General features: G+C 72.2%; 50 protein-coding genes (1 of these 50 only partly in view). 29 read left to right on the forward strand and 21 right to left on the reverse strand.

What is annotated here, in order from left to right:
• From ACPA54_RS32920 to ACPA54_RS32930, 3 genes are all read left to right on the forward strand, one after another.
• A protein-coding gene (locus ACPA54_RS32920; protein ID WP_423535306.1) for an aldo/keto reductase crosses the window boundary here: on the forward strand, positions 1 to 377 show its 3' portion. 607 nt of this gene lie to the left of the window's left edge; the window shows 377 of its 984 coding nt (coding positions 608-984); its start codon lies beyond the left edge, outside the window; its stop codon occupies positions 375 to 377.
• An 82-nt stretch (positions 378 to 459) separates the two neighbouring features.
• Complete coding sequence (locus tag ACPA54_RS32925) at positions 460 to 1,860, forward strand: DUF4192 domain-containing protein (protein WP_423535308.1); 1,401 nt, start codon at positions 460 to 462, stop codon at positions 1,858 to 1,860.
• Between the two features lie 369 nt (positions 1,861 to 2,229).
• On the forward strand, positions 2,230 to 4,224 hold the full coding sequence (locus ACPA54_RS32930; RefSeq protein ID WP_423535310.1) for a glycogen debranching N-terminal domain-containing protein: 1,995 nt from the start codon (positions 2,230 to 2,232) through the stop codon (positions 4,222 to 4,224).
• Between the two features lie 151 nt (positions 4,225 to 4,375).
• Here ACPA54_RS32930 and ACPA54_RS32935 read toward each other — a convergent pair whose 3' ends face one another.
• On the reverse strand, positions 4,376 to 5,080 hold the full coding sequence (locus tag ACPA54_RS32935) for an NUDIX hydrolase (protein ID WP_423535311.1): 705 nt from the start codon (positions 5,078 to 5,080) through the stop codon (positions 4,376 to 4,378).
• Between the two features lie 170 nt (positions 5,081 to 5,250).
• Positions 5,251 to 5,712 (reverse strand): hypothetical protein, encoded by a 462-nt coding sequence (locus ACPA54_RS32940; protein ID WP_423535313.1) that lies wholly within the window; start codon positions 5,710 to 5,712, stop codon positions 5,251 to 5,253.
• A 207-nt stretch (positions 5,713 to 5,919) separates the two neighbouring features.
• Here ACPA54_RS32940 and ACPA54_RS32945 point away from each other — a divergent pair, with 207 nt between their 5' ends.
• The 6 genes from ACPA54_RS32945 to ACPA54_RS32970 all read left to right on the forward strand — a co-directional run bounded on the left by ACPA54_RS32945 (position 5,920) and on the right by ACPA54_RS32970 (position 15,076).
• Positions 5,920 to 7,194: an ABC transporter ATP-binding protein gene (locus tag ACPA54_RS32945; protein ID WP_423535315.1), complete on the forward strand. Its 1,275-nt coding sequence runs from the start codon at positions 5,920 to 5,922 to the stop codon at positions 7,192 to 7,194.
• 133 nt (positions 7,195 to 7,327) lie between these two features.
• Positions 7,328 to 8,098: an ABC transporter permease gene (locus tag ACPA54_RS32950; protein ID WP_423535317.1), complete on the forward strand. Its 771-nt coding sequence runs from the start codon at positions 7,328 to 7,330 to the stop codon at positions 8,096 to 8,098.
• Between the two features lie 604 nt (positions 8,099 to 8,702).
• Entirely contained in the window at positions 8,703 to 9,497 is a 795-nt protein-coding gene (locus ACPA54_RS32955; RefSeq protein ID WP_423535319.1) for a FadR/GntR family transcriptional regulator, read from the forward strand.
• Between the two features lie 406 nt (positions 9,498 to 9,903).
• Complete coding sequence (locus ACPA54_RS32960) at positions 9,904 to 11,784, forward strand: SpoIIE family protein phosphatase (protein ID WP_423535321.1); 1,881 nt, start codon at positions 9,904 to 9,906, stop codon at positions 11,782 to 11,784.
• Positions 11,785 to 12,135: 351 nt separating this feature from the next.
• Positions 12,136 to 13,707 (forward strand): RNA polymerase sigma factor, encoded by a 1,572-nt coding sequence (locus ACPA54_RS32965; protein ID WP_423535323.1) that lies wholly within the window; start codon positions 12,136 to 12,138, stop codon positions 13,705 to 13,707.
• Between the two features lie 427 nt (positions 13,708 to 14,134).
• Positions 14,135 to 15,076, forward strand: coding sequence for a S1 family peptidase (locus ACPA54_RS32970; RefSeq protein ID WP_423535325.1), 942 nt, complete (start codon positions 14,135 to 14,137; stop codon positions 15,074 to 15,076).
• Between the two features lie 202 nt (positions 15,077 to 15,278).
• Here the strand turns inward: ACPA54_RS32970 and ACPA54_RS32975 are convergent, their stop codons facing one another.
• On the reverse strand, positions 15,279 to 15,509 hold the full coding sequence (locus ACPA54_RS32975) for a DUF7455 domain-containing protein (RefSeq protein ID WP_345675387.1): 231 nt from the start codon (positions 15,507 to 15,509) through the stop codon (positions 15,279 to 15,281).
• Between the two features lie 482 nt (positions 15,510 to 15,991).
• On the opposite strand from ACPA54_RS32975, the gene ACPA54_RS32980 reads away from it, so the two are divergent.
• The 3 genes from ACPA54_RS32980 to ACPA54_RS32990 all read left to right on the forward strand — a co-directional run bounded on the left by ACPA54_RS32980 (position 15,992) and on the right by ACPA54_RS32990 (position 20,463).
• A complete protein-coding gene (locus ACPA54_RS32980; RefSeq protein WP_423535326.1) occupies positions 15,992 to 18,103 on the forward strand; it encodes a DNA gyrase/topoisomerase IV subunit B in 2,112 nt (703 codons plus the stop codon).
• A gap of 270 nt (positions 18,104 to 18,373) precedes the next feature.
• Positions 18,374 to 18,823: a DUF485 domain-containing protein gene (locus ACPA54_RS32985; RefSeq protein ID WP_423535328.1), complete on the forward strand. Its 450-nt coding sequence runs from the start codon at positions 18,374 to 18,376 to the stop codon at positions 18,821 to 18,823.
• Positions 18,824 to 18,825: 2 nt separating this feature from the next.
• Positions 18,826 to 20,463, forward strand: a complete 1,638-nt coding sequence (locus ACPA54_RS32990) for a solute symporter family protein (protein WP_423535417.1) — start codon at positions 18,826 to 18,828, stop codon at positions 20,461 to 20,463.
• Between the two features lie 40 nt (positions 20,464 to 20,503).
• Here the strand turns inward: ACPA54_RS32990 and ACPA54_RS32995 are convergent, their stop codons facing one another.
• Positions 20,504 to 21,415 carry a sucrase ferredoxin gene (locus ACPA54_RS32995; protein ID WP_423535330.1) on the reverse strand — a complete coding sequence of 304 codons (912 nt, stop codon included), beginning with the start codon at positions 21,413 to 21,415 and terminating at the stop codon, positions 20,504 to 20,506.
• Positions 21,416 to 21,600: 185 nt separating this feature from the next.
• Here ACPA54_RS32995 and ACPA54_RS33000 point away from each other — a divergent pair, with 185 nt between their 5' ends.
• Positions 21,601 to 22,089: a phosphohydrolase gene (locus ACPA54_RS33000; RefSeq protein WP_423535332.1), complete on the forward strand. Its 489-nt coding sequence runs from the start codon at positions 21,601 to 21,603 to the stop codon at positions 22,087 to 22,089.
• A 116-nt stretch (positions 22,090 to 22,205) separates the two neighbouring features.
• On the opposite strand, the gene ACPA54_RS33005 is transcribed toward ACPA54_RS33000, so the two are convergent.
• The 4 genes from ACPA54_RS33005 to ACPA54_RS33020 all read right to left on the reverse strand — a co-directional run bounded on the left by ACPA54_RS33005 (position 22,206) and on the right by ACPA54_RS33020 (position 26,161).
• The gene (locus ACPA54_RS33005) at positions 22,206 to 22,643 is read right to left on the reverse strand and encodes an SRPBCC family protein (RefSeq protein WP_423535334.1); all 438 of its coding nucleotides are present in this window, start codon (positions 22,641 to 22,643) and stop codon (positions 22,206 to 22,208) included.
• Positions 22,644 to 22,703: 60 nt separating this feature from the next.
• A complete protein-coding gene (locus ACPA54_RS33010; RefSeq protein WP_423535336.1) occupies positions 22,704 to 23,069 on the reverse strand; it encodes an ArsR/SmtB family transcription factor in 366 nt (121 codons plus the stop codon).
• The gene (locus tag ACPA54_RS33015) at positions 23,066 to 23,527 is read right to left on the reverse strand and encodes an SRPBCC domain-containing protein (RefSeq protein ID WP_423535338.1); all 462 of its coding nucleotides are present in this window, start codon (positions 23,525 to 23,527) and stop codon (positions 23,066 to 23,068) included. Before ACPA54_RS33015 ends, ACPA54_RS33010 begins: the two co-directional genes overlap by 4 nt.
• A gap of 168 nt (positions 23,528 to 23,695) precedes the next feature.
• Entirely contained in the window at positions 23,696 to 26,161 is a 2,466-nt protein-coding gene (locus tag ACPA54_RS33020; protein ID WP_423535340.1) for a DNA gyrase/topoisomerase IV subunit A, read from the reverse strand.
• Positions 26,162 to 26,382: 221 nt separating this feature from the next.
• Here ACPA54_RS33020 and ACPA54_RS33025 point away from each other — a divergent pair, with 221 nt between their 5' ends.
• From ACPA54_RS33025 to ACPA54_RS33040, 4 genes are all read left to right on the forward strand, one after another.
• Positions 26,383 to 26,628: a DUF2630 family protein gene (locus ACPA54_RS33025; RefSeq protein WP_345675379.1), complete on the forward strand. Its 246-nt coding sequence runs from the start codon at positions 26,383 to 26,385 to the stop codon at positions 26,626 to 26,628.
• 183 nt (positions 26,629 to 26,811) lie between these two features.
• On the forward strand, positions 26,812 to 28,146 hold the full coding sequence (locus tag ACPA54_RS33030; RefSeq protein ID WP_423535342.1) for a M16 family metallopeptidase: 1,335 nt from the start codon (positions 26,812 to 26,814) through the stop codon (positions 28,144 to 28,146).
• Positions 28,146 to 29,507, forward strand: coding sequence for a M16 family metallopeptidase (locus ACPA54_RS33035; protein ID WP_423535343.1), 1,362 nt, complete (start codon positions 28,146 to 28,148; stop codon positions 29,505 to 29,507). The genes ACPA54_RS33030 and ACPA54_RS33035 overlap by 1 nt, the downstream gene beginning before the upstream one ends.
• 206 nt (positions 29,508 to 29,713) lie before the next feature.
• A complete protein-coding gene (locus tag ACPA54_RS33040) occupies positions 29,714 to 32,110 on the forward strand; it encodes an HAD-IC family P-type ATPase (protein ID WP_423535345.1) in 2,397 nt (798 codons plus the stop codon).
• A gap of 84 nt (positions 32,111 to 32,194) precedes the next feature.
• Here the strand turns inward: ACPA54_RS33040 and ACPA54_RS33045 are convergent, their stop codons facing one another.
• From ACPA54_RS33045 to ACPA54_RS33055, 3 genes are all read right to left on the reverse strand, one after another.
• Positions 32,195 to 32,869, reverse strand: coding sequence for a hypothetical protein (locus ACPA54_RS33045; protein ID WP_423535346.1), 675 nt, complete (start codon positions 32,867 to 32,869; stop codon positions 32,195 to 32,197).
• A 315-nt stretch (positions 32,870 to 33,184) separates the two neighbouring features.
• The gene (locus ACPA54_RS33050) at positions 33,185 to 33,523 is read right to left on the reverse strand and encodes a VOC family protein (protein ID WP_345675374.1); all 339 of its coding nucleotides are present in this window, start codon (positions 33,521 to 33,523) and stop codon (positions 33,185 to 33,187) included.
• Positions 33,524 to 33,732: 209 nt separating this feature from the next.
• Positions 33,733 to 34,551, reverse strand: coding sequence for a hypothetical protein (locus ACPA54_RS33055; protein ID WP_423535348.1), 819 nt, complete (start codon positions 34,549 to 34,551; stop codon positions 33,733 to 33,735).
• A 428-nt stretch (positions 34,552 to 34,979) separates the two neighbouring features.
• Between ACPA54_RS33055 and ACPA54_RS33060 the strand changes: the two genes are divergently transcribed.
• The 4 genes from ACPA54_RS33060 (at position 34,980) to ACPA54_RS33075 (ending at position 41,169) form a co-directional block, all read left to right on the forward strand.
• Positions 34,980 to 37,739: a bifunctional acetate--CoA ligase family protein/GNAT family N-acetyltransferase gene (locus ACPA54_RS33060; protein ID WP_423535350.1), complete on the forward strand. Its 2,760-nt coding sequence runs from the start codon at positions 34,980 to 34,982 to the stop codon at positions 37,737 to 37,739.
• A 35-nt stretch (positions 37,740 to 37,774) separates the two neighbouring features.
• Positions 37,775 to 38,692 (forward strand): YihY/virulence factor BrkB family protein, encoded by a 918-nt coding sequence (locus ACPA54_RS33065; protein ID WP_423535352.1) that lies wholly within the window; start codon positions 37,775 to 37,777, stop codon positions 38,690 to 38,692.
• A gap of 729 nt (positions 38,693 to 39,421) precedes the next feature.
• Positions 39,422 to 40,009, forward strand: a complete 588-nt coding sequence (locus ACPA54_RS33070) for a DUF5998 family protein (protein ID WP_345675370.1) — start codon at positions 39,422 to 39,424, stop codon at positions 40,007 to 40,009.
• Complete coding sequence (locus ACPA54_RS33075) at positions 40,006 to 41,169, forward strand: alkaline phosphatase family protein (RefSeq protein ID WP_423535354.1); 1,164 nt, start codon at positions 40,006 to 40,008, stop codon at positions 41,167 to 41,169. Before ACPA54_RS33070 ends, ACPA54_RS33075 begins: the two co-directional genes overlap by 4 nt.
• A 69-nt stretch (positions 41,170 to 41,238) precedes the next feature.
• On the opposite strand, the gene ACPA54_RS33080 is transcribed toward ACPA54_RS33075, so the two are convergent.
• Both ACPA54_RS33080 and ACPA54_RS33085 read right to left on the reverse strand, forming a co-directional pair.
• The gene (locus ACPA54_RS33080) at positions 41,239 to 41,385 is read right to left on the reverse strand and encodes a hypothetical protein (RefSeq protein ID WP_423535356.1); all 147 of its coding nucleotides are present in this window, start codon (positions 41,383 to 41,385) and stop codon (positions 41,239 to 41,241) included.
• A gap of 149 nt (positions 41,386 to 41,534) precedes the next feature.
• Complete coding sequence (locus tag ACPA54_RS33085; RefSeq protein ID WP_423535357.1) at positions 41,535 to 42,326, reverse strand: VOC family protein; 792 nt, start codon at positions 42,324 to 42,326, stop codon at positions 41,535 to 41,537.
• Positions 42,327 to 42,494: 168 nt separating this feature from the next.
• Between ACPA54_RS33085 and ACPA54_RS33090 the strand changes: the two genes are divergently transcribed.
• Positions 42,495 to 43,334, forward strand: coding sequence for a sulfurtransferase (locus ACPA54_RS33090; protein ID WP_423535358.1), 840 nt, complete (start codon positions 42,495 to 42,497; stop codon positions 43,332 to 43,334).
• Positions 43,335 to 43,400: 66 nt separating this feature from the next.
• Here the strand turns inward: ACPA54_RS33090 and ACPA54_RS33095 are convergent, their stop codons facing one another.
• The 3 genes from ACPA54_RS33095 to sepH all read right to left on the reverse strand — a co-directional run bounded on the left by ACPA54_RS33095 (position 43,401) and on the right by sepH (position 45,206).
• Entirely contained in the window at positions 43,401 to 43,694 is a 294-nt protein-coding gene (locus ACPA54_RS33095; RefSeq protein WP_423535359.1) for a hypothetical protein, read from the reverse strand.
• A 7-nt stretch (positions 43,695 to 43,701) separates the two neighbouring features.
• Entirely contained in the window at positions 43,702 to 43,875 is a 174-nt protein-coding gene (locus tag ACPA54_RS33100) for a hypothetical protein (RefSeq protein WP_423535361.1), read from the reverse strand.
• Between the two features lie 275 nt (positions 43,876 to 44,150).
• Positions 44,151 to 45,206 carry a septation protein SepH gene (sepH, locus tag ACPA54_RS33105; RefSeq protein ID WP_423535363.1) on the reverse strand — a complete coding sequence of 352 codons (1,056 nt, stop codon included), beginning with the start codon at positions 45,204 to 45,206 and terminating at the stop codon, positions 44,151 to 44,153.
• A 441-nt stretch (positions 45,207 to 45,647) separates the two neighbouring features.
• Between sepH and ACPA54_RS33110 the strand changes: the two genes are divergently transcribed.
• Positions 45,648 to 46,547, forward strand: a complete 900-nt coding sequence (locus tag ACPA54_RS33110) for a hypothetical protein (RefSeq protein ID WP_423535364.1) — start codon at positions 45,648 to 45,650, stop codon at positions 46,545 to 46,547.
• A gap of 91 nt (positions 46,548 to 46,638) precedes the next feature.
• On the opposite strand, the gene ACPA54_RS33115 is transcribed toward ACPA54_RS33110, so the two are convergent.
• Positions 46,639 to 47,949, reverse strand: coding sequence for a D-arabinono-1,4-lactone oxidase (locus ACPA54_RS33115; protein WP_423535366.1), 1,311 nt, complete (start codon positions 47,947 to 47,949; stop codon positions 46,639 to 46,641).
• A gap of 210 nt (positions 47,950 to 48,159) precedes the next feature.
• Here ACPA54_RS33115 and ACPA54_RS33120 point away from each other — a divergent pair, with 210 nt between their 5' ends.
• The gene (locus ACPA54_RS33120) at positions 48,160 to 49,272 is read left to right on the forward strand and encodes a ferrochelatase (protein ID WP_423535368.1); all 1,113 of its coding nucleotides are present in this window, start codon (positions 48,160 to 48,162) and stop codon (positions 49,270 to 49,272) included.
• An 89-nt stretch (positions 49,273 to 49,361) separates the two neighbouring features.
• Positions 49,362 to 50,162, forward strand: a complete 801-nt coding sequence (locus ACPA54_RS33125) for an inositol monophosphatase family protein (RefSeq protein ID WP_423535370.1) — start codon at positions 49,362 to 49,364, stop codon at positions 50,160 to 50,162.
• Positions 50,163 to 50,366: 204 nt separating this feature from the next.
• On the opposite strand, the gene ACPA54_RS33130 is transcribed toward ACPA54_RS33125, so the two are convergent.
• Positions 50,367 to 50,552: a hypothetical protein gene (locus ACPA54_RS33130; protein ID WP_423535423.1), complete on the reverse strand. Its 186-nt coding sequence runs from the start codon at positions 50,550 to 50,552 to the stop codon at positions 50,367 to 50,369.
• Positions 50,553 to 50,882: 330 nt separating this feature from the next.
• On the opposite strand from ACPA54_RS33130, the gene ACPA54_RS33135 reads away from it, so the two are divergent.
• The 3 genes from ACPA54_RS33135 to ACPA54_RS33145 all read left to right on the forward strand — a co-directional run bounded on the left by ACPA54_RS33135 (position 50,883) and on the right by ACPA54_RS33145 (position 54,218).
• Positions 50,883 to 51,548, forward strand: a complete 666-nt coding sequence (locus tag ACPA54_RS33135) for a response regulator transcription factor (RefSeq protein WP_345675357.1) — start codon at positions 50,883 to 50,885, stop codon at positions 51,546 to 51,548.
• 44 nt (positions 51,549 to 51,592) lie between these two features.
• On the forward strand, positions 51,593 to 52,909 hold the full coding sequence (locus ACPA54_RS33140; protein WP_423535419.1) for a sensor histidine kinase: 1,317 nt from the start codon (positions 51,593 to 51,595) through the stop codon (positions 52,907 to 52,909).
• 358 nt (positions 52,910 to 53,267) lie between these two features.
• Positions 53,268 to 54,218: an acyl-ACP desaturase gene (locus ACPA54_RS33145; protein ID WP_423535372.1), complete on the forward strand. Its 951-nt coding sequence runs from the start codon at positions 53,268 to 53,270 to the stop codon at positions 54,216 to 54,218.
• An 88-nt stretch (positions 54,219 to 54,306) separates the two neighbouring features.
• Here the strand turns inward: ACPA54_RS33145 and ACPA54_RS33150 are convergent, their stop codons facing one another.
• The 3 genes from ACPA54_RS33150 to ACPA54_RS33160 all read right to left on the reverse strand — a co-directional run bounded on the left by ACPA54_RS33150 (position 54,307) and on the right by ACPA54_RS33160 (position 57,110).
• Positions 54,307 to 55,533: an ABC transporter permease gene (locus ACPA54_RS33150; protein ID WP_423535374.1), complete on the reverse strand. Its 1,227-nt coding sequence runs from the start codon at positions 55,531 to 55,533 to the stop codon at positions 54,307 to 54,309.
• Complete coding sequence (locus ACPA54_RS33155; RefSeq protein WP_423535376.1) at positions 55,530 to 56,480, reverse strand: ABC transporter ATP-binding protein; 951 nt, start codon at positions 56,478 to 56,480, stop codon at positions 55,530 to 55,532. The genes ACPA54_RS33150 and ACPA54_RS33155 overlap by 4 nt, the downstream gene beginning before the upstream one ends.
• Before the next feature lie 111 nt (positions 56,481 to 56,591).
• Positions 56,592 to 57,110: a gamma carbonic anhydrase family protein gene (locus tag ACPA54_RS33160; protein ID WP_423535378.1), complete on the reverse strand. Its 519-nt coding sequence runs from the start codon at positions 57,108 to 57,110 to the stop codon at positions 56,592 to 56,594.
• 226 nt (positions 57,111 to 57,336) lie between these two features.
• Between ACPA54_RS33160 and ACPA54_RS33165 the strand changes: the two genes are divergently transcribed.
• A complete protein-coding gene (locus tag ACPA54_RS33165; protein ID WP_345675352.1) occupies positions 57,337 to 57,633 on the forward strand; it encodes a DUF4193 domain-containing protein in 297 nt (98 codons plus the stop codon).
• Positions 57,634 to 57,671: the final 38 nt, after the last annotated feature.

Here is a 57,671-nt window from a genome sequence, read left to right on the forward strand (position 1 = left end):
CGCAAGGCCTGCTCGGCTGCCGCTACGACGCCTACAACCCGCCGTCGGGGTTCCGCGCCCGCGGCGCCCTGTTCCGGCCCGCGAACCTCCGGCGCGCCCGGCCGCTCCTGGAACTCCTGCAGGAAGTCGCCGCGGCGCACGACGCCACGCCGGCCCAGATCGCCCTCGCGTGGGTCCTGCACCGCGGCCCGGTCGTCGCGATCCCCGGCGCCTCCACCGTGGAGCAGCTCGAACGGAACGCGGCAGCGGCCGAGATCGACCTGGCGGCCGACGAGTACACGGCACTGACCGAGCAGGCCCTGGCCTTCCACCCCGAGCACGGCCGACTCGGCCAACTAGCGCCCCGGCCAAGCCGCCACAATCCCCGGATCGAGTGAAACGACTGTCCACAGGCCCGAGTTGTCCACAGTTCGCCGCCGACCGCGAAGTCCTCCGCCCGAATGCGTCCACGCTTGCGGCATGCGTGAAACCACTCTCGACCCGATGCCCGCCGAGACCGTCCTGCGCGTCTCGAACCCCGCCGAACTCCTGCAGGCCATTCCCTACTTGATCGGGACCACGCCCGCCGACAGCCTCGTCGTGTTCGGCGTCCGGCCGGGCCGGCGCGGCCGCGTCGCCCCCGTCCTCCGCCTCGACCTCCCGCCGCCCGAACGCTTCCGCGCCGCGGCCCGCCACCTCGTCGCCACCATCGCCCGGCACGGCTCCGCCGCACTCGGCGTCATCGTCTACATCGACCGACCCGTAGGCGGCGACCAGCGCGGCGTCGACCGCTACCGCCCGCTCTACGAAGCCGCCCTCGACCTGTGCGCCGAACACCGACTGCCGTTGTTCGAAGCTCTCTGCATCGAGCGCGGACGCTGGTGGTCCTACACCTGCACCACCGGCTGCTGCGCCTCCGAGGGCCGCGCCCTGCCCGCCGAAACCGCATCGGTCATCGCCGCCACCGCAGTTTCGGCCGGACTCCCGCCGCCGGTCCCGCAGACCGCCCTCCTGCACACCGTGCGACCGCCCGAGGGCCTCGCCCGCAAAGCCGCCGACCGCGCCTTCGCCCACGTCCGGCGCGCATTGGCCCACCGCAGCGAGGACTACGGCTCGCTCGTCGGACTGCGCACCGAATCCCTCGCGCTCCTGCACGCCGCCCGCGTCCGCTTCCGCAACGGCGACCGCGAGTTACGCCACGACGAAGCAGCCCGCCTGGTCCTCGGACTGACCGACGTCCAAGTCCGCGACCACGCCATGTCCTGGGACGACCCCGACCACCGCCCCCTGCTCGCCCTGTGGACCGCGCTGGCCCGCATGTCGCCGCCACCCGAATCCGCAGTGCCCCTGACCCTCGCCGCGTGGACCGCCTGGACGGGGGAGGAGCCCGCGATGGCCCGCGTCGCCGTCAACCGCGCCCTCGACGACAACCCCGGCTACACGATGGCCCAACTCCTGCACACCGCCATCAACAGCACCCTCAGCGCCCGCGAATCCCGCCGGGCCCTGTTCCCGGAACGCAGCCCGCGACGGCCACGGCGAGACCCCGCAACGACGACCCGAGCACGCAGCAGCCCGCGCGACAAGCCGTCGGCCGCCGCGCCGGACGACGCCAACGGCCCGGACCACGCCAGCCCACCGGACGCCCACGGCCCGGACGCCCACGGCCCGGACGCCCACGGTCCGGACACCCACGCCCCCGGCCCTCGCGCCCCGGACCCCAGCAGCACCGACCCCGAAGCCGACCCGTGCGGCAACGCCCACGACGGCAGCCCCACCGGCCGCCCTGCGGCCCCCGCCGAAACCCCGCCCCCCGAAGCCCAGCCCACGCTCGACGCCCCGGACTTCGCCGGGCCCGCACCGTCCGTGGAACAGCCATGACCGCCACGACCACACTTCCGCGGCCGACCGTGCCCGGCTCACACCCCCGAGGAACAGCCATGACCCCCACGACGACACCCTCACGGCCGGCCTTCTACGGCACGGTCACCCCGCCCACGACGCACCCCCGCACACACCCGGCGCACTCCTCGCCCCGGTCCCGGCCCGAGTACCCGGAACGGGTGGTGCTGCCCGGGCACGGCCTGGCGAATGGCTCGTGCCGCGCCGACAAGCGTGACTACGCGGCCTCCGGCGCGTTGGCCACGGAAGCGGGCGCGCGACCGCGTGTGCGCCCGGTGGTCGGCACGGGTGCGGTCCTGACCCCTCCGTGCCCGAGGCCGCGAGCGCAGGCCGACGAGGAGCAGCCACGTGACCGGGATCAGAACGCCCCACCCCCTCGCGCACGACGCCCTGATCTGCGTCGACGCCCCGGGCATGGCGATCTGTCCGCGGGACGGGCAGCTCCGCGGCCGGGGCGTCCAGGGACTGTTCCACGACGGGCGGCGCCTGCTGGCCCGTTCGGTGGTCACCATCGGCGGGGCCGAACCGGAGCCGCTGTCCTCGCACACCGTCGGTGCGGGAACGGCGCGTTTCCTCGCGATGCACCGGTTCGTCGCGGATCCGGTCCCGGACCCGGCGCTGGTCGTCGACCGGACCCGGCAGGCGGACGGCCGCGAACGCGTCGTGATCCGCAACACGACCCGACGGCGCGTCCGCGTTCCGGTCGAAATGACCCTCGGCACCGACCTCGCGCCGATAGGGGAGCTGCGGGTCGGCCGCCGCGGGCCGGATCTCGCCGCCCGGGTCTGCCCGGGTGGACTGACGTGGAGTTCCGCCGACGGCTGGGTGGTGCGTGCGGTGGCGAACCCGGCGCCGGAGACGGCGCTGGCGGCCTCCGGGATCCTGCGCTGGGACATCACCCTGCAGCCGGCCGCGTCGTGGACGGTCGAACTGCGCGTGACCGGGGCTCCGGCGCACCAGCGGGCCGGTGCGACGGCCATGCATGCGATCCCGGCGCCGCGGGCGCCGCTCGGGCCGCCGCCGTGGTCCGAAGCGCGCGTCCGCTGCGACGACTTCCGCGTCGCGGAATGGATGCGGCAGAGCCTGGTCGACCTCCGCGGCCTACTGGTCGCCGACCCGGAACACCGCACCGTGCCGATGCCCGCCGCCGGAGCCCCCTGGCAGCTGGTCCCCACCGGTCGGGACTGCCTGTGGACGGCACGCATGCTGCTGCCCCTCGGCACCCGCCTCGCCGCGGGCACGCTGCGCATGCTGGCCGACCGCCAAGGCCGCCGCGCGGATCCGCTCAGCGGCGAAGAGCCCGGCAAAATCCCGCATTCGTTGGGGCCCGGGGGCCGCGCCCCACGCTACGACTGCGTCGGTTCCACGGCGCTCTACGTGACGCTGCTGGGCGAAGCCCGCCGCTGGGGGCTCAGCGATTCGGAAACCGAGCCGCTGCTGCCGCACCTGCGCCGGGCGTTGGCCCACCTGGCGACGACGCTCGACACCCACCCGGACGGGTTCGTCCGGGTGGGCCCGGGCGGCCCGGCACCGTGCGAACTGCAAGGACAGGTCTACGAAGCCGCCGTACACGCCGCCCGGCTGCTGCGCGAATGCGGCGAGGACACGGACGCCGACGCCGCCGCATCGTCCGACGTGTGGCAGAAACGCGCCGCCGATCTCGCGGCACGCTTCCGCGACCGATTCCGCGTCGAGGACGCCGCGGGACCGTACATCGCCGCGGCCCTGGACGGCGAAGGCCGCCCGGTCGCCGTCCCCAACTCGGCGATGGGGCAACTGCCCGGCACCGGCATCCTCGACGATGCCGCGTGCGCCGATGTGGCACGGCGGCTGCTGAGCCCGGACCTGAACTGCGGGTGGGGACTGCGGGGGATCGGCGCCCGCACCCCCGGATACCACCCGCTCGCGGTGCGCGGCGGCGTCGTCCGCGCACACGAAACCTGCGTCGCCATCGCCGGCCTGGCCGACCACGGCCAAGCCGATGCCGCCTACGAACTGCTGTCGGGACTCCTGGAGGCCGTACCGCACTTTGGATACCGCATGCCCGAGATGCACGCCGGAGAACAACGCGTCCCCGGGCACGTGCCCGTCGCGCACCCGCTGGCCTGCCGTCCGCTGGCCCGCTCCGCCGCGGCGATCCTGCCCGTACTCGTCGCCCTAGCCGGCGTCCGCCCCGACGCACCACGCCGACGGATCGTGGTACGCCCCCCGGCAGCCCCGGCCGTCGGCGAACTGGAACTCGCCGACCTCCGCGTCTCGGGCGCCCCCTTCACCGTCCGCATCAACCGCCAGGGCCAGGCGGTCATCGAGGCTGCCCCGGACGGCATGCAACTGGCGATCTGACCGGACACGAATGAACACACCGCAAAACCTGGCGGAGGGGGTGGGGGGAGGGCCCTCAGACGCGGCGGCAGGTTGGGCGCCACGGGGGCAGGGCGAGAAACCCCGACGACCACCGACGACCCCGACGACCCAGCTCAGCCCAGCCGATCCCTCAAGCCTCCGGCCGCAGCATCGGCGGATTCAGCTTCTCCGCCGACCCCCGTCGGAACAGCTGTGCGGGCCGGCCGCCTTGGCGCGTCGTCGTCCCGCCGGTGGGGACGAGGAAGTCCGGTGTGCCCGTCACCTTGCGGTGGAAGTTCCGCGGGTCCAGGGCGACGCCCCAGACCGCTTCGTAGACCCGGCGCAGTTCGCCGACGGTGAATTCCTCGGGGCAGAACGCCGCCGCGAGGGACGAGTATTCGATCTTGGCGCGGGCGCGTTCCACACCGTCTTCGAGGATCTTGGTGTGGTCGAACGCCAACCGTGAGCCGTCCGACAGGTCGGCGGCCGGTGTCCAGCGCGCGCCCGCGGCGTCGCCGCCCGGGCGGGGTGTGGGGAGGTCCGGGGCGAGGACCAGGTACGCGACGCTCACCACACGCATCCGCGGATCCCGGCCCGGGTCGCCGAACGTGGCCAGCTGCTCGAGGTGCACTTCGAGCTGGTCGAGCCCGGTCTCCTCGGCGAGTTCGCGGGCGGCGGCGGCCTCCAACCCCTCGTCCGGCCGGACGAAGCCGCCTGGCAGCGCCCAATGGCCCTGGAACGGCGGCTCGCCGCGGCGGATCGTCAGCGCGTTGAGCGTGTGGTCCCGGACGGTGAGGACGACGAGGTCCACGGTGACCCCGAACGGGGGATACGGAGAGGCGTCGGAGGGCGACATGTGTCGATCCTAGTCGTCTGCCTGACGATAAACAGCCGTACGACGCAAACGACAAGATGGACTGTTCCCGCAGGTCGGGGGCGACTTCACCGGACCGGAACCGGCACCGCGACCGAGGCCGGAAACACCCCGACAACCCGGCCCAAAGCCACCCCGCACCTACGCCGCCCTCAGTCCTGTCCCCCGATATCCAGCGAGACCGAGTCGTAGGCCAGCTGCGTGTCCCGCCGTCGGTGCGAGCCCCACTGCCGGACCAGGTCGCGGATCCGCGGCCGGGCCGAATTGAGCCAGCCCGGGTCCACCGGCTCGTGGGCGGCGCCGGCGCTCAGTTCGTCGACGATGGCGCTCAGCCGCCCGTGCTCGCGCCGCAGGCGCGTCGCCGTACAGGCCAGGCGGGGATCGCTGCGCCCCACCTCGTCGTAGAGCCCGTCGGGGCCTTCCGTGGCCGCGATGTGCTCGTGGAGATCGGTGCGGAGTTGGCGGAGTCCGGACCGCAGCGTCTCGAGCCAATTGGCGCCGCTCGCCGACGAGAGGCTGTCGCGCAGCAGCGCCAGCGCGTCGGTCTTGCCCGCCGAGGCGGACGGGGTTCCTGGGACACCGGGAAACGTCGGAGCTGGATACATGGGAGCCATGCCGGCCTCCGGGCGCTCGTGGTCGGTGTCTCGATGGTCCCTCCGCCCCGCAAGCCGTGTCCAGACTTGGACGTCTCCTTTGCTATTCGGATTCTTTTTCGTATTTGGAACAGAACGCGGCATGGTTACCAAAGAATCAGTATTCGTCCATGTACGGTGCGAAATGTCCGCAGGTCCGCGGGCGCCACGGCGGCGAGGGACAGGCCAATGATCGAGGTCCAGGGACTCACCCGGAAGTACGGCGGCGCAGTCGCCGTCGACGCGCTCTCGTTCACCGTCCGCCCCGGGCAGGTCACCGCCCTCATCGGCCCCAACGGCGCCGGAAAGTCCACTGCGCTGCGCCTCATGCTGCAGCTCGAACGCGGTCGCGGAAGCACGTTCTTCGCCGGCTGCCGCTACCGCGAGCTGCGCCACCCGGCCCGCGAGGTCGGCGTGTGGCTGGGCGCCGAGCCCGCGGATCCGCGGCGCCGGGCGCGCACCGAGCTGCGGGTGGCCGCCGCCGCGCACGGGATCAAGCGGGCGCGCGTCGACGAGGTCCTCGACCTCGTCGGACTGGCGCCGGTCGCCGGGGTGCGCGTCGGCGCGCTTTCCACGGGCGCCCGCGGCCGCCTCGGGATCGCCACCGCGCTGCTCGGCGACCCGCACACCCTGATCCTCGACGAGCCGTCCGCCGGGCAGGACCCGGAGGGCGCACGCTGGCTCCGCGAGTTCCTGCGCGCGTACGTGTCGCAGGGCCGCACCGTCCTCGTCGCCGGCCACGGCCTGACCGAACTCGCCGACTGCGCCGATCACGTGCTTGCGATGTCCCGGGGCCGCCTGTGGGCCGACGAAGCGGTCGTCGACTACCGCGCCCGCGCCGAGGGGCACGAGGTGTTCGTCCGCACGCCCCAGGTCGAACGCCTCGTCGAGCTGCTGCGCGCCGAAGGGCTCGCCGTCCACGTGCACGGCGGCACGGTCCTCAGCGTGAGCGCGGACCGCGCCCGGATCGGCGAGATCGCGTTCCGCAACGGCGTGCTGCTGCACGAGCTGGCGCAGCGCGAGACCTCCGTCGCCGACGCGTTCTGCACGGTGGCGGCGCGGAACCGGGCCGCGACCGAGAGCCGGGTGCGCATCGACCAGGCCCGCCACTTCCCCCGGTCCGCGGAACGCGCCGAGCGCCGGGCCGCCCGCGAGGACGCCAAGCTGGCCAAGCGGACCAAGGCCACGGCAGACGCCTACGAACGCCTGTACGACCCGACCGCCGATGTCACCTCGCCCCCCGAAGGCGTCATCCCGGCATCCGGCGCCTCGGGGCCCGCCGACACCGACGCCTCCGTCAGCGCGATCCCCGGCCCCGCCCAGGCATCCCGCTCGTCGGACACCCGTTCGCCGCACCGCCGCCCCAAGCGCCGCCGCTGGCTGGCGCGCAACTCCGACAGCGACGCCACCGCCACCGACGACGACGCCCGCAGCCGCACCCGCTCGGACGGCGTCAACGTCTGATCCGCCACCGGGGACGGGCGCACGCACGCCCCACGCGCGCCCCCGAGCGCCGGACCGCGCACGTTCCGCCCCCGGAAGCCGACCCGGCACACCGAACTCCCAGCCGCACCACCCATCCCGCGAGGTGACCCACATGACCGCCGTCCGATACGAATGGGCCCGCCTTGCGACCGGCCGCGGTCTGTGGTGGTCCGGTCTCGGCGCGCTCGCCGTCGGCGCCGCCACCACGTGGGCCGGAGCCCGCGAACTCGACGCGATGCCGGTCCGCGCGGCCGACGCCGCCCAACTCGTCACCGCGGGCACCGTCGGCAGCACCACGCCCCTGGCCGTCCTCGTCGTCGCGTTCGCCGCGGTCCTGGCCTGCGCGCGCGAGCAGCGTGCCGCGGCTCTGCCCGCGCTGCTCATCGCGCTGCCGCACCGCACCCGCACACTCGCCGCGAAGGTCGCGGTCACCGCACTCCTGGCGGTGACCATCGCGTGCGTCGGCGTCGTCGTGAACGCGGCCGTCGCCACCGCGCGCTTCGGATCCGGCTTCCGCGAACTCGCCTGGGACCAGGCCCCGGCGCCGCGCATCCTCCTCGGCTACGCGGCATACCTCGGGCTCGCCGCCTGTCTGGGCCTAGCCGTCGGCATCGTGACCCGCGGTTCCGCGATCGCGGCTGTCGGGCTCGCCGTCTTCCCGCTGGCCCTCGAACCGCTCGCCGGCCGCGCCGCCGAACTCGCGCTCGCCGAGCCCTACCGCGACGCGGTCCGCTACCTGCCGTTCCACGCCGCCGACCGCATGCTGTCCGTCGGCGACCCGGCCACCGGCCTCAGCCCCGGCACCGGCGCCCTCACGTTCGCCTGCTGGACCGCAGCCGGGCTCCTCACCGCCGCCATCGTCTTCGCCCGCCGCGAAGCCTGACGCCGCGACGCCCGACACCGCAACGCCTGACGCCGCAACGCCTGACGCCGCGAGGCCCGACGCCGAGCGGCGGACAACGCACGCCGCACACCGGATCCTCGGGCAGCCCCGGCGGCCCCCGGTACACCCCGCGCCGCGCGACGCGCACTGACGCCCGTGACCCCCGCCCCGGCCACACCTCAACCCGCCACGCCCGCCGGATCGACCGCGCCGCCCCGACAAACCGCCCCGCCCCGACAAACCGCCCCGCCCCGACACACCGCCCCGGGTCCGTTGCGCGGCCGCGTCCGCGCTCCTACCCAACCCCCGCCCCCCTCCCCGGCAACTTTCGCCAATACCCCTATCAATCACCAACACCCATAAAACTCCACAAAAAACTCCTTTCATCCCAAGGGCCTCCCCCGTGCGGGGGACAACTCCGCAAGGCCGATCACCCTTTCGTGTTTTTTTCAGCCGGGATCGGCGGAACGGCTCAAGACCGGCGCGCCGCACGCCGAGATGAAGGAGCGTGAGTATCGCTCCCCATCACTCCCTGCCCGCCGTGGGCACGGCGCCGACCGTGCCATCGCCCGACGCCTACCGTGTCTCCCCCGCGGACCTACCGATGCCCGCCTCCGAGTCCGCCGCCCCGCGCTACCCCTGGGACTCCCCGGACATCGACCCGATGCGCGGCGTCCGCAAGCCGGGCGGTCCGCGCGGTCGCGGTCTGCACGGCCAACTCGTCCAGCAGCTCGGCCAGATGATCGTGGCCGGCGAAGTCGGCTACGAACGCCCCCTGGTGCCCGAGGAGATCGGCCAGCGCTTCGAGGTGTCGCGCACCGTCGTCCGCGAGTCGCTGCGCGTTCTGGAAGCCAAGGGCCTGGTCAGCGCCCGTCCGAACGTCGGCACCCGGGTCCGCCCGGTCGCCGACTGGAACCTCCTCGACCCCGACATCATCGAATGGCGCGCCAGCGGCCCGCAGCGCGACGCGATGCGCCGTGAGCTGTTCGAACTTCGCTGGGGTATCGAGCCGTTGGCCGCGCACATGGCGGCCTGCCGCAACCACCCCGACGTGGTGCGGCGGCTCGCCGAGATCGTCGTGATCATGCAGCACGCGGTCGCCGAGCCCGACCCGGCGAGCTTCACGCGCGCCGACGCCGAGTTCCACGTCCTGCTGCTCCAGGTCGCGGGCAACCGGCTGCTCGAGCACCTGTCCGGTGCCGTGGCCTCCGCGCTCCAGATGTCCGGCGGGCACGCGGCCGGATGCGAACACCTGTCGGAGTCCTCGGTGGCGCTGCACGCCCGGCTCGTCGACGCGGTCGCCGCGGGCGACGGCGACGGCGCCGCGTCCGCGATGCGGTCGCTGCTGGCCGTCCACCCCGAGGTGGAACGCCTGTTCCCGGCGCCGCGCGAAGGCTGACCGCGCCGACCGGGCCGCGGCCGTCCGCCCGAGCGGCCGGCCGCGCCGTTCCCGCACAGGAACCGACGGCCACCACCGACGACCAGGACTGACGGATCGTCAATCGGCGCGCGTCGGCGGCACGTTGAGCGGGTACCGGATCAAGTACCCGGCAACGACGCCGCCGGCGCCGGCCGCCCGACCGGCACCGCAACCCGACGCACGCACCCCCGACGCCCCCCGAGGCACTGCCGACACACACCAGGCGCACGCCCGGCGCGCGCCAGGGGAGCACGGTGGCACGCAGAGAGTCCCGGCAATCACTCCCGGTGAGGCGCCAGACGTGATTACCCTCGATGTCTGACGCGTATTCGGACCGGTCCACCCCCGGTTGGGCGGGCCGAGGCGACAGGTGGGGAAGACGGCATTGACCGACGACACGGTGCGGGACGGCCCGTCCGCAGCCGCCGAGGTGTTCGACACCGCCGTGCTCGACGCGCTCGGCGGCGAGTCCGCGGTGGCGTTCGCCCTCTACGGCAAAGACCTCCGGTACCTGCGCATCAGCGACGCCCTCGCCCGGCTCAACCGGCGCCCCGCGGCCGAGCATCTCGGCCGCCGTCCCTCCGAGTTGCTGCCGCACGGACTCGCCCGCGAGATCGAGAAGACCGTCGCGCTGGTGTTCGCCCACGGAGCCCCGTACGCGGACACGGACTTCGTGCTGTCCCCGCCCGACTGGTACGACACCCGGCACCACGAAGCCCGCTGGGTCCCGGTCCACGGCCACGACGGCGGCGTGGCCGCCGTCCTCGCGATCGTTTCCGACGTCACCGAGAACCGGCACCGCGAAGAACTCCTGCGCTCCAGCCAATGGCGCACCTCCCGCCTCCAGTTGATGACCGCGCGCCTCGCCGGCGCGCTCACCGTCGCCGAAGTCGAGGCCGCCGTCGCCGAACTCGGCCGCAGCATCGACGCGCGCCACAGCGAGCTCCGCCTGCTCGACGGCGCCGCCCCGGTGTTCCCGTGGCCGAACGTGCCCACGCCGCGCTCGTCCCGCCGCCGCCGCGTCCTCCCGCAGGACTGGCCGCCCGCGCTGCTGACCGCGGTCCGCGACGGCACCCCGCTCTACCTCGGCCGCACACCGGCCGCGACACCCCCGGGCGACCCGTTACCGGCCGCCACCGAGGCCGACACCGAACCCGACGCCAAACCCGACGCCACACCCGACACGGAGCAGCAGCCGTCCGCCGCTCTCCCCGGCATGCGGCCCCGCCCCGACGCGCCGCAGTCCGGCGAAGCCGCGTCCGTCGTGCTGCCCCTGCTCGGCTCCGGCGCCCCGATGGGCGCGCTACGCTTCACGTTCCGCGAGGCGCGGGTCTTCGGCCCGGACGACCGGGTGTTCCTGGAGGCCTTCGCGGGCCAGTGCGCGCTCGCCGTGGAACGCTCGCGGCTGTACGAGCGCGAGCACCGCACCGCCGTCGCCCTCCAGCGCAGCCTCCTCCCGGACCGCCTGCCGGAGGTCCCGGGCGTCGAGTTCGATTACCGCTACCTGCCCGGCGCCCCCGACTTCGAGGTCGGCGGCGACTGGTACGACGTCTTCAAGCTCCTGGACGGCCGCATCGCGATCGTCGTAGGCGACGTGATCGGCAAGGGCTTGACCGCGGCCGCCGGCATGGGCCGGGTCCGTGCCGCGCTGCGTGCCCTCGCCTTCACCGACCCCGATCCGGTCGCGGTGCTCACCGGCCTCGACCGGCTGTTCACCGCCACCGAGGACGACGAATCCCTGACCACGCTCATCTACGGCGTGATCGACCCGGCCACCGGCGTCTTCGACCTCGCGGACGCCGGCCACCTGCCGGTGCTGATCGTCTCGGCGGACGGCAAAGCCAAGCTCGCCGACGCGGGCCCGGCGTCCACCCCGCTGGGCGTCGTCGAGCCGCGTACCAAGCACACGATGCAGCTGGACCCCGGCGACATCCTGGTCGGTTTCTCCGACGGGCTGATCGAGAACCGGTCCCGCGGCATCACCCAGGGCCTCGACCTGCTGCTCGAAGTCGCCCGCACCGCGAGTACCCGGGGCGACACCCGGAGCGACAGCCGGGGAGGCGCACCGGGAAACCCGCAAGGCGGCACCCGGGCGACGAGGCCGGGGGAGAAACGCGGGGACGACCCGAGGGGAGAGAAGGGCGAGAGGGGGGAATGGGGTCTGGAAAAACTGCTGTCGAGCATCCTGGAACGCCTGCTCGACGGTCAGGACCGGGACGACGACGTCACGATCCTCGGAGTCCGCATCGCCGAGCCTCCGCGGTGAAGTGCCCGGCAGTGCCGACGCACCGGACGGGGCCCCGGCCGATCCAACCCGATCGGCGGTACGGCTCCGGACGGGCTCCGCGACGGCGGGTGTGACGCCCGCCACCGAGGGGATGCGTAACACTTCTGCGCCCAGTCCGATGAGTACGAAGGTGGCAGCCTTTCAGGAATACCCGCGCGTGCCCGGCTGCTGTGTTGCTATGTAGTTGCTCCGGCGTCTGCCAGGAGCTGCCGTAGTACCGCAGCAGGGCTGCGCGACCGGGCGTCCTGTGCCTCTGCCCCCGCCTGTGTGTCGTTTGCCAGGCGGCGAGCGACTCGATCATGTCGAACGCCGTCCAGATCCGTCGAGAGGTTGTTTGTGTCGGCCAGCACATCCCGTTCGCTTCCCCCGGAGATCGCCGATTTCGTCAACGTGAAGGCGTTGATCGAACGGGGTGAGGCTCAGGGGTCCATCGCCAGCGACGAGATTCGCCAGGCGTTCGAGGCCGACCAGATCCCGGCCACCCAGTGGAAGAACGTCCTACGCAGCCTCAACCAGGTCCTTGACCAGGAGGGTGTGGACATCGTGGTAAATGCCGCCGATTCAGCGGCCCCCAAGCGCACCCGTAAGAGCGTGGCGGCGAAGAGCACCGCCAAGCGCACCTCCACGAAGACCGTCGTGTCCGGCACCGCGGCCCGCGCGGCAGCCCCGGCCGCAGCCGCGCCCGCCGCGGCCGAGGCCGAGGCGGCCGAGCAGCCGAAGGCTGCCGCGAAGACGGCGGCCAAGAAGACGGCGGCCAAGTCGGCCGCCGGCGCCCCGGCCAAGAAGGCCGCGGCGAAGAAGACCGCGGCCAAGAAGGCCACCGCGGGCAAGGGCGAGGGCGATTCGGAGCTGGACGCCGAGGAGCTGACGGACGAGCCGGAGATCGCGATCGAGCCCGGCGCCGCCGCCGAGCCCGAGGACGAGAACCAGGGCTTCGTCCTGTCCGACGACGACGAGGACGACGCGCCGGCCCAGCAGGTCGCCGTCGCGGGCGCCACCGCCGACCCGGTCAAGGACTACCTGAAGCAGATCGGCAAGGTCCCGCTGCTCAACGCGGAGCAGGAGGTCGAACTCGCCAAGCGCATCGAGGCCGGCCTGTTCGCCGAGGACAAGCTGAACTCCGGCGAGAAGCTCGCCCCGAAGCTCAAGATCGAGCTGGAGATCATCGCCGAGGACGGGCGCCGCGCCAAGAACCACCTGCTGGAGGCCAACCTCCGTCTCGTGGTCTCGCTGGCCAAGCGCTACACCGGCCGCGGCATGCTGTTCCTGGACCTGATCCAGGAGGGCAACCTCGGTCTGATCCGCGCGGTCGAGAAGTTCGACTACACCAAGGGCTACAAGTTCTCCACGTACGCCACGTGGTGGATCCGGCAGGCCATCACCCGAGCGATGGCCGACCAAGCCCGCACCATCCGCATTCCGGTGCACATGGTCGAGGTCATCAACAAGCTCGCCCGCGTGCAGCGCCAGATGCTCCAGGACCTGGGCCGCGAGCCCACCCCGGAGGAGCTGGCCAAGGAACTCGACATGACCCCCGAGAAGGTCATCGAGGTCCAGAAGTACGGCCGCGAGCCGATTTCGCTGCACACCCCGCTCGGCGAGGACGGCGACAGCGAGTTCGGCGACCTGATCGAGGACTCGGAGGCGGTCGTCCCCGCCGACGCGGTCAGCTTCACGCTCCTCCAGGAGCAGCTGCACTCGGTCCTCGACACGCTGTCCGAGCGCGAAGCGGGCGTCGTGTCGATGCGGTTCGGCCTCACCGACGGCCAGCCGAAGACCCTCGACGAGATCGGCAAGGTGTACGGGGTCACCCGTGAGCGCATCCGCCAGATCGAGTCGAAGACCATGTCGAAGCTGCGTCACCCGTCGCGGTCCCAGGTGCTGCGCGACTACCTGGACTGACCGGCGGCGACCTGGCGGAACCGGCCCGGCTTCCGGGCCGGAACGGCACACGGCGCATCCCGGAGCCCGGCGGCTTTTGCCGCCGGGCTCCGGCGCGTTCTCCGGCCCGTTCCGGACCCCGAGCGGGGGTTCACTCGTCCGGGCGATGCCTCTCGGCCCCGGTTGCAGGGCCGCTCCGATCGACGTTCCCTGAAGGTAATCGATTCAGGACTGAGCGTAGTCGCTGAGGACGGGCATGGAGGACGCAGTGGCGATGACGGGGCTGGGAGCTTGCCCGGAGCCGGACGGCAGCGGGCACGACACGGGCACAAGCAGCGCAAACGGAACAAGCAGCACAAGCAGTACAAGCAGCACAAGCGGCGCGGTCGGCGCACGGGAAGCGGCCGGAGCGGCGGCGGAATCGGGTACGGCGGCACCGCGCGAGCGTGTGCGCTACGCGGCGCGCACCGCCCGCGGGAACGACGCGGGTCCGCCGCGGCGGCTGCCCAGCGGCGGTCCGCCCCCGGGGCGGGCGCACGGCACCGCGTGGGGGGTGCGCCGGGCGGGGGCCGCGTTCACCGCGGCGCTCCTGGCGGTCGCCGCGACAGCGGCCTGGCACACCTCCGCGGGCGCGGCCGAAGAGGCGCCCCAGGGGCCGCCCAGGGTCGTCATCGGGGGTTCTCCGGCGGACGCCACGGCCAATCCGTGGATGGTCGCGCTGTCCAGCCGGTCGATGTACGGCTCGTCGCGGTCCGGCCAGTTCTGCGGCGGCACGCTGATCGCGCCGACGAAGGTGCTCACGGCGGCGCACTGCATGGTCGAGCCGGACGGTTCGCTGACCCAGCGCCCCGACCTCAAGGTGATCCAGGGCCGCACCGACCTGCGGACCACGGCGGGCCACGAGGTCGCCGTGACGGACGTGCACGTGAACCCGTCGTTCGACATGGCGCGCGTGGACAAGGACTGGGCGGTGCTCACCCTCGCCGAGCCGCTGGACGCCGCCGCGCTGCCGATGGTGAAGCAGGGCGAGGACGTGTACGCCGCGGACACGCCCGCGACGGTGCTCGGCTACGGCGACACGACCGGCAACGGCGACTACTCGCCGGTGCTGCGGACCGTGACCGTCCCGGTCACCTCGGACGCCGCATGCCGCTCCGCCTACCCGGGCGGGGTGTACGGGACGTACGTGGCCGCGGACATGGTCTGCGCCGGCCTCACCCAGGGCGGCAAGGACGCGTGCAGCGCGGACAGCGGCGGCCCCCTGCTGATCGACGGCCGGCTCGCCGGGATCGTGTCGTGGGGCGACGGCTGCGCGCTGCCGAAGAAGCCCGGCGTCTACACCCGGGTGGCCGCCTTCGCGGCGGACATCCGGACGGCCGCCGGGATGTGATCCATATCACCGTGCGCGTGGCCCCTTCCGGGCCCCGCGCGGTGCCCGGTGAGACCTCGGTCGACCCCTGGAGAGCCCCCGGAAAGACCACGGTGGCGGCCACCGTCGGGTGGCCGCCACCGCTGCGATCCTTCGGGGTTCTTCAGGAAACGCACCTACCGGGTCTCGTCGGGTTGTCGAAGGGGTGTGGGTCCGAGCGAACTCAGCGCTCGTCCTCCGACGCGTTGGCCGGAGTTGCCGTCAAGCGGTCGGTCTCGTCCTGTATCTCGACGGCGACCTTGCGCAGTTCGGGCTCGAACTTGCGTGCGTGATGAGCGCAGAACAGCAGCTCTCCGCCGCTGGCAAGAACGACCCGGAGGTATGCCTGTGCGCCGCACCGGTCACAACGGTCGGCGGCCGTCAACGGACTGGCGGGAGTCAGAACCGAATTCACGTCGCCTCTTCTCTACTCGACGAGGACTGCCTTCGATGTTCACAACATCAAACCAGCCTCGAACGTTCCCGGGGGTGATCGTGTCATGTTCGACCCCGGTTGGGCACACCCCATTTTCTCAGAGTTCTTGCCCTGATCCTTCCGTGATGTGCGTCTCTGTTGTGTCTCTGTGCATAAGGACGTGCCCAGTGGCCGGGCGGTTCATGCCCTCAGCCGAATGGGTGTCGAACAAAAATTCGAGTTGCGGGTAGGCTGGAGCGGCGAGCCGCCGCCGGACGGTCACCCCGCACCGGTAGCCTTGCGTCGGCGCCGCGCAGGTGATCACCGCGGAGGGGCCCGCGCCCGCGGCCCGCGGTGAGCGCGTACCGGCCCCACGAGACCACCCGGACCCTGTCGGAACCTTCGGCGCGGCCCGGCGCCCATCCATCGGACCTGTGCGCCGGATTTCCGGCGCACCCGACGACTCAGGGGAGTTGCCCCGCGTGACCGCCCAGACGACTGCGCAGTCGACCGCGCTGCTGGCGGGCGAGCCCGACCACTCCAACTACACGGCACGGCACCTGCTGGTCCTCGAAGGACTGGACGCGGTGCGCAAGCGGCCCGGCATGTACATCGGCTCGACCGACAGCCGCGGCCTCATGCACTGCCTGTGGGAGATCATCGACAACTCGGTCGACGAGGCGCTCGCCGGCTACGGGACCCGCATCGACGTGGTCCTTCACGACGACGGATCGGTCGAAGTCATCGACAACGGGCGGGGTATCCCGGTCGACGTCGAGCCGAAGACCGGACTCTCCGGCGTCGAGGTCGTGATGACAAAACTGCACGCCGGCGGCAAGTTCGGCGGCGGATCCTATGCGGCTTCCGGCGGCCTTCACGGCGTCGGCGCCTCGGTGGTCAACGCGCTCTCCGCGCGCTTGGACGTCGAGGTGGACCGGGCCGGCTCGACACATGCCGTGAGCTTCCGCCGGGGCACGCCCGGCGAGTTCGCGGGCGCCGGACCGGATGCGAAATTCGCCCCCGGCGGCGGCCTCCGCAAGACCAAGAAGGTGCCGCGCAGCCGCTCCGGTACGCGCGTGCGCTACTGGGCGGACCGGCAAATCTTCCTCAAGGACGCCCGCCTCGACGTCGAACTGCTGCACAATCGCGCGCGCCAAACGGCTTTTCTGGTGCCCGGACTCACCCTCGTTGTTCGCGATGAGCGTAATCCGGAAGCGGTCGACGAGCAGACATTCCACTTCTCCGGCGGCATCAGCGAGTTCTGTGAATTCCTGGCGCCCGACCGGCCGATTTGCGACGTTATCCGCATCAGCGGAGAGGGCACGTTCAAGGAGACCGTCCCGGTCCTCGACGACCACGGTCACATGGTGCCCACCGAAGTGCAGCGCGAACTCGGCGTCGACGTGGCGATGCGCTGGGGCACCGGGTACGACACGGTGGCCCGGTCGTTCGTCAACATCATCGCCACGCCCAAGGGCGGCACCCACGTCGCCGGCTTCGAACAGGCGCTGCGCAAGACCGTCAACGACGCGCTGCGGAGCGCGAAGCTGCTGCGGGTGTCCGAGGACGACATCACCAAGGACGACGCGCTGGAAGGCCTGACCGCGGTGGTGACCGTGCGTCTGGCCGAGCCGCAGTTCGAGGGGCAGACCAAGGAGGTGCTGGGCACCTCGGCGGCGGCCCGGATCGTGCAGAACGTGGTGTCGCGCGAGCTGAAGGCGTTCCTGGGCGCCGCCAACAAGGCGCACAAGGCGCAGGCGCGTGCGGTGCTGGACAAGGTCGTCTCGGCGGCCCGGACGCGCATCGCCGCGCGCCAGCACAAGGACGCGCAGCGCCGGAAGACCGCGTTGGAGACGTCGGCGCTGCCCGCGAAGCTGGCCGATTGCCGCAGCGACGACGTGGGGCGCAGCGAGCTGTTCATCGTCGAGGGCGACAGTGCGCTCGGCACGGCGAAGCTGGCGCGCGACTCGGAGTACCAGGCGCTGCTGCCGATCCGCGGCAAGATCCTGAACGTCCAGAAGGCCTCGGTCTCGGACATGCTCAAGAACACCGAGTGTGCCGCGATCATCCAGGTCATAGGGGCGGGTTCGGGCCGGACGTTCGACATCGACCAGGCCCGCTACGGCAAGATCATCTTCATGGCGGACGCGGACGTCGACGGTTCGCACATCCGCACGCTGCTGCTGACCCTGTTCCAGCGGTACATGCGGCCGATGATCGAGGCGGGCCGGGTGTTCGCGGCGGTGCCGCCGCTGCACCGGATCGAGTTGTCGAACCCGCGCAAGGGCCAGGAGAAGTACCACTACACCTACTCCGACAACGAGATGAAGCAGACCCTGCTGGAGTTCCAGCGCAAGGGGACCCGCTACAAGGAGCCGATCCAGCGGTACAAGGGTCTCGGCGAGATGGACGCGGACCAGCTGGCGGAGACCACGATGGACCCGCGGCGGCGCATGCTGCGGCGGATCAACCTGGCCGATCTGGAGGCCGCCGAGCGGGTGTTCGACCTGCTCATGGGCAACGAGGTCGCGCCGCGCAAGGAGTTCATCACGAACTCGGCGACGTTGTTGGACCGTTCGCGTATCGACACCTGACGCGGCGGCCGCCGCGGCGGCGCGGGACGTACCAAGGAGGGCCCGGGACCGGTCGGTTCCGGGCCCTCCCGCATGTCCGCGGCTCGAACTTCCCCGTTTCGGCGCGGTTTTCATCCCTTCGTGTGAATAGCCGGAGCGCGTCCCCGTGTGCGGCGGGTCGGCTCACCATGCTGAGACCGGTCCGCCCGCATTTTCCCCGAGTGATCCCCCGCGATCCCGTGCCGTTCGGGAGGCGGATCCGGCGGCGGACACCGGACGAGGAGACTTTTCGTGACCACCAGTTCGCACCGCTTGCGGACGTTCGGGACGGCCGGGGCGGTTCCTGCCGCGCCCGCCGCGGCACCTGCCGCCGTGCCCGCCGCGCGGCCCGGCGAGGCCGAGGTGCCGCACGAGCCCGCCGGCGACGTGCGCTCGGACGTGTACCTCCAGGTGCAGGCGAGCCCGGAGTTCCAGGAGATCCGCCGCCGCTACCGCGACTTCGTGTTTCCCATGTCGGCGCTGTTCCTGGCCTGGTACCTGGCCTATGTGCTCGCTTCGACGATGGCCCGCGGCCTCATGGGGCACCGGATCGTCGGCGAGTTCAACGTGGCGTTCGCCTTCGGGCTGGCGCAGTTCGCCTCGACGTTCGCGGTCACGTGGCTGTACGCGCGGCATGCGAGCCGCAAGCGCGACCGTGCGGCGCTCGACCTGCGCTGGGACACCCAGGAGCGCTTCCGGTGACGATGACCCCCTCCTCCGCTTCCGCCGTCCCGCTCGCCGCGGCGGCGGCCGGCGGCAACCACCGCATGGTGACGATCGGCCTGTTCGTCGGCTTCGTGGCCGTCACGCTGGTCATCACCGTGTGGGCGAGCCGCCACAACCGCACGGCCAACGACTTCTACACCGGCGGGCGTTCGTTCTCCGCGGCGCAGAACGGCTTGGCGATCGCCGGCGACTACATGTCGGCGGCGTCGTTCCTCGGCATCGCGGGGCTGATCTCGCTGGTCGGCTACGACGGGTTCCTGTACTCGATCGGGTTCCTCGTCGCGTGGCTCGTCGTGTTGATGCTGGTCGCCGAACTCGTCCGCAACTGCGGCCGCTACACGATGGCCGACGTGCTCGCCTTCCGGATGCGCCGGCGCCCGGTGCGCACGGCCGCGGGCGCGTCGTCGATCGTCGTGTCGATCCTGTACCTGGTGGCGCAGATGGTCGGCGCGGGTTCGCTGGTGGCGCTGCTGCTGGGCGACGGCCGCGGATCGGCGCAGACGGTCACGATCGTCGTGGTCGGGGCGCTGATGATCGTCTACGTGACGTTCGGCGGCATGAAGGGCACGACCTGGATCCAGATCGTCAAGGCCGGGCTGCTGATGGCGGGCGCGGTGCTGCTGACGGTGCTGGTGCTGGTGCGCTTCCACGGCGACGTGAACGCGATGCTGCACACGGCCGCGCAGACCAGCGGCAAGGGCGAGTCGTTCCTGCGCCCGGGCCTGCAGTACGGCACGTCGCTGACCAGCCGGATCGACTTCATCAGCCTGGCGCTCGCGCTGGTCCTCGGCACGGCGGGCCTGCCGCACATCCTGGTGCGGTTCTACACGGTGCCGACCGCGCGGGCCGCGCGCCGGTCGGTGATGTGGGCGATCGGGTTGATCGGGGCGTTCTACCTGATGACGATCGTGCTGGGCTTCGGTGCCGCCGCGGTGCTCGGCTCGGACGAGATCCGCGCGTCCAACGCGGCGGGCAATACGGCGCTTCCCCTGCTGGCGCGCGAACTCGGCGGGGGCGGCGACTCGTTGGGTGGTGTGGTGCTGCTGGCGGTGATTGCCGCGGTGGCGTTCGCGACGATCCTGGCGGTGGTGGCGGGGCTGACACTGGCGTCGTCGGCGTCGGCCGCGCACGACCTGTATGCGTCGGTGATCCACAAGGGTCGTGCCAGTGAGAAGGAGGAGATCGCCGCGGCGCGGCTGTCCGCGATCGTGATCGGTGCGGTCGCGATCGCGCTGAGCCTGAGCGCGCAGAAGCTCAACGTGGCGTTCCTCGTCGCGCTGGCATTCGCGGTGGCGGCCTCGGCCAACCTGCCGACGATCCTGTTCACGCTGTTCTGGCGGCGGTTCAACACCCGCGGCACGGTGTGGGCGATCTACGGCGGCCTGGTCTCGTCGGTGGTGCTCGTGGTGTTCTCGCCGGTGGTGTCCGGCGGGAAGAACCCGCTGGTCTCCGGGGTGGACTTCCACTGGTTCCCGTTGGAGAACCCGGGGATCGTGTCGATCCCCATCGGATTCCTGTGCGGCTGGATCGGCACGATGACCGCGAAGGTGCCCGCGGACCCGTCGAAGTACGCGGAGATGGAGGTCCGTTCCCTGACCGGCGCGGGCGCGTACTGACCGGCCCGGTCTTGAGCGCGGCCGGTCGGAGCGCGGCCGGTCAGAGCGCGGGCGTCACCAGGCGCGGCACCATGCTGAGCGGATTGCCGAAGCCCTTGCCGCAGCTCTCCGGGCGCGGCGGCTCCTCGGCGCGGCCGGTCACCTCGACCGTCCAGGTGCGGCCGTCCACGTGGTCCACGCGCACGGTCCACACGTGCTCGGCGTCCTCGTGCTCGACGGGCGCCGCGACGCGCAGCACGTCCGCGGCGGTCTCACCGGTGTCCTCGCGGACCGCCAGTTCGGCGGCCTGCGCGGGGCGCGGCCAGGTGGCCCGGCCGCGGCAGTCGGCGATCCGCATGCCGCCGGCCCGGGCGGCGTCGTAGGCCACGACGGCGGTGTCCGGGTCCAGGCGGCCGTAGACATAGCCGTCGGGGAGGACGACCGCGGTCGGGGCGAAGCGGTGCCCGCCCAGGTGGGTGGCTTCCCACACGTGTCCGGGCAGGCGGTGCGCGAGGGCCTCCGCCAGCGGGCGGCCTTCGGTCGCGCAGCAGCGGTCGCGTTTTCCGTTCGTGCACACCAGGACGACCGGGTCGGCGCACGGTTCGCCGATCGCGGGTTCGACGGGGCCGGCGAGCGCCGCGAAGTCGAGGTCGCACAGCTCCTCGGCGGAGGAGACGGTGAAGCGGCGCATCCACGTGGCGCCGGGTTCGGTCCACGCCAGGATCACCGTGCGCAGCGCGGCGAGGTCGGCGGTGCGGCCGGTGGACCGGATCAGGGTGGCGCGGAACCCGGCCGCGGCGGCGGCGCGTTCCACGGCGCGGCCGGTGTCCGGGTCGAGGCCGCGGCTGCCGGTGAGGGCCTTGGCGCCCCACGGGCCAGGGTGTTCGATGAGCAGCCAGCCGCGCGCGGTCGGCGCGGTGCCGGCCATGGGCTCGGCGTACTCGCGGGACAGGACTGAGCAGGTCGTCTCCACGATTGCGTACCGTACATGGTCGACTTTTCGGAAGGATCCGCGTCGGGTGTGCATCTTGCCTGGCAGGCAGCGCATAATCCGTGGCGAATTCGGGCTTTCCGGGTATTTCGGCGGCGCTCGTCCGGCCCGGATGATCGCCGAGGGCTACGGTGGGAGCACGACCGAGACCGGGGGAGTGCACCGGCATGGATGGAAACACCGGCGATACCGGCGCGCCTGTCGGCGCGGAATTCACGTTGGCCGACGCCGTGGCGCTGGCTCGGCGCGCGCACGACGGCCAGCTGGACAAGGGCGGGAAGCCCTATATCGCGCACCCGCTGCGGGTGATGGGCGCGGTGGACGGCGACGCGGCGAAGATGGCGGCGGTGCTGCACGACGTCATCGAGGACACCGAGGTGTCGGCTGCCGACCTGCGCCACGCGGGCTGCCCGGAGCGGGTGGTCGTCGCGGTGGTGGCGTTGTCGAAGGAGCCGCGCGAGCCGCTGGAGTCGAGCATGGCGCGGGCGGCCGCGGACCCGATCGCGCTGGTGGTGAAGCGCGCCGATATCGCCGACAACCGGTCCGAGGTGCGGCTGGGGCAGCTCGACCCCGCCACGCAGGTACGGCTGCGGGCGAAGTACGAGCGGTCGCTGGACCTGCTGGAGCGGTTCGCGGCGGACCACGCGCACAGCTAGGGCGAGAGGCCTTGTCGTGGATTCCCCGACTGCGGCTTGGTTCGAAGGCCGCCGGTCCGGGGCCGAGCGCACGTCGGCGCCGTGCGGGTATGCGGCCCGCACGGCGCCGGCGGCTCTCAGTGCCAGTTGCTGACCTGGACGTCGCGCGGTGCCGGTTCGCCCGCGCCGGTCTCGGCGAGCCGCTTGAGGCTCATCAGGAAGGTCGCCCACTTCGTGCTGCAGTGGCTCATGAACTCCACTTCCTCCCGCCAGCCTTCGTGCCGGAACAGCACGATCGTGAAGCCGTCCTCCTGCTTGAGGTCGAAGCGGATGTGGGTGCCGATCCACTCCTCGGGGCCGTCGACGACCTCCCAGACCACCGCTTCGGCCGGCCGGGTCTCCAGCACCTTCATGTCGAAACCGCCCTGGGCGAAGCGGAAGGCGACGACGCCGCCCTCGTCCGCGGAGCCCTTGACGTCCTCGGTCCACCAGTTCGCCAGTCCGTCCAGCGTGGTGAGCGCCGTGTAGACGGTCTCCGGCGAGGCCTTGGCGCCGACCCTGTGCAGAATGTCCATGGCATTGCCTCTTTCTCGTCCGTTGTGTCGTCCGTGCCGTGCGTGGTGCGGGTGCGGGGGTCAGCCGTTCTCGGCGGGATCGGTGCCCTGGCTGTCCCGGGTGCGCTGGATGGTCTCCGCGAGGCGCTTGATGCGCTGGAGCCGGGCGTCCCAGGTGGCGCCGACGGCGGACAACTGCGCGACGGCGCGCGCCAGTTGTGCCTCGTCGACGTGGTAGAGCCGTTCCCGGCCGGACGGGGTGCCGTGCACCAGTCCGACCCTGCCGAGCACGCCCAGGTGCTTGGTGACGGCCTGCCGGGTGACCGGCAGTTGCTCGCTGAGGGTGGTCGCTGTTCCGCCGCCGCCGGCGAGCAGCAGGTCGAGCATGCGCCGCCGGATCGGATCGCCGACCGCCGACCAGAGGTCGTCGTCGACGGTGACGCTCATGGCGTCGCCAGCTTCGCGGCGTAGGCGGCCAGGCGGGGCAGGAAGTGGTTCCAGCCCTCGGCGTGTTCGAGGTAGGCCTGCTCCAGCACCGCGGCCTCCCAGCCGCGTTCGCGGAAGCCGTCCTCGCGGAAGCGCAGCAGCGTCCCCGTGCCGGACGGGACCAGGTCGAAGGTCACCAGCAGCGAGTTGTCCGGTGCGGCGGTCGCGTCGTCGTCGTAGACCCAGCGGAAGGAGAACCGCCGCGGCGGGTCGGCTTCCATGACGGTGACCGGCGAGCCCTGGGCGTCGGGGGAGTCCGGGGCGCCGAACCGGATCCGGCCGGTGCCGCCCGGGACGGGGTCGAGTTCGGCGTCGTCCGGCCACCACTCGCGCAGGTGCTCCGGCTTGCTGACCACCTCGTAGACCACCTCGGGGGTGGCGTCGATGTGGATCTCCCGTTCGATGCTGCCGTACTCCATACCGGCCGCCTCCTTTCGCAACCTTTGGTTGCATGTGATCTTAGGCGGCGGTCGGACAATGTGCAACCTTTGGTTGCGTAAATTCGGGTGCGAGGTCGATGACCTGCGGAAACGCCGACGGCCCCGACGGAAAATCCCTCCGGGCCGTCGGCAGGTACTGCTCCGGGGTCAGGCCCCCGCCGGACCGCCGATCACGGCGACCGGCTTCGCCAGCGGCGTGCCGGAGCCGTCCCGGCGCCGGTCGAGTTCCGGCAGCTCCACCGGCATCCCGTTGGCGTTCGAGGCACGCACCGGCGTCGGGCCCGCCCAGGCGAGCGACAGCGCCGTCTCGCCCTTGAGGAAGCGCTGGCAGCGCACCCCGCCGGTGGCGCGGCCCTTGCGCGGGTACTCCGCGAACGGCGTGACCTTCGCGGTGCCGTGCTCGGCGCCGAACAGCGCGTCGCCGCTGAACGCCGCCACGGTCACCACGACCGCGTCCACGGCCGGGTCGACCGCCGTGAACGACACGACCTTGCGGCCGTCCGCGACCTTGATGCCCGCCATGCCGGCCGCCGGACGGCCCTGCGGGCGCACCAGGGAGGCCGGATAGCGCAGCAGCTGCGCGTCGTCGGTGATGAAGACCAGGTCCTCGTCGCCGGTCTTGAGTTCGACGCCGCCGACGATCCGGTCGCCGTCCTTGAGGGCGATGACCTCCAGCTCGTCCTTGTTCGTCGGGTAGTCGGGGATGACCCGCTTGACCACGCCTTGCAGGGTGCCGAGCGCGAGGCCCGGCGAGTCCGCGGACAGCGTGGTCAGGCAGACGACCTTCTCGTCCGCCTCCAGCGAGGCGAACTCGCTGATCGGCGCGCCGCCCGACAGGTTCGGCGCCACACTGCTCGGCGGCAGCGCGGGCAGGTCGACGACGTTGACCCGCAGCAGCCGCCCGGTGTCGGTGACCACGCCGATCTCGGCGCGCACCGTCGCGGTGATCGCGGAGACCACCAGGTCGTGCTTGTGCCGGCTGCCCTCGACGGGCAGCGGGTCGCCGCCCGCGGTGCGGGCGAGCAGGCCGGTCGACGACAGCAGCACGTGGCACGGGTCGTCGGTGACCTCCAGCGGCACCGCCGTCGCCGGCGCGCCCGCCGACTCCAGCAGCACCGTGCGGCGCGGCGTGCCGTGCTTCTTCGCCACCGCGGCCAGCTCGTCCGAGACGATCTTGCGGAGCCGCTGGTCCGAGTCGAGGATCGCGGTCAGCTCGGCGATCTCCTCCTCCAACCGGTCGCGTTCGCTCTCCAGCTCGATCCGGTCGAACCGGGTCAGCCGGCGCAGCGGCGTGTCGAGGATGTAGGTCGCCTGGATGTCGGAGAGCCCGAAGGTCTCCATCAGGCGTTCCTTGGCCTGGGCGGCGTTGTCGCTGCTGCGGATCAGCTCGATGACGCGGTCGATGTCGACGAGTGCCACGAGCAGGCCGAGGACCAGGTGCAGGCGGTCCTGGCGCTTGCGGCGGCGGTGCTCGCTGCGGCGGCGCACCACCTCGAAGCGGTGGTCGAGGTAGACCTCGAGGAGTTCCTTGAGGCCGAGGGTGAGCGGCTGGCCGTCGACGAGGGCGACGTTGTTGATGCCGAAGGTCTCTTCCATCGGCGTCAGCTTGTACAGCTGCTCGAGGATGGCTTCCGGGTTGAAGCCGTTCTTGACCTCGATGACCAGGCGCAGGCCGTGCGCGCGGTCGGTGAGGTCCTTGAGGTCGGAGATGCCCTGGATCTTCTTGCTCTGCACCAGCTCCTTGACCTTGGCGATCACCTTCTCCGGGCCTACGTTGTAGGGGAGTTCGGTGACCACGATGCCGCGGCGGCGCGGGGTGACGTTCTCCACGGTCGCGGTGGCGCGGATCTTGAAGGTGCCGCGGCCGCCCTCGTAGGCGTCCCGGATGCCGCCCAGCCCGACGACCCGTCCGCCGGTCGGCAGGTCGGGGCCGGGGATGTGCTTCATCAGGTCGTCGAGGGTGGCGTGCGGGCGGCGGATCAGCTCGCGGGCGGCGGCCACGACCTCGGCGAGGTTGTGCGGCGGCATGTTCGTCGCCATGCCGACCGCGATGCCGGTCGTCCCGTTGACCAGCAGGTTCGGGAACGACGCGGGGAGGACCTGCGGTTCCTGCTCCTGGCCGTCGTAGTTGGGGGTGAAGTCGACGGTGTCTTCGTCGATCGACTCGACCATGAGCATCGCCGGGGCGGGCAGGCGGCACTCGGTGTAGCGCATGGCGGCGGGCGGGTCGTCGTTGCCGAGCGACCCGAAGTTGCCGTGCCCGTCCACGAGTGGCAGCCGCATCGAGAACGGCTGGGCCATCCGGACCAGCGCGTCGTAGATGGCGGTGTCGCCGTGCGGATGCAGGCGGCCCATGACTTCGCCGACCACGCGCGCGCACTTGACGTACCCGCGGTCGGGGCGCAGCCCCATTTCGTTGGCCTGGTAGAGGATCCGGCGGTGCACGGGCTTGAGCCCGTCCCGCGCGTCCGGAATGGCGCGCGAGTAGATGACCGAATACGCGTACTCCAGGTACGAGCTTTGCATCTCGTCGACGACGTCGATGTCGAGGATGCGTTCCTCGAAATCGTCGGGCTGGTCCTGGCCAGGCGTCTTCGTGCTGCGGCGGGCCATACTGCGGCTGGCTCCTTAGGCTTGAGGCGGTCGCGCCCATTGTGTCCCCCTGGTGCGACACCCGGGTGCAGCGACCCGGCATGAGGATGCCATGGAACGGGGAATGGGCCGGTGTTCGTATGACATATGCGAACACGGCTTCGGCACGGTTCAGCTGCCTGCGGCGGTGTTCGGCTGTGTTCGCCAGAAGGTTCGCCGCATCGGTCACGACGGAGGCCCGCATGGAAGACCCGCAGATCCTCGACCGGATCAAGTCCATGGTCGACACCGAGCATGCGCTGCGCGAGCAGCTCGCTTCCGGGAAGATCACCGCCGAGGAGGAGCAGCAGCTGCTCCACCAGATCGAGGTGGAACTCGACCAGTGCTGGGATTTGCTGCGGCAGCGGCGGGCCCGGCGCGATGTGCGCGAGGACCCGAACCAGGCGGCGGTGCGGCCGCCGCGCGAGGTCGAGGGGTACCAGCAGTAGCCGCCGCGGCGTCCTGATCCGGTCCGGGGCCGGCCCGGTCGGCGCGAGTTCCCGGATTCGCCCGCCGCGAACAGCGGCATCGTCGCCGGGACGCCGTCGTTTGCCTCAGTAAGGTGGCGGGAGGCCGCCTTGCGCGGCCCCTCGCGGCGGGCCGCGGGGCGTCGGCGGAGAGGACTGATGGGCATGGCTGGTCTGGCCGGTACGTTCACGGCGACCGAGCACCGGCTCGCCAACGGCTTGCGGGTGGTGCTGTCGGAAGACCACATCGACCCGGTCGCCGCGGTGTGCCTGTGGTACGACGTCGGCTCGCGCCACGAGCGGCCGGGGCGCACCGGCCTGGCGCACCTGTTCGAGCATCTGATGTTCCAGGGCTCGGCCAATGTCCACGGCAACCAGCACTTCGAGTTCGTTCAGTCGGCGGGCGGCTCGCTCAACGGCACCACGAGCTTCGAGCGCACCAACTACTTCGAGACGATGCCGGCGCACCAGCTCGAACTGGCGCTGTGGCTCGAGGCGGACCGCATGGGCGGGCTGCTCGCCGCGCTGACCCAGGAGAGCCTGGACAACCAGCGGGACGTGGTCAAGAACGAGCGGCGGCAGCGCTACGACAACGTGCCGTACGGCACGGCGTGGGAGCGCCTGGTGGCGATGGCGTTCCCCGCGGGGCACCCGTACCACCACATGCCGATCGGCTCGATGGCGGATCTGGACGCCACGACGCTGGCGGACTGCCAGGAGTTCTTCCGCACGTACTACGCGCCGAACAACGCGGTGCTGACGATCGTCGGCGACATCGACCCGGAGCAGACGCTCGCGTGGGTCGAGAAGTACTTCGGCACGATTCCGGCGCACGACGCCAAGCCGACGCCGGCCGACGGGTCGCTGCCCGACAGCATCGGCGGCGAGCTGCGCGAGACGGTCGTCGAGGACGTCCCGTCGCGGTCCCTGATGGCCGCCTACCGGCTTCCGGTGGACGGCACCCGCGCGGCGGACGCCGCGGAACTCGCGCTCACCGTGCTCGGCGAGGGCGAGGCGTGCCGGCTGAACCGCCGCCTGGTGCGGCACGACGAGCTGGCGGTCTACGCCGGGTTCGGGATCATGCGGCTCGCGGGCGCGCCGTCGGTCGCGCTGCTGGACGTCAAGGCGTCCGGCGACGCGGACATCGCGGCCGTGGACGCCGCGGTGAACGAGGAACTGGCCCGGTTCGCCGCGGAGGGTCCCACCGCCGAGGAACTCGAGCGCGCCCAGGCGCAGATCGAGCGCGGCTGGCTGGACCGGATGGCGACGGTCGGCGGCCGCGCCGACGAACTGTGCCGGTACGCCGTGCTGTTCGGCGATCCGAAGCTCGCGTTCACCGCCCTCGACCAGGTCCTCGAGATCACCGCCGAGGAGGTCAAGGAGGTCGCCGGGCGGCTGCTGCCGGAGAACCGCGCCGTGCTGGTCTACGAGCTGGCCGAGGAAGACAGCGACGGGACCGACCCGGACTCCGACACCGACCGCGAGGGGCAGGCCGCCTGATGACCGAGACCACCATGGTGTTCCACCCCCGCCCCGGCGCCGGTCCGGAGAAGGCGTGGACCTTCCCCGCGCCGGAGCGCGGCAAGCTCGCCAACGGCCTGTCCGTGCTGCGCGTGCACCGCCCCGGGCAGCAGGTCGTCGCCGTCGAACTGCTGCTGGACGCGCCGCTGGACGCGGAGCCGGACGGCATCGACGGCGTCGCGACGATCATGGCCCGCGCGCTGAGCGAGGGCACCGACACGATGGACGCCGAGACGTTCGCCGCCGAACTCGAACGCTGCGGCGCCACGATGGACGCGGGCGCCGACCACTCCGGCGTGCAGGTCGCCCTCGACGTGCCCGCGTCCCGCCTGGAACGTGCGCTCGGCCTGATGGCCGACGCCGTCCGCGCCCCGGCGTTCCCGGCCGACGAGGTCGACCGCCTGGTGCGCCAGCGCCTCGACGAGATCGTGCACGAGCTGGCCAACCCGGCCCGCCGCGCCGCGATCGCGCTGTACGCCGACCTGTTCCCGGCGGACGCCCGCATCTCGCGGCCGCGGGCGGGGACCGCGGATACCGTCGCGCGCGTCGACCGCGCCGCGGTCGCCGACTTCTTCGCCGCCCACGTGCGCCCGGCGACCGCCACCGCGGTGGTGGTCGGCGACCTGGACGGCGTCGACCTCGACGGCATCCTCGAACGCACCCTCGGCGCGTGGACCGGCAGCGACGCCCCCGCCACCGAGATCGCCCCGGTCACCGCCGACGACAGCGCGCGCGTGGTGATCGTCGACCGGCCCGGCAGCGTGCAGACCCAGGTGCTGGCCGGCCGCCTCGGCCCGGACCGGCACGCCGCGGTGTGGCCGGCGCTGACCATCGGCACCTACTGCCTGGGCGGCACCCTCACCTCGCGCCTGGACCGGGTGCTGCGCGAGGAGAAGGGCTACACCTACGGCATCCGTGCCCTCAACCAGTCGCTGCGCTCCGGCGCGCTGCTGGCCATCACCGGCTCGGTCGAGACCGACGTCACCGGCCCGGCGCTCGCCGACCTGGTGGCGGTGCTCAAGACCCTCGCCGCGGAAGGCCTGACCGGTGAGGAACGCGACGCGGCGGTGCAGAACCTGGTGGGCGTCGCTCCGCTGAAGTACCAGACGTCGCGGGCGGTCGCCGACTCGCTCGCGGACGTCGTCGCGCAGCGCCTCGCCGACGACTACCTGCCCGAGCTGTACCGGCAGCTCGCCGACGTCGCCACGGCGGACGCGTCGGATGCGGCGGTGGCCGGCTTCGACCCGGCCCGGCTGGTCGTCGTGGTGGTCGGCGACGCGGCGCAGATCCGTGAGCCGCTGGAGGCCCTCGGCCTCGGCCCCGTGACGGTCGTCGAATAGGACGGACCGTCAGGAACCGGGCGAAAGCCGTGCGCCCGGCCCCGGGAGAAGTGCACGGCAAACGCCAATCGCTGGCAAAGTAGTCCCCAAGGATGACTTGGGTGCGCCTCCGCCGTCGCCCCGACGGCGGAGGCGCGCTGCTTCCCGGGGATGATCGCCCGCCCCGATTTGTACGACAGCCTTTCCAGCCGCATACGGTGAGGTCCATGACGCAGGAGACGACTACCGACGACGCGCCTGGCCGCGTGATCGACACCACACGCGGGCTCTCCGCGGCCGACGTCGCCGAGCGGGTGGCGCGCGGCGAGGTGAACGACGTCCCGGTCCGGTCCAGCCGCTCGGTCGGCGAGATCGTCCGCGCCAACGTCTTCACCCGGTTCAACGCCATCATCGGCGTGCTCTTCGTGATCATCCTGGCCGTCGGCCCGATCCAGGACGGCCTGTTCGGCTTCGTGATCGTCGCCAACACCGGCATCGGCATCATCCAGGAACTCCGCGCCAAGAAGACCCTCGACCGCCTCGCGGTCATCGGCGAAGCCAAACCGCGGGTGCGCCGCGACGGCGTCACGGTGCCCGTGTCGGCCGACGAGATCGTCCTCGACGACATCATCGAGCTGGGCTCGGGCGACAAGGGCGTCGTCGACGGCATCGTCACCGAAGCGGCCGGCCTGGAGGTCGACGAGTCGCTGCTGACCGGCGAGGCCGACCCGGTGCTCAAGAAGCCCGGCGACCCGATCATGTCCGGCTCGTTCGTGGTGGCCGGCAACGGCGCGTTCCGCGCCACCCGGGTCGGCAAGGACGCCTACGCCGCCCAGCTCATGGAGGAAGCGTCCCGGTTCACCCTGGTCGCCTCCGAACTGCGCGGCGGCATCAGCACCATCCTCAAGTACGTCACCTGGGTGCTGATCCCCGCCGCGATCGCCCTGGTCATCAGCCAGTACCGGATCAACGAGAGCGACACCCCCGAAGCGATCCGCCGCATGGTCGCGGGCGTCGTGCCGATGGTCCCCGAGGGCCTCGTGCTGCTGACCTCGCTCGCCTTCGCGGTCGGCGTCATCCGCCTCGGCCGCCGCCAGTGCCTGGTCCAGGAGCTCCCCGCGATCGAGGGGCTCGCCCGCGTCGACGTGGTGTGCCTGGACAAGACCGGCACGCTGACCGAAGGCGGCATGAACGTCACCGACGTCCGTGCGCTGGACGCCGCCCTCCCGGTCCGCGACGCGCTCGGCGCCCTCGGCACCACCGACCCGCGGCCCAACGCGAGCCTGCAGGCCGTCATCGACGCCTGCCCGGCCCCGTCCGGCTGGACGTGCGCCGCGACCATCCCGTTCTCGTCCGCCCGCAAGTACTCCGGCGCCACCTTCGAGGTCGACGGGGAACGCCAGACCTGGCTGCTCGGCGCGCCCGAGATGCTCGCCAAGCCCGGCGACGCCATCCTCGAGGACGCCGAGGAACTCGGCTCGCAGGGCCTGCGCGTCCTCCTGCTCGTCCGCACCGGCGCCCCCGTCGAGGACCTCGCCGCGCCCTACGACGCGGACAGCGCCCGCCCGGCCGCGCTGGTCGTGCTCGAACAGCGGCTGCGCCACGACGCCGCGGACACCCTCGCCTACTTCGCCGACCAGGGCGTCGCCACCAAGGTCATCTCCGGCGACAACGCGGTCTCCGTCGGCGCCGTCGCGGCCAAGCTCGGCATCCCGGGCGCCGACCACCCGGTGGACGCCCGCACGCTGCCGGACGACCGCGAAGCCATGGCGGACATCCTCGAGAACAACACCGTGTTCGGCCGCGTCACCCCGCAGCAGAAGCGCGACATGGTCGCCGCCCTGCAGTCCCGCGGCCACACCGTCGCGATGACCGGCGACGGCGTCAACGACGTCCTCGCCCTCAAGGACGCCGACATCGGCGTCGCGATGGGCTCCGGCAGCGAGGCCGCCCGCGGCGTCGCCCAGATCGTCCTGCTCAACAACAGCTTCTCCGCGCTGCCGTCGGTGGTCGGTGAAGGACGCCGGGTCATCGGCAACATCGAGCGCGTCTCGAACCTGTTCCTCACCAAGACCGCCTACGCGGTCCTGCTGGCGATCCTCGTCGTCATCGTCAACGTGCCGTACCCGTTCCTGCCGCGGCACCTCACGCTGCTCGCCTGGTTCACCATCGGCACCCCGGCATTCTTCCTCGCCCTCGCGCCGAACAAGGAACGCGCCCGCACCGGATTCGTCAACCGCGTCCTGCGGACCGCGGCACCCGCAGGCGTCATCGCCGGCGCCGCGTGCTTCACCGCCTACATGATCGCCCGCGACTACTACGGCGGCACCGAGGAAACCCGCAGCGCCGAGACCTCGATCGCGACGCTCACCCTGTTCCTCGTCGCCCTGTGGGTCCTCGCGATCATCGCCCGCCCCTACACCTGGTGGCGCGTCGTGCTGGTCGGCGCGATGGCGGCCGGCTTCGCCCTGGTGATCAGCGTGCCGTGGCTGCAGAAGTTCTTCGACCTCAAGCTGGTCGGCACCACGATGCCGTGGACGGCCGTCGGCATCGCGGTCGTCGCGGCGGTGCTCGTCGAGATCGTCTGGCGGATCATCGGACGGCGGATGGCCGTGGACGCCTGACCGGCCGCTCCAACCGACGCCGGAGGGCGCGGTACGGGACTCCCGTACCGCGCCCTCCGGCGTTTTCCGCGGTTCGCTCGCGGATCAGTCCTTCGCGTCCAGCGCCCGCTTCACCTTCAGCACCGCGGGGGACATGAACGCCTCGACCGCGTTCGGGCTGCCCGAGATCTCCACGGCCGTGTTGCCGAGCCGCACGACCACCCACGACGTCGCGTTCACGCCGGTCGCGTTCTGCGCGGCCATGTAGACCCCGGCGGCCTCGTCCCCGTACGGCGGCAGGTTCTTCAGCGCGCTGTAGTCCAGCGTGTAGGGGTTCCCCGGCTCCGCCACCGGCATGTTCTTGCACTCGACACCGGAACGCTTCCCGTACTCCACGGCCTTGGCCAGATCCGCGGCGGAACGCTGCTGGACGGTGATCGTCAGCTCGTAGTCGAGGTACGGCACATCGGCGTTCTTCGGCGCCGTGAAACTCACCGTCAGATACCGTGCCGCCGGGGACGACGACGCGTTGTTCTGCTCGCGGTACGGCGGGCAGTTCGCCCGCAGCGCCGTATCCACCGCGGTCGGCTGCGTCTTGCTCGTCCCCGCGCTCGTCTGCACCGGCATGCGCGTCCAGCCCGGCCCCAGATCGGCCGCGGTCAGGATCGCGTCCTCCAACGCGGCCTGGGACAGATAGGGATCCTTCGGCGCCGGCGACGACTCGTCCGGCTCGGCCGACGGGGACGCCGATCCGGAGCCCTTGTCGTCCGGCCCGAACACCGATCCGCCCCCGGGGCTACCGCCCCCGCTCCCGCACCCCGTGACCACAACCGCCGCCAGCACGGACGCCCCGACGCCGACTGCCTTCCGCCTTCCCCCGCTGTGCATCACTCCACCCCCATGACCGCGCCTCCGCACGGCACCAGGACCATGCCCCGGCTCGCCCGAGCGGGGCCGTACACGACCTGAGACGGACGGGAACCGCAACGCGTTCCGTCCGCGTCCGGTTCGTGACCTGCGCAAAAGCGGGCCGGCCGGTGGGGTGCGCCGGCGGGCCGCGGCAGATGTCCGCCGCGGCGCCGTGCCGCTCCCGCGCTACTTGCGCGGCTGGTACAGCACCGCCGCCCAGCCGTCGGGGCCGACGACCTGGGCGCGGACCTCATGGGGGCCCTCGACCGGGTCGGCGACCTTGAAGCCGGCCTCGCGGAGCGGAGCCAGGGCCGCGTCGAGGTCGGCGACCTTGACCATCACCGACGCGCCCTCGCCCTCGCGGTCCGTGCCGGACAGCGCCAGGCGGTTGCCGTTGACGTCGAACTGCGCCCACCGGTCACCGTCCACGAACGTCGGCTCGGTGCCGAGTACCGCGCTCATGAACGCGACCGCGGCGGTCATGTCGGCGACGGGGAACGCGGCGGACAGGCCCTGGGCGGACATGGCGACCTCCTGCGCGGGCACCGGCGGACCGGGGCCTCGGAATGGAACGGACAAGTTCACGGACGCCGGGCCGGTCCCGGTACGGGGCCCGGCGGCGGCCGGACTGCGGCACCCGGCCACAGCTTCTGATGGTCTATCAGATCAGCTCCGGTGACGGGCCCGCCGCGCACGGTGACACCGGTCACCGTGCGTGCGGCGCGCCGGCCGGGTCAGCTCGGGAACTGGTCCGGCGGGATGTCGCTGATCGTCGCGTTGCCGCCGGCGATCGTGTAGAGGGTCAGGCTGTAGGTCGTGTACTGGGTCCGCGTCGTCTCGTACGACAGCGTCTCGTCGAACTTCTGGAACGCACACGAGCGCGTGAACTTCTTCGCGTCCCCGTCCCAGTCCGTCCCCGTCGCGTAGTACGCGGTCAGCGTGCCGTCCGGAATGCCCTTGACCGTGGTCTCGTCGCCGCCGCGCACGTAGATCTCGCGCACGGTCTTGTCACCGTTCGTGAGCTTCACCAAGGCGTCCTCGGCCCCCGACTCGTTCTTCACGGTCAGCTCGCCCAGACCGCCGCGCTGCCCGCCGCTCAACTGCCCGGTGCTGCCCTGCCGGCTCGGCTCGTCCTGCGCCGCGGGCGCGAACGTGCCGACCTTGTACGCGGGATCCACCGCGGCCAGCGCCGCCGCCGCATCCCGCAGCGCCGACAGCCCGCCCAGCTTGGACGCCTCCGGGACGCCGGACGCGGCCGTGCACACCTTGTTCTTCGATGCCGCCGTCGACAGGCCGTCCAGATCGCCCGGCAGCTCCACGAGCGCGTTGCGCAGCGAGCTGGCCGCGGAGATCGCCGTCTCCGGCGGGGCGACCCGCTCGAACGCGTCCGCCGCGGACCGGGCGCCTTCGGCCGCGGCGTCGAGTGCCGCGGAGAGCTTCTTCGGGGTGTCGGCCGCCTTGAGCTGGGTGAAGCCGGGCGCGATCGCCGCATCCACGTTCGCCAAGGCCTGCGCGAACTCCGCGGGACTCACCGCCGCCGGTTTCGGGGGCACCGTGGGCTCCGGCGGTGCGGACGGCACAGCGGAGCTTTCCGAGGACGACGCACTCGCCCCGGCCTTCTTCACGTCGGTTGCCGAACTGCACGCGCTCAACACCGTCAATGCCGTCACCGCGCCGGCCGTCGCACACGCGACCGCCGCCATCCGACCCGTCTTGCCTTGCCGCACGTCGACCCCCCGGACCCCCGCCGAAATCATCCGACACCGTACTCGGACGGTAGCGGGGCGTCATCGCGTTCAGCGAGAGGGTTTTCCACACACCTTGCGCCATGCCTCGCGCCATCCTTCGCGCCATCCTTCGCGCCATCCTTCGCGCCATCCCTCGCGCCGGGCCTCCGGCCGCTCCTCGTCCCGGACCGCGCCGCTTCGCCACCCGGACACCTTCTCGCTGCACCGCACGCGCGTGGCTTAGTGTCGACAGCGTGGAGCCGACAGACCCGCCGACCACCCCGGCCGCCCAGCGGCCACCCGCACCGCCGGCCTATCCCGCGCACTGGGAAGCCGACGTCGTCCTCCGCGACGGCGCGACCGCCCACGTGCGCCCCGTGGGGCCCGACGACGCGCAACGCCTCGTCGACTTCTACGCCCGCGTCTCCGACGAGTCGAAGTACCTGCGGTTCTTCACGCCCTATCCGCGGCTCTCCGAGCGCGACGTCCGCCACTTCACCCACCACGACTGGGTCGACCGCGTGGGCCTCGGCCTCTTCTCCGGCGGCAACATGGTGGCGATCGTCCGCTACGACCGCATCGGCCCGGACGGCCGCGCGGTCCGCACCGGCCCCGGCGGCCGGTCCTCCACCGCCGAAGTCGCCTTCCTCGTCCAGGACGACCAGCAGGGCCGCGGCGTCGCCTCCGTCCTCCTGGAGCACATCGCCGACGTCGCCCGCGAGCGCGGCATCCGCAAGTTCGTCGCCGACGTGCTGCCGTCCAACCGGCGCATGATCAAGGTCTTCACCGAAGCCGGCTACACCCAGCAGTCCGCCTTCGAAGACGGCGTCGTCCGCCTCACCCTCGACCTCCGGCCCACCGACACCTCCACGGCCGTCATGCTCGCCCGCGAGCACCGAGCCGAAGCGGGCTCCACCGGACGCCTCCTCAACCCGCGCTCGGTTGCCGTCGTCGGCGCCGGACGCCACGAAGGCACCGTCGGCAACACGCTCCTGCGCAACCTCGCCGCGAGCGGCTTCACCGGGCCCGTCTACGCCGTCAACCCGGCCGCGTCCGGCGAGTCCATCGAAGGTTTCCCCTCCTACCCGTCGGTCCGCGACATCCCCGACAGCGTCGACCTCGCCGTCGTCGCCGTCCCCGCGACCGCGGTCCAGGACGTCGTCGTCGAATGCGGCCGCAAGAGCGTCCGCGGACTGGTCGTCGTCTCCTCCGGGTTCGCCGAGACCGGACCCGAAGGCCGGGCCCGGCAGCGCCGCCTCGTCATCACCGCCCGCAGCCTCGGCATGCGCGTCATCGGCCCGAACTGCCTCGGCATCCTCAACACCGACCCCGCCGTCGGCGTCAACGCCAGCCTCTCGCCGCGCATGCCGCGCCGCGGCCGCGTCGGGATGTTCGCCCAGTCCGGCGCCCTCGGCATCGCGATCCTCGAATCCACCGTCAACCGCGGCATCGGGCTCTCCACGTTCGTCTCGGCGGGCAACCGCGCCGACGTCTCCGGCAACGACCTCCTCCAGTACTGGGAAGACGACCCGGCCACCGACGTCGTCCTCCTGCACCTCGAATCCCTCGGCAACCCGCGCAAGTTCACCCGCCTCGCGCGGCGCGTGGCACGCACCAAGCCGGTCGTCGCGGTCAAGAGCCTCCACCACGCGCAGCGCATCCCGCTCGGCCACGCGACACGCGCGCTGACCCTCGACGACAAAGCCGTCGACGCGCTCTTCCGCCAAGCCGGCGTGATCCGGGTGCCCACCGTCGCCGAAATGTTCGACGTGGCCCAACTCCTCGCCTACCAACCGCTGCCCGCGGGCGGCCGCGTCGCCATCGTCGGCAACTCCGACTCCCTGGGCCTCCTCACCCAAGACGCCGCCACCAGCGCCGGGCTGGACCCGCTGCGGCCCGTCGACCTCACCACCTCGGCCACCCCCGACGACTTCCGCAAAGCCCTCGGCGACAGCCTCGACGCCGACGACGTCGACGCGGTGGTCACCGTCTTCATCCCGCCCCTCACCACCCACGGCGACGACGTCGCCCGCGTCATCGCGGACATGGCCGAACGCGCCGTCGCCGTCGGCAAACCCCTCCTCGCGACCTACCTCGCCCACGAGGGCCTGCCCGACCAACTCCGCCGCCTCGACCCCGACGGCATCCCCGCCCAAGGCTCCGTCCCGTCCTACCCGGCACCCGAGAACGCCGTCCGCGCCCTCGCCGAAGTCGTCCGCTACGCCGCCTGGCGCCGCCGCCCCGCCGGCGAACACGTGGACTTCGACGACGTCCAGGCCGACGCCGCGCGCTCCCTCGTCCGCGCCCGCCTCGGCGCCGCGGACGCCGCCGGACTGTCGCCGAGCGAAGCCGCCGAACTCCTCGGCTGCTACGGCATCCACCCCAGCCCCGCCATCCGCGTCGACAGTGAAGACGCCGCCATCGCCGCCGCGGAACAGCTCGGCTACCCCGTCGTCCTCAAGACCATCGCCGAACACCTGCGCCACCGCGTCGACTTGGACGGCGTACGGCTCGACCTCGGCACCGAAGTCGGCCTCCGCCGCGCCTTCCGCCGGATGTCCGCCCGTCTCGGCGGCCCCGACCAGGCCCGCCTCGTCGTGCAGCGCATGGCACCGCGCGGCGTCGCCACGACCGTAGGCCTCACCTACGACGAATCCTTCGGCACCCTGCTGCACTTCGGCCTGGCCGGACCGGCGTCCGAACTCCTCGGCGACGTCGCGCACCGGCTCGTCCCCGCCACCGACCAGGACGTCGCCGACCTGGTCCGGGACATCCGCGCGGCACCGGTGCTGTTCGGCTACCGCGGGGCACCGCCCGTCGACGTGGCGGCATTGGAAAAACTCCTGCTGCGACTCTCGCAGCTCGCCGACGACCTGCCGCACGTCACCTCGGTGCAGCTCGACCCGGTGGTGGTGACCGAAGGCGGGTTGACCGTGCTCGACGCGCGTGTTCGGCTGTCCCGACCGCCGGCCCGGACGGACCTGGGGCCACGGGCCATGCGCAATCCATACTGATCGGCGACACGAACGACGAGGCTTGGGGCGGGGACGTGGCGTTCCGCGAGAAATTGGACGGCCTGCCCGTCATCGGGCGCACTTTGGAGGCGTACGACCGCTACACCGAACGCAACGGCAACTTCGCCGCCGCCGCGGTCGCGTTCTACGGCTTCCTCGCGCTGTTCCCGCTCATCGCCCTCTCCGCCGCGGTCGTCGCGGCGACGCTCAGTCCCGGGCGCGTGCAGGACATGCAGGAGAAGATCTCCGACCAGATCCCCGGCATCGCCGACAAGGTCGACGTCAACGGCCTCGTCGACAACGCCGGCGAAGTCGGCCTGGTCGGCGGCCTGCTGCTGCTCTACCTCGGCCTCGGCTGGGTCGGCGCGCTGCGCCCGGCGATCCGCGAGATGTGGTTCGGCGACCAGCCGCCGCCGGACGGCATCGAGAAGACGCTGCTGATGAAGTCGAAGGACATCGCGACGCTCGCCGGGCTCGGCCTGGCGATGGCGGTGTCGATCGGCGCCTCGGCGTTCGCGACCGCGGTCATCGGGCACGTGTCGAAGGCGATCGGCCTCGACGACGAACCGGTGGGGCGGATCCTGCTGCAGGTCGCCGCGTTCGGGGTGGCGGTGCTCGCGGGCGTCGTGCTGTTCCTCTACCTGCTGGTCGGCATGCCGCGGCTGGAGATGCCGCGGCGCACGGCGTTCCGCGGGGCGCTGATCGGCGCGGTCGGCTTCGAAGTCCTCAAGGTGCTGGTCGCCGGCTACATCGCGCAGGTCGCCGGGAAGAGCATGTACGGCGCGTTCGGGGTGCCGGTGGCGCTGCTGCTGTGGATCTACTTCGCGACCCGGCTGCTGCTGTTTTGTGCGGCGTGGACGGCGACGGCGAAGCACCCGCCGGATGACGCCGGGGACGCCGAAGACGAAGAGAAAACAGGCCCTCGCTCGCTCTGCGGACAAACCGAGGCCTGAAGCCGCCCGGTTGTCCACAGGGCAAGCTTCACAAGTGCGACGGCGAACGCCCCGGTGCGGCAAGGTCGGCAATGGCGGCGGAGGCGGGGGAGGGGCTTCGCTCGGTGGGAGAGGGAGGGCCCGACAGGAAGCCGGGGGCGGTACAGACCCGACCACAGAGCCGTACCGCCGCCCGCCTCGGCCGCCCACGGCGCCGATGCCACCCCGAGCCGTGGCACCCGCGCCGCCGCTGCGGCCCGCCCGTCCGACCCGCCGCCATGCCCCTCCGCACCGCCCTCCACGCGGCGGTGCCCTCATGCCGGCCGGTCCACCGGACCGACCGCTCCCACGCCGGGTTTCCCCGATCCCGCCGGCGCGGTCGCGGTGTCGCCCGGGTCTCCGGCGCGGAGACCCTGACGTGTGTGCCGGGCGTCGGGGCTCACCGCGCGAGCGGTGTGTCCCTGTCTCCCCGTCCGTCCTGCACAACCGACAGTCAACCGGTTCGGAAGGCCGCGGGGGAGGGCGCGTGGAGGGCGCGCGGTTGCGCGGTGGGACCAGGCGGGGCGGCCGTGTGCCTCCCCGTCACTCGTACGGGGACTGTCAGGACATCGACAAAGAGTTATAAGGCCGCTGCCGAGCGTGGCAGCCCGGGCGGCGCCCCGGTTCGGACGGGCCCCGGAGGTTGTGCGGAGGTGCGCCGCGAACGCCCGGATGGCGCACGCGCGCCCCCAAAGGTGCCAGGATGGGGGCATGGCGAAGACCTCCACCTCGACTCAGGGTTTGCGTACGGCGATCGAGCGCAGCGGCTACTACCCCGCCCTCGTCGCCGACGCGGTCGAGTCCACGATCGGGACCGAGCAGGTCGATGCGTACCTGGTGCACCAGGAGACGACGTTCGACTCCAACGAGGTCCGGCGGCACGTGACCGTCCTCGTGCTCACCCCCGGCCGCTTCCTGGTCAGCCACACCGACGAGCACGCGCCCGACGACACGTCGCCGACGCCGTACGCGACCACGTCGACCGAGACCGTCCGCATCGACCGCATCGAGTCCGTCGTGGTCAGCCGCGTCGTCGGCAACCCGGCCGAGTACGTGCCGGGTGCCCCGCCGCGGGAGGTCGTCCTCACCATCGGCTGGGGCGCGGTGGGCCGCATCGACCTGGAGCCGGCCGGCTGCGCCGACCCGAACTGCGACATCGACCACGGCTACACGGGCGCGATGACCGCCGACGACCTGTCGCTGCGGGTCAGCGAGGCGGCCGACGGTCCGGACGCGGTCGAGCGCACGCTGGCGTTCGCGAAGCGCCTGTCCGAGGCCGTCGCCGGCATCGGCCGGTGAGCGCCGCAGCCTGGGCTCCGGAACCGCCGCCCGTCCCGGTACCGCGTTACGGCACCGGGGCGCTGTCCGATCTGCTGCCGTCCGTCGCCGCGTCGCTGGGCATGGCGGGCGAGGCCAATGTGCTCGGCCTGCCCGCGACGGAGCGGGCCGTGGTGTTCCTCGTCGACGGTCTCGGCTGGGAGCTGCTGAAGGCGAACCCGGAGTGGGCGCCGTTCCTGACGTCGCTGATCCCTGGTTCGTGGGGCGGCCGCGGGGAGCCGATCACCGCGGGTTTCCCGGCCACGACGGCGACGAGCCTTGCCTCGTTCGGCACCGGGCTGCCGCCGGGTGCGCACGGGTTGATGGGCTACACGGTGGCGATCCCGGGTGACGCGCGGCTGATGAACCAGCTGCGCTGGGACCCGTACGTGCCGCCGCGCGAGTGGCAGCCGCATCCGCCGCTGATGGAGCGGGCCGCCGCCGCGGGCATCACCGTCGCGCAGGTGTCGGATCCGATGTTCGAGCACACGCCGCTGACGCAGGTGGCGCTGCAGGGCGGCCGGTATGTGGCCGCGGCGGCGGGCGAGGCGCGCGTGCAGGGTGTTCTCGACCAGTTGGCGCAACCGGGCCCGGTGCTCGTCTACACGTATGTGAGCGACGTCGACAAGGCCGGTCACGGCTACGGCTGCCAGTCGGATGCGTGGCGGATCGAACTGTCGCGCGTGGACGGTCTGGTGCGCCGTTTGGCGGAGCAACTGCCGCGCGGGACGGCGCTGTACGTGACGGCGGACCACGGCATGATCGACGTGCCGATGGAGGACCGCATCGACGTGGACACCGATCCGGAGCTGTCGGCCGGTGTCGCGCTGCTGGGCGGCGAGGGCCGGGCGCGGCATGTGTATGCGGTGCCGGGTGCGGCCGGCGATGTGCTGGCCATCTGGCAGGACGTGCTCGCGGACAGCTGCTGGGTGCTGTCGCGCGACCAGGCGATCGACGCGGGCTGGTTCGGGCCGGTCGAGGAGCGGGTGTACTACCGGATCGGCGATGTGGTGGCGGCGCCGTGGGCGGATGTCGCCATCGTGGCGACGCGGCGGGAGCCGAACGAGTCGCGGATGGTGGGCCTGCACGGCTCGATGACGCCGGCGGAGCAGCTGGTGCCGCTGCTCGAAGTCCATGCCTGAGCGGGGTTTTCCGGGTGGTTTGCGGGGCCGGGTTTCGTCCGGTCCCGCAAACCACCGGGACGCGTGGTCTCAGGCCTGCTTGCGCTTCTTGAGCAGGACCGAGGCGAGGCCGGCGACGATGGCGACCGGCAGGACGATCTTGAACAGTTTGCCCATGGTGGCGAACCCCCTTGAGTGGTCGGTGTCGGGCGGATCCGTGCGGCCCGGGGCCGACACTGCGGCGAAACGGTGACGCCGTATCAACTCCCGGGCAGGCCCGACGGTTCCGACTCTACGTGAGGACATCGGCGGGCGTTCGGGTGGTTGCCGCTGGTCCGAAGAGCGCAGCGTTCGTCCGATGGGGGCAGGCGGATCGCCCGGTCGGCTTATCCGGTGGGGTCCGCGGCGTGTTCGTCGCTCTTGAGGATGGCGAAGTCCGCGCCGTGCGGGTCGCGGCATTGCGCGATGCGGCCGTAGGGCGAGTTCCGGGGTTCGCTGAGGACGGTGCCGCCTGCGGCGCGGACGAGTCCGGCGGTGGCGTCGGTGTCGGCGACGCAGAAGGTGACGTGCCAGTGGGCGGGGAGTTCGTCGGGCCAGTTGGCGTCCATGCCCATGATTCCGCCGCGGGGGCGGTCGTCGACGGAGAAGGCGTGGTAGTCGAAGCCTTCGGCGCTCATGTCCTCGAAGGCGTAGCCGAAGAGGGCGCCGTAGAAGGCGAGGGCCCGTGGGGTGTCGCGGGTGAGGAGTTCGGTCCAGACGATGCCGCCGGGTTCGTTGACGAGTTCGGCGCCGACCAGGCTGCGGGCCTGCCACAGGCCGAAGGGTGCGCCGGTGGGGTCGGTGAGGAGGGCGAACCGTCCCATGTCGAGGACGTCCATCGGGGGGTAGGCGACTTCGGCGCCTTCGGCGGCGGCTTTCACCACGGCGGCGTCGGCGTCGTCGGTGGCCAGGTAGGTGGTCCAGCCGATGGGCACGTCGGGTTCGGGCAGCAGGCGGATTCCTGCGACGCGGCGGCCGCGGACCGCGCAGGAGGTGTAGTAGTCGACGTCCCCGGGGCCGGGTGCGCCGTGCCAGCCGAAGACGGTGCCGTAGAAGGCGAGGGAGGCGTCGGGGTCGGCGGTGCCGAGATCCGCCCAGCAGGGCACCCCGGGAGGGTATGTGCCGGTCATGATGGTCATGCGGGTGCCTCCCAGGCGGATGTTCGCGGGCGGCGGGGCCGCCACAGCCTCCTTGTCCGATGCTGGCACGTGGCCTGGGCACTGTCGCGGGCAGTGCGGCGTGGGCGGTGCGCGTTCCCGGCGCGCCGGGCCGCACGGGGGACCGCGCGGACGCGGGAGGATGGCGGGATGAACCCTGTGATCTCCGTTGCCGACCTGGCCGCCGCGCTGGGCTCCGAGCGTCCGCCGGTGGTGCTCGACATCCGCTACAAGCTCGGCGGACCGCCGGGAATCGGCTGGTACCGCGAGGGCCACGTGCCGGGTGCGGTCTTCGTGGACATGGACTCCGAGCTGTCCGCGCCGGTGTCGGCGCCGGTCGGGGAGGCCGGGCGGCATCCGCTGCCGGATGCGGACGCGTTCGCCGCGGTGATGCGCCGCGCGGGCGTGTCCGCGGACAGCGACGTGGTCGCCTACGACGGTGCGGACGGCATCGCGGCGTCGCGTGTGTGGTGGCTGTTGCGCTACTTCGGCCACGACCGGGTGCGGGTCCTGGACGGCGGCTTCCAGGCGTGGACCGCGGCGGGCCGGCCGGTGGACACCGCCGAACCGGCGCCCGCGCCGGGCGACTTCGCGGCGAAGCCGGGCGGTCTGCCGCTGCTGGACGCGGCCGAGGCCGCCGCGCTGCCGGCCGACGGCGTGCTGCTGGACGTGCGCGCGGCCGAGCGCTTCCGCGCCGAGACGGAGCCGATCGACCCGGTTGCCGGGCACATCCCCGGTGCGGTGAACGCGCCGGAGACCGGGACGCTGGATGCGGAGGGCCGCCTGCTGGACGCGGAGACGCTGCGCGCCCGGTACGCGGCGCTCGGCGTGGTGCCGGGTGCGCGGGTCGCGGCCTACTGCGGTTCGGGTGTCACCGCGTCGCACACGGTGCTGGCGCTGGCGAGCGCCGGGATCGACGCGGCGCTGTACGCGCCGTCGTGGAGCGGTTGGAGCAGCGACCCGGCGCGGCCGGTGGCGACGGGGGAGTGACGCGGCCGGTGCGTGGACGCTCCTGCGGGTGCCCGCGGGAGCGTCCGCGCACTGAGGAGCACGTGGCTAGACGGCCATCCAGTGCGTGGCCTCGCGGAGCCCTGCGGCCGTGTAGGCGACGAAGCCGATGAGTCCCGGCGGCAGGTCGGCGGCGGCGAAGCGGCCGAGGTCGTCGGTGAGCACCGTGCGGACGCCGTCGGCGTGCCGGATCTCCAGGCATACGCGCTGAGGGACGGTCAGCTGGCCGTGCAGCCGGATGCGTCCCGCGCGGCGGGCGACTTCGGCGACGACGGTCAGCGACGGCGCGTCGAAGGTGAGGACCCGGGGTGCGTCGTCGACGTCGGCGCCGAGGAGGGGCACCGCGGCCTCACGGGGTGCGGCGGGTGCGCCGGCCGGGCGGTGCGGATGCGGAGCCGCGGGCGGTCGCCGCCCGCATGAATTCGACGAGCCAGGGGTCGACCGCGCCGAAGAGCAGCCGTACCTCGGCGAGCAGTGTGCGCTCGTCCTGCTGGCCCACCCGATCCGTTGTTCCCACGCTCATTTCCACCGTCCCCGGAGCCACTACCGGAGCAACCGACTCGGACACAGTAGGGCCCCCGACGCCCCGGCAGGAAGTAATCCGGGGGATTGGGGGCGATATAAAGGCGATCGGGGGGCAACCGTGGGGTGTCCTTGACCGGCGTGCGGGCAACTCGCGGCCGGGTCCGCGTTCGCTGCGGCGGCCGGTCCGGGGCGCAGCGAAGAGCCCGCCTCCGGTGCGGAGACGGGCTCGTCGTCGCGGGTTCGGCCGGGGGCCGGCCGGACGGCTGACTCGTGCTATTCGCGCTTCTTGCGGCGGCTGCCGAAGACGATCTCGTCCCAGCTGGGCACCGTGGCGCGGCGGCCGGGGCGGACGCCGTCGGCTTCGGCCTGGCGGTCGGTGGCGCCGACGAGGCGGTCGCGGTGCGGGCCGACGACGCGGGGCACGAGGACGTTCTCGTAGGCGGATCCGGCGGCGGACGGCGCGCCGCCCCCGGCGGCGGCTGCCGCGGGGGCTTCGGGTTCGTCCTCGTCGGGCACCGGGACCGGGATCGTCGCGGGGCCGGGCCGGGTGCGTTCGCCGCCGATGGCCGGGACGTCGATGCGCACCGGTTCGCGGGGCCCCGCGGCCGCGGCTGCGGATTCGCCGCGCAGGCCCGGGACGGCGTCGAGGAGGCTGGTGATCGCGTCGTCGCCGGTGTTGCGGGGCAGCGACGCGAGGCGCGGCCGGAACGGGAACGGCGTCTCGGCGCCCTGTTCGCCGACCAGCGAGCGGGCTTCGTCGTCGTTGGTGGTGACCAGGCGCCGGGGCGGGTCGAAGCTCCAACTGGCCGAGTGCATCTCGCCGTCGACGCGGTACAGCAGCAGGACTTCCCAGCTGCCGTCGTCGCGCCGCCAGGAGTCCCACTGGACGGATTCGGAGTCGGCGCCGCGCAGGTGCAGGCGTTCGGTGACGATCTCGCCGAGGAGCGGGCCGGCGGCTTCGCCCTGCCGGCGGATCGGCGTCTTGCGGGCGCGCTCGGCCATGAAGGCGCGTTCGGCGAGGACCGGGCCTTCGAAGCGGCGCACGCGGTCGACGGGGATGCCGGCGAGCTGCGCGACTTCTTCCGCGGTGGCACCCGCCCTTATGCGCGCCTGGATGTCGCGGGGCCGGAGCTGGCTTTCGACTTCGATCTCGATCTGGCCGAGTCGGGCGCGGTCGCCGCGGACGGCGGCGCGCAGGCGCTCGTCGATGGCCAGGCTGAACTCGGTTCCGTCGGCAGCCTTCAGCACCAGCCGTGTGCCGTCGTTGCTGACGGCCACGACACGCAGTTCGGGCATGGGGACCTCCCGGGTGGTGCCTGCCGACGTCACCTGCGTCGTTGCTCCCGTTACGAGTGTGACTTGCCCAGTGGCGGCGTGCCACAACCTGACCGATTTGTCCCGGCGTGTCGGATTTTCATACCCGTCGCGCCGTTGTGTCGCGGTGGCTCCTTGAGTACCGGTTCCGGAGAAATGACCCTCGGGGGCGTTTGTCCGATTTGCAGGTTCCCGATCCCGTACGATCGGTTGCTTCCCCCCTCTACCCAGGTCTTTCCGGAACCTGGCGTGAACAGTACTCCATTCGGGCGCGCGGCTGGGCCGCACCGCGCCGTAACGGCGCGTCCACATCCGGGCGAAAAATTTCGGCCGCGCCCGGTGAGGTTCCTCACAAGATCACCGAAAGCGGAACGGCCGGGGTGCCGCCGGGGGTCCCACAGAAGAGAAGAATCCCGGCACGTCATGATTTGGCCCGGGTTGGGCCCTAGGAGAGTGATGCAGGAAAGGCCCGGCGAGGAGCGCCGGCGGATCGAACTGAACGGTACGCAGGTCGTGGCAAGCGCCCTGGCGGCCGTTTCCTCGGCTTTCCTGCTCTCCAGCCTCGGGGCCGCGGGGACCATGATCGGCGCCGCCATCGCGAGCGTGTGCGCGACCGTGGGCAGTGCCGTGTACGTCCACATGTTCCGCCGCACCGGCGACCAACTGCGGGACGTGCGCTCCCAGATGACCACGCACCCGCGCCGGCCCGCGGTACCGGCGGCGCCGGGGTCGGAGGACGCCACTCGGGTGATGCCGGTGTTCGACCCGGGCCGGGGGGCGGCGGCCGAACCGCTGCCGGCGCTGCCCGGCACGGCCGCGTCCGGCGGCTCCCGGGACGGCGAACGGCCGCGCAACAGAACGTGGTTGGCGCGCTCGGTGGTCGGCGCGGTCGCGGTGTTCGCCATCGCGATGGCCGCGATCACGGTCACCGAACTGGGCATGGGGAAGTCGTTCGCGAGCCTGTTCGGGAACGGCGGCGACCGGCCCACGATCAGCGAGATCGGCGGGGGCGGCGGGCACAAGTCCACCCCCGACAAGCAGCCCACCGCACCGGCCACCACGGACTCCGGCACGGGCGGCTCCGCCGGGGACCGCGCCCCGTCGCCCGGCACGACCGACGGCACGGGCGGCAGCGACGGCAAGCAGTCCGACGGTGGCGGCGCGGGGACGTCGCCGACTGCGACGCCCACGCCGACCGCGACGGAGAAGCCCACGTCCACCCCGACCGAAACTCCGACCGACAAGCCGACGACCCCGCCGACCGGCGGCGCGGGGACCGGCGGCGCCACACCGCCCCCGCAGGGCGGCCAGGACCAGCAGGTCCCGCCTGCGGGGGACGCGGCGAAGGGGCCCTGACCGCGGCAACACCGCATTCCGGATACGGCATACGGCGGATACGGGCGCGGCGTGGGGAATCTCACGCCGCGCCCGGTGCCTTTCCGTTCGGTTATTCGCCGAGCACGCGCCGCAAGTAGGCGTTGCCGAACCGGCGTTCGGGGTCGACGCGGTCGCGCAGCGTGCGGAAGTCCGCGAAGTGCGGGTACACGTCGGCGAAGTACTCCGCGTCGCGGGTGTGCAGCTTGCCCCAGTGCGGACGCCCTTGGTGCGCGGTCATGATGCGCTCGACGGCGGTGAAGTACCGCTCGTGCGCGGTGCCGCGGTACATGTGCACGGCGATGTACGCGCTGTCGCGCCCGCTCGCGGTCGACAGCCACATGTCGTCACCCGGTGCGATGCGGACCTCGACCGGGAACGACACCTTGTCGTCGCCGTCGGCGACGAGCTTGTGGACCTCGCGCAGTGCGGAGGTGAGGGCCTCGCGCGGGATCGCGTACTCCATTTCGACGAATCGGACGCGGCGCGGGCTGGTGAAGACCTTGTACGACGCGTCCGTGTAGGTGCGTGCGGACAGGGCCTTGCTGGACAGCTTGGCGATCGTCGGGATCGCTTTCGGCGCGGCCTTGCCGAGCCGGCAGGCGAGGCCGAAGACGCCGTTGGACAGGATTTCGTCGTCGAGCAGGAACCGGGCCTTTGACAGCGGTTTGGCCGGGCCTTCGGTGCGGTTGTTGCGCTTGACGTTGCAGCTGTCGGTGTGCGGGAACCAGTAGAACTCGAAGTGGTCGTTGTCCGCGCACAGCTCGTCGAAGCCGCCGAGGACCGTGTCGAGCGTCATCGGCTCCTCGCGGGCTTCGAGGAGGAACGCCGGTTCGACGGCGAAGGTGAGCGCCGTGACGATGCCGAGGGCGCCGAGGCCGACCCGGGCGCCCGCGAACAGCTCGGCGTTCTCGGTGGCCGAGCAGGTGACGATCTCGCCGTCCGCGAGCACCATTTCGAGGCCGCGGATCTGCCCGGACAAGGCGCCCGACGCGCGGCCGGTGCCGTGCGTGCCGGTGCCGGTCGCGCCGGCCAGGCTCTGCACCGCGATGTCGCCCATGTTGGTGAGCGCGAGGCCGTGCCCGGCGAGCACGTCGTTGAAGCGCTCCAGGCGCATGCCGGAGCCGACCGTGACGGTGCCCGCCTCGGCGTCCACGCTCCGGATCTCGGTGAGGCCCTCGGGCCGTATCTGCACGCCGTCCGTCAACGCCACCGAGGTGAACGAGTGCCCGGCCCCGACCGCCTTGACCCGCATGCCCTCGGACGCCGCACGGCGCACCGCCGCCGAGACCTCCTCGGGCGAGCGCGGGGTGACCACGCGCCGGGGATGGGCGGTCTGGTTCCCGGCCCAGTTCTTCCAGGGCGGGGGCGGCGTGCTGCTCAAGAGGTCCTCCAGGAAGCGGAGGCGGCCCGGCGGCCGCGGACATGGGTGCGGCGGGAGCCCCCGGCGGTGGGATGTCCGGACATTACCCGCCGGTCACCATGTGCGGGAAGGCCCGGCGGCGCCGCAGGGCCCGGGTGGACTCACGGCGCGCGGCGTGCCGCGGGCCGTGCGGGCCGTGGACGCCGCCCGGCAGGTGCGAGGATCGGACCCATGCACTCCGCAGCGCCCTTCGACGCCCTTCTCCTGCTCTCGTTCGGCGGCCCCGAGGGCCCGGACGACGTGATTCCGTTCCTGCAGAACGTGACCCGCGGGCGCGGTGTGCCGCCCGAGCGGCTGGCCGAGGCGGGTGCGCATTACCGGTTGTTCGGCGGGGTCAGCCCGATCAACGGGCAGAACCGTGAGCTGATCGCGGCGGTCGAGAAGGACTTCGCCGACGCCGGGGTCGGGCTGCCCGTGTATTGGGGGAACCGCAACTGGCAGCCGTATCTCGGCGACACGCTCCGGCGGATGGCCGACGACGGGGTGCGGCGCGCGGCGGTGCTGGTGACCAGCGCGTACGCGTCGTACTCGGGCTGCGGGCAGTACCACGAGAACCTGCTGGCCGCGCGGGCCGAAACCGGTGCGGAGGCGCCGGTGCTGGAGAAGCTGCGGCACTACTACAACCATCCCGGCTTCGTCGAACCCCTGGTCGACCACACGGTGGCCGCGTTCGACGACCTGCCCGCGGAGGTGCGGGCGGACGCGCGGCTGGTGATGACCACGCACTCGATCCCGGTCGCGACGGCGGAGACCGCGGGGCCGGAGGGCGGCGCGTACGTCGCCCAGCACCGCGAGACCGCGCGGCTGGTCGCCGAAGGCGTCGCGCGGGTGCTCGGCCGGGAGCACGCGTGGGACCTCGTCTACCAGAGCCGCAGCGGCCCGCCGCACGTGCCGTGGCTCGAGCCGGACGTCAACGACCACCTGGCACGGCTCAAGGCCGACGGGGTGCCCGCCGCGGTGCTCGTGCCGATCGGCTTCGTGTCGGACCACATGGAGGTCGTCTACGACCTGGACGTGCAGGCCGCCGAGACCGCCGCGACGCTCGGCCTTCCGGTGGCGCGGGCCGCGACGACCGGCGCGGACCCCCGGTTCGCCGCCGCGGTGCGCGACCTGGTGCTGGAGCGCGCGGCCGCACTGCGCGGCGAGTCGCCTGACCGCTGCGCGCTGGGGGCGCTGGGCCCGAGCCACGACGTGTGCCCGCTCGGCTGCTGCCCCGACCCGCGCGGCCGCGGCGCGGGCCTGCGCGGTGCGGCCCTGGAGGCTGTGCCGCCGCTGCCGTCGTAATCCCGGCGGCGGCCGGGCCGGCGCCACCCGGAGCGGAGGCCCGTCCGGCCTGTCGCGCGGGTCTCCGGGGCGGCTGACAGGATGGCCGGGTGACCACGAACATCCACGGCGACACCGCCGACCTGCTCGAACTTGCGCTGGAAGCCGCCCGGCTCGCCGGGGGGATGCTCACCGTCGACCGGCCCGCGGACCTCGGTGTCGCGGCGACCAAGAGCAGCCCGACCGACGTCGTCACCGAAATGGACACCCGCGCCGAGAAACTGATCGTCGAGTTCCTGCGCGCCCGCCGGCCGCACGACGGCTTCCTCGGCGAGGAGGGCGCGGGGGAGGCCGGCGAGAGCGGCGTGCGGTGGGTGATCGACCCGATCGACGGCACGGTCAACTACCTGTACGGGCTGCCGGGCTGGTGCGTGTCGATCGCGGCCGAGGACGAGCACGGCGGGATCGTCGGCGTGGTCGAGGTGCCCACGTTCGGCGAGACGTTCCACGCCGTGCGCGGTGGAGGTGCATTCCGTAACGGGGCGCCGATCCGGGCCGCCGCTCCGGTGCCGCTGGACCGGGCGCTGGTGGCGACCGGGTTCGGCTACACGGCCGAACGGCGCACCCGGCAGGCGGCCGTGGTGGCGGAACTGCTGCCCGGTATCCGGGACATCCGCCGGTTCGGTTCGGCGGCGGCGGACCTGTGCGCGGTGGCGTGCGGGCGGGTGAACGCGTACTACGAGCGCGGCCTGAACCCGTGGGACCTGGCCGCGGGCGCGGTCATCGCGAGCGAGGCGGGTGCGGAGGTGGCGCAGATCCGCGCCGAGGACGACGGCAGCAACGTGGTGGTCGCGGCGGCGGCGCCGCTGCACGGCGAACTGGTCGCGGTGCTGGAGCGGCTGGGCGCCTGACCCGGAGGCCCCGCGCCCGGCCCGCCGGCTCCGCATCCGCGCCGCACGGGAGCCGGGTCCGAGCTGTCCGGAGACGCAAGAAACCCCCGGCCGATGCGCCGCGCGTCGGTCGGGGGTTCTGTGGTCTGCCGTGTGTGCCGTGTCGACTGTCCGTTGCGCTCCGGCCCCGCCCCCAGGGTCGCGGTGGTCGCGGCGGTCGCGGTGTCAGGCGCGTTCGGGCAGTACTTGTACGCCGTGGTCCGAAGCCATGCGTACCAGGTCTTGCAGCTCCTCCTGCTGAACCTCCACGAGGAAGTCGTCCCCCGTGTCGAAGGCCTGCTTGAGGGTCTGTTCCGTTTCGCGTATGCGACGCAGCACGTCAGCGGTGAACTCGTCCATGAGGGGCCCCAAGTGACTCGAATGGTCGCCGGTTTGGGTTGTCCTACCCCTCGAGATCGGCCGCGAAAACCGCGACGCCACTTGGCAGTGTGACACTTGTCGCACCGATGGGCGGATCATTACGGACGGTACCGCAGCGAAGTCGGCAATCCGGACCCGGGGTGCCGTCGCAGGTGCGCTTACCGACGCTTTACCGGCGGCCGGGGCAAGATGGAGTCACCGTCGGCGCCGTCCCTCGAGGCAGGGCGGGCAGTCCGGCCGCGGACGGCGCCCGACGGTCCAAACGTTTGCAGCGGTGCTGCATGCAGGTTCGACAGTGGTTCGTGCGGAAGGACATCAGCGGTGCGGGTTCTCGTCGTCGAAGACGAGCAGTTGCTGGCGGACGCGGTAGCGACGGGGCTGCGCCGCGAGGCGATGGCCGTCGACGTCGTGTACGACGGCGAGGCCGCCCTGGAGCGGGTCGCCGTCAACGACTACGACGTGGTGGTGCTCGACCGCGACCTGCCGCTCGTGCACGGCGACGACGTGTGCCGGGCCGTCATCGACACCGGCCTGCCCACGCGCATCCTCATGCTGACCGCGTCCGCCGACGTCAGCGACCGGGTCGAAGGCTTGGAGCTGGGCGCCGACGACTACCTCCCCAAGCCCTTCGCGTTCAGCGAACTCATCGCTCGGGTGCGGGCGTTGGGCCGCCGCGCGGTCACCGCGCTGCCGCCGGTGCTGGAGCGGGCCGGGATCCGGCTCGACCCCAACCGCCGCGAGGTCGCGCGCAACGGCAGCCCGGTGCACCTGTCGCCGAAGGAGTTCGCCGTCCTCGAAGTGCTCATGCGCGCGGACGGTTCCGTGGTGTCCGCCGAGCAGATGCTCGAGAAGGCGTGGGACGAGAACACCGACCCGTTCACCAACGTGGTGCGCGTCACCGTCATGACGTTGCGCCGCAAGCTCGGCGAACCCGCCGTGATCATGACCGTTCCGGGGGCCGGATACCGCATCGGCGACGAGGCGTGAACGACAAACCCCAGGCCAAGCCCCCGTCCTCGGGGGCGGCACCGCTGCGCCCGCAGCACCCGCCGCGCCCCAGCCGCCCGCCGCGTCCCGGCGCGCCGCCCAAGCCCGCCAAGGAGCCGAGCGCCCGCAAGCTCGTGCTGGGTCTCGACCCGGGCGACGGCGGCGCCTACCACTCGCGGCTCAGCTACGCTCCGGACTGGCTGCGGCCTTCCATCCGGATGCGCCTGACCGCGCTGTACGGCGGCATGTTCCTGATCGCGGGCGTGCTGCTGCTGGGCAGCGTCTACCTGCTGGTCGGGCAGAACCTGTCCGACCAGAAGCCGCCGGACATCCGGTTCAACAGCGACGTGGTGATCCGCGACGCGGCCGGCCAGGTGATCTCGCCCGACGCGTTCAACCGCATGCTGGAGGCCCGCCAGGGCAACCAGCGCGACTTGGTGCTGCACTCGCTGCTCCAGCAGTCGCTGCTGGCGCTGGTGCTGCTGTCCGTCATCGCGTTCGGCTTCGGCTACGTCATGGCCGGCCGCGTGCTGAGCCCCCTCGGCCGCATCACCGCCGCCGCGCGCGCCGTCGCCGGCAGCGGCGGCTCCGGGCTGCACCGGCGCATCGACCTGGACGGCCCCGACGACGAACTCAAGGAACTCGCCGACACGTTCGACGAGATGCTGGAACGCCTCGACCGGGCGTTCGACTCGCAGCGCAAGTTCGTCGCCAACGCCTCCCACGAACTGCGCACCCCGCTCGCCATCAACCGCACCCTGCTGGAGGTGGCCCTCGGCGACCCCGAAGTGCCGCCCCAGCTGCGCGAACTCGGCGACAAGCTGCTCACCACCAACGAGCGCAGCGAGCGCCTCATCGAGGGCCTGCTGCTGCTCGCCCGCAGCGAGAACGAACTGACCGACCCCAAGCCCGTCGACCTCTCCGAGGTCGCCGGACGCACCATCGAACAGCTCGCCGGCGAAGCGGGCGACCGGGACGTCGAACTGCGCGGCGATTTCGAACCCGCCTGGGTGTCCGGCAACCTCGTGCTCCTCGAACGCGTCGCGTTGAACCTCGCGCAGAACGCCGTCCGCTACAACACGCCGGGCGGCTGGGTCGAGATGTCCACGTCCACGGTCGACGGCACCGCGATGCTCACCGTGGCGAACAGCGGCCCCGCGGTGCCGCCGGAGAACGTCGAGTCGCTGTTCGAGCCGTTCCGGCGGCTGCGCGGCGACCGCACCGAGTCCGACAAGGGCGTCGGCCTCGGCCTGTCCATCGTGCGTTCGGTGGCGCGCGCACACGGCGGCTGGATCGAGGCGGAGGCGCGCGAGGAGGGCGGGCTGATCGTCCGCGTCGGCTTCCCGGCCCCTGCCAAATAGGAGCGCACGGTCTTCGGACAAGTCTCGAACAAGCCTCGAACGGGGCTCGGAATATGCCGCGAATCGGTCGCCGAGCGTAGTGGCGGCTTCACCCTGGCGACGTACTACGACGTACCTGACCAGGCCGGTTGCCCGCAGGGCCCGGGACAACCTACGGTGTCGTAAGTTACGACAGCGTAGGAACGCGCTGTGCGCCGGAGCCGCGAGCGGTCCGGGGTTTGCCGAGCGGGTGGGGACGTGCCGGCAAGCACCCGAACCGGAGGGGCGGCGGCCGACGCAGCTTGGTACCCGTGTTGTCGCTGCGTCCGTGTGCCGCGTACCCACCGCCGCCGCCCGTCCCATCCCGCTTGGAGTCGCCGTGACCCTGACAGCCCCCGAACCGACCGGTATCGATCTGCTGAGCGAACTCGAACAGGTGGTCGCCGTCGAACTCGACCGGCACCTGGGCATCGCCAAGGAGTGGTTCCCGCACGAGTACGTGCCGTGGTCGCGCGGCCGCGACTTCGACGGCCTGATGGGCGGCGAGGCGTGGCGCCCCGAGGAGTCCGGGCTGACCGACGTGGGGCGGATCTCGCTCACCCTCAACCTGCTCACCGAGGACAACCTCCCGAGCTACCACTTCGAGATCGCCAACATGTTCGGCCGGGACGGCGCGTGGGGCACCTGGGTGCACCGCTGGACGGCCGAGGAAGGCCGCCACGGCATCGCGATCCGCGACTACCTGATGGCCGCCCGCGCGGTCGACCCGGTGGCGCTGGAGCGGTCCCGCATGGAGCACATGGAGAACGGCTACCAGGGCGACCACCTCGGCAACCCGCTGCACGTCGTCGCCTACGTGACGTTCCAGGAACTCGCCACGCGCGTCTCGCACCGCAACTCCGGCCGCGCGTGCGGCGACCCGCTCGCCGAGCAGCTCCTGTCGCGGATCGCCACCGACGAGAACCTGCACATGGTCTTCTACCGGAACCTGCTCAAGTCGGCGTTCGAGCTGGCGCCCGACCAGGCCATGCGCGCGGTCACCGACATGATCACCGGCTTCCGGATGCCCGGCCACGGCATGACGGGCTTCGAGCGGGCCTCGCTGAAGATGGCGGTCGGCGGCGTCTACAACCTGCGCATCCACCTCGACGACGTGCTGCAGCCGGTGCTGCGCAACCTCAAGGTCATGGAGCGCACCGGCTTCGGGCCGGCGGGCGAGCAGGCTCGCGACGAGCTGGGCGTGTTCCTGGCGCTGCTGGAGGACAAGGCCGCGCAGTTCGACGAGCGGCTCGCCGCCCGCAAGGCGCGCGAGGCGGCGCGGCGCGCCTGACCCCGGCACCGCAGCCACGACACGGGACGGGCCCGGCCGCTTTCCCAGCGGCCGGGCCCGTCCCGTGTCGGTCGTGCTGCGGACCGGTTCAGTTCCGCGTCCCCCACGCGTCCTTCACCGACACCTTGCCGCCGGTGCGCAGCACCGCGCCTTCGTACATCCGGGCCGCGGCCGCCATCAGGCCGACCAGCGCCAGGGCGGCCAGGCCCGCCGCGACGAGGTTCTGCCATACCGCCAGGTCGCCGCTCGCGGTCAGCATCGGCTGGAGCATCGCGGAGAACGGCGGGACGTAGGCCAGCACGGTCGCGAGGGTGCCGCCGTTCTGCCCGAACGAGATCGCGATGAAGAACGACGCGATCAGCAGCGTCGACATCGGCGTGATGACGTTCTGCAGGTCTTCCATGCGCGACACCCGCGATGCGGCGGCGGCGAACATGCATGCGTAGAGCGCATAGCCGATGACGAACCACACCACGACCAGCGCCGCCGGATAGACCATGGCCGAGTTGAGGTCGATGGTGCCGAAGGCCTTGGCCGCGGTGAGGCCCACAGCGGCCGTCAGCGCCATCTGGAGCAGCCCGAGCAGGCCGATGCCGATCACCTTGCCGGTGAGCAGCGCGCGGGCCGGGACGGCGGCCAGGAGGATCTCCACGATGCGGCTGGACTTCTCCTCCACCACGCCGTTGGCGACCCACATGCAGAAGAGCATGAGCATGCCGTAGAGCGTGATCGTGCCGAGGATCGCGACGCCCTTGCGCTGGTTGCGTTCGTCGGCGTCCTTGTCGAGGGTCGTCTTCTCCAGCGGCGCCACCTGGACGGCGCGGTCGACGGCGGCCGTGTCGATGCCCTGGGCGGCCAGGCGCGCGTCGCGTTCGACGGTCGCGTAGGCGCTCTGCAGGACCGCGGCGAGCTTGTTGGACAGGTCGCGGTGCACGACGATGTGGCCGTCGGCGACGTAGGCGTCCAGGTCGCCGTCGCGCACGGCCTTCTCGGCCGCCGCGGCGTCCGGGAACGTCTTGACCGCGACCTCGACGTCGAGCAGCTTGGCCTGCACCGGCGCGAGCCGGCTGAGCGGCTGCTGGGCGGGCCCGGGGCCGAAGGCGACGTCGAAGTCGTCGCTGCCGCCCTTGGCGGCCATCGCGGGGATGGCGACCGCGGCGAGCAGGATCACCAGCATCACCGCGACCGAGACGAGGAAGCCGCGGTCCCGGATGCGCTCGGTGAACTCGCGGCGCGCGACCAGCCGCACAGCTGTCCAGAAGGGCGCCTGGCCGCCCGCGGGAGGCGCCGTGGGGGTGCTGGTGCCGTCGCTCATACCGTGGCCTCCCGGAGGCTCGCTGCGGTCCGTTCTGCGGGGACTCCGGGCCGCTCGGCGACGACCTCCCGGAACAGTTCGGCCAGGGACGGGGCGACCGGTGCGAACGCGCGGACCCGCCCGGCCTCGCGCGCGGCGTCGAGCAGCGCCTGCTCGCTCACGCCGTCGCCGAGTTCCACGAGGGTGCCGTCCGCGTCGTCGGCGAGCACCCGCACGCCCGGCACGCGGGCCGCCCAGCCGGTGTCCGGGCCCGCCGTGTCGACGGCGACGCGGTAGCGCACCGCCCGGTTGTCGCCGCGCAGTTCGCGCACCGTGCCGACGGCGTGCATGCGGCCGTCCTTGATGATCCCGACCGCGTCGCACAGCCGCTCGACCAGGTCGAGCTGGTGGCTGGAGAACACCACGGAGACGCCCTGCTCGACCCGGCTGCGCAGCGCCTGCGCCATGACGTCGACACCGACCGGGTCGAGGCCGGAGAACGGCTCGTCGAGGACCAGCAGCTCCGGCTCGTGGACGAGGGCGGCGGCGAGCTGGACACGCTGCTGGTTGCCCAGCGACAGGGTCTCCAGCCGGTCCTCCGGCTTGCCGGACACCCCGAGGCGGTCCAACCACGCGGCGGCGGAGCGGCGGGCGTCGGCGCGCGCCATGCCGTGCAGCTCGGCGAAGTAGGCGAGCTGGTCGAGGATGCGCATCTTGGCGTAGAGGCCGCGCTCCTCCGGCATGTAGCCCCAGCGGCGGCGCACCGCCGCGTCGGCCGGGCGGCCCTGCCAGCGCACCTCGCCCGCGTCGGGGGCGAGCACGCCGAGGGCGATGCGCATCGTGGTGGTCTTGCCGGCGCCGTTGGTGCCGACGAAGCCGAACATCTGCCCCGGCGCGACGGAGAACGACAGCCCGCGCAATACGGTCTTGTCGCCGAAGCGTTTCGCGAGTCGGTCGAGTTCCAGCACGGTGCTCCTTCGGGCGGCCGGGGACTGCCGGGGTCTGAGGGGCTGTGGATATCCGCGGGATTGCGGATATCCGGGTGGCTGTGGAGGCCAGGGGGACCAGAAGGCCGGGAGTCAGTCGATGCGCCGCAGTTGCTCTTTGAATCGGCGGCCATTCTCCACATACAGCGCGACTGCGGCGTCGAATGCGCCGGGCTTGACCGTGTCGGCGCGCATTTTGGCCGGAACGCCGAGCGCCGTCGCATAGGACGGCACCTCGACGCCGTTGCCCACGAATGCGCCCGAGCCGACCAGCGCGCCGCTGCGCACCACGGCCCGGTGCAGCACGATCGCGCCGTTGCCGACCAGGCAGTCGTCCTCGATCGTGCACCCTTCCAGGTGCACCAGGTGTCCGACGACGCAGCGGTTTCCGACCTTTGTGACCAGTCCCGCACTGACATGGAGGACCGAGCCGTCCTGGATCGAGGTACTCTCCCCGACGACAATCCGGCCGTAGTCGGCCCGGAGGACCGCGGACGGCCAGATCGTGGAGCCGGCGCCGATTTCGACGCTGCCGATCACCACCGCGTCCGGATGAACATAGGCATCCGGGTGCACGACGGGTACTTGTTCACCAAGCGCGTAGACCGTCACGATTCCTCCTGGTTCCCGGCGCATCCGGGGCGTTACAGTGGGCCACCATCCAACCAAGTCACCTCTTCGGGGGTTCGGTTGGGTGTCGATTGAGTAACAAGCCTTGCTATGAGGCAGAATCTGCGCCTCAGGTCGGGCACAAACTCCGGCCCCTTATGCGTTACGTGCGCTGAAGGCAGCGTCCACGGGCGCATAGGCAAGCAGATCCACCCGGAGGGGGAGAGGTATGGCGACTGATTACGACACTCCACGGAAGACCGATGACGACGTCAACGAGGACAGCATCGAGGAGCTGAAGGCTCGGCGCGTCGACAAGTCGGCCAGTGCGGTCGACGTCGACGAGTTCGACCAGGCCGAAGGCCTGGAGCTGCCCGGCGCGGACCTCTCGAACGAAGAGCTGTCCGTGCGGGTGCTGCCCCGGCAAGCCGACGAGTTCACTTGCTCGCGCTGCTTCCTGGTGCACCACCGCAGCCAGCTGGCCAAGGAGAAGGACGGCCAGACGATCTGCGTCGACTGCGCCTGACGCCGCATCCTGGCCGGCCCGGGCAGCCCCCGGGACGA

Source organism: Uniformispora flossi (assembly GCF_049534875.1).
Taxonomy (GTDB): Bacteria; Actinomycetota; Actinomycetes; order Streptomycetales; family Streptomycetaceae; genus Yinghuangia; species Yinghuangia aomiensis.

Bases quoted from the DNA above. Each gene is read 5' to 3' on its own strand.
- ACPA54_RS33090 (WP_423535358.1), top strand. From the start codon at position 42,495: ATGAACCCTGTGATCTCCGTTGCCGACCTGGCCGCCGCGCTGGGCTCC.
- ACPA54_RS33050 (WP_345675374.1), bottom strand. From the start codon at position 33,523: ATGTCCGCCCAGGGCCTGTCCGCCGCGTTCCCCGTCGCCGACATGACC.
- ACPA54_RS32945 (WP_423535315.1), top strand. From the start codon at position 5,920: ATGATCGAGGTCCAGGGACTCACCCGGAAGTACGGCGGCGCAGTCGCC.
- ACPA54_RS32990 (WP_423535417.1), top strand. From the start codon at position 18,826: ATGACCCCCTCCTCCGCTTCCGCCGTCCCGCTCGCCGCGGCGGCGGCC.
- ACPA54_RS32935 (WP_423535311.1), bottom strand. From the start codon at position 5,080: ATGTCGCCCTCCGACGCCTCTCCGTATCCCCCGTTCGGGGTCACCGTG.
- ACPA54_RS33035 (WP_423535343.1), top strand. From the start codon at position 28,146: ATGACCGAGACCACCATGGTGTTCCACCCCCGCCCCGGCGCCGGTCCG.
- ACPA54_RS33165 (WP_345675352.1), top strand. From the start codon at position 57,337: ATGGCGACTGATTACGACACTCCACGGAAGACCGATGACGACGTCAAC.
- ACPA54_RS33005 (WP_423535334.1), bottom strand. From the start codon at position 22,643: ATGGACATTCTGCACAGGGTCGGCGCCAAGGCCTCGCCGGAGACCGTC.
- ACPA54_RS33030 (WP_423535342.1), top strand. From the start codon at position 26,812: ATGGCTGGTCTGGCCGGTACGTTCACGGCGACCGAGCACCGGCTCGCC.
- ACPA54_RS33120 (WP_423535368.1), top strand. From the start codon at position 48,160: ATGCACTCCGCAGCGCCCTTCGACGCCCTTCTCCTGCTCTCGTTCGGC.
- ACPA54_RS33070 (WP_345675370.1), top strand. From the start codon at position 39,422: ATGGCGAAGACCTCCACCTCGACTCAGGGTTTGCGTACGGCGATCGAG.
- ACPA54_RS33100 (WP_423535361.1), bottom strand. From the start codon at position 43,875: ATGAGCGTGGGAACAACGGATCGGGTGGGCCAGCAGGACGAGCGCACA.
- ACPA54_RS33010 (WP_423535336.1), bottom strand. From the start codon at position 23,069: ATGAGCGTCACCGTCGACGACGACCTCTGGTCGGCGGTCGGCGATCCG.
- ACPA54_RS33085 (WP_423535357.1), bottom strand. From the start codon at position 42,326: ATGACCATCATGACCGGCACATACCCTCCCGGGGTGCCCTGCTGGGCG.
- ACPA54_RS33000 (WP_423535332.1), top strand. From the start codon at position 21,601: ATGGATGGAAACACCGGCGATACCGGCGCGCCTGTCGGCGCGGAATTC.
- ACPA54_RS32940 (WP_423535313.1), bottom strand. From the start codon at position 5,712: ATGGCTCCCATGTATCCAGCTCCGACGTTTCCCGGTGTCCCAGGAACC.
- ACPA54_RS32950 (WP_423535317.1), top strand. From the start codon at position 7,328: ATGACCGCCGTCCGATACGAATGGGCCCGCCTTGCGACCGGCCGCGGT.
- ACPA54_RS32925 (WP_423535308.1), top strand. From the start codon at position 460: ATGCGTGAAACCACTCTCGACCCGATGCCCGCCGAGACCGTCCTGCGC.
- ACPA54_RS33040 (WP_423535345.1), top strand. From the start codon at position 29,714: ATGACGCAGGAGACGACTACCGACGACGCGCCTGGCCGCGTGATCGAC.
- ACPA54_RS33015 (WP_423535338.1), bottom strand. From the start codon at position 23,527: ATGGAGTACGGCAGCATCGAACGGGAGATCCACATCGACGCCACCCCC.
- ACPA54_RS33110 (WP_423535364.1), top strand. From the start codon at position 45,648: ATGCAGGAAAGGCCCGGCGAGGAGCGCCGGCGGATCGAACTGAACGGT.
- ACPA54_RS33150 (WP_423535374.1), bottom strand. From the start codon at position 55,533: ATGAGCGACGGCACCAGCACCCCCACGGCGCCTCCCGCGGGCGGCCAG.
- ACPA54_RS32955 (WP_423535319.1), top strand. From the start codon at position 8,703: ATGCCCGCCTCCGAGTCCGCCGCCCCGCGCTACCCCTGGGACTCCCCG.
- ACPA54_RS33020 (WP_423535340.1), bottom strand. From the start codon at position 26,161: ATGGCCCGCCGCAGCACGAAGACGCCTGGCCAGGACCAGCCCGACGAT.
- ACPA54_RS33025 (WP_345675379.1), top strand. From the start codon at position 26,383: ATGGAAGACCCGCAGATCCTCGACCGGATCAAGTCCATGGTCGACACC.